Consider the following 56812-nt stretch of genomic DNA (forward strand, 5'->3'; position numbering starts at 1 on the left):
GGGGGGGCGCCCCCCCCCCCGCGCTCCCCGGAGTTTAGTTGGCAAAATGAAGTAACAATGAGGATAGCATGGCAGTCACATTAGAGCAGGCGCGGACGATGATCGCCGAGACGTTCAAGAAGGGGCACGAACTGGGGCTGAAGCCCTTGTCGGCAGTGGTGCTTGATGCGGGCGGCCACGTGCAAGCCTTCGAGCGGGAAGACGGTGCCGCACCGGGGCGTTTCGGAATCGCCCACGGCAAAGCCTATGGCGCGGTGATGCTGGGGATGGCAGGGCGCGCGCAGATGGCGCGGGCCGAACAGCAGGCCTACTTTATGGCAGCAGTGAACGGTGTGTACGGCGGGGCGGTGGTGCCTGTGCCCGGCGGGTTGCTGCTTCGCGATGAGGCCGGCGTGGTGATTGGCGCGCTGGGCGTGACGGGGGATACCTCGGACAACGACGTCAAGGCAGCGCTGGCAGGGATCGAAGCGGCAGGGCTGAAAGGCGAGGAATAACGCCCGCTTTGGGGTGTTGAGGTCGGATTGAGGACGCGGTAGGCTTTGAGCGAAATCAAACTCTGAGGCTGAATATGGCGCGTCCTGTTGTTGGTATTGTCGGAAACACCAGCCTGTTGAACGATCAATATCCGATCCATGCCGCCGGCACGATGAACACTATCGCCGTGGCGCAGGTGTCTGGCTGTTTGCCCCTGATCATCCCGAGCGACCCGTCGCTTGTATCAGTGGAAGAGCTGTTGGAGACCTGTGACGGCTTTTTGCTGACCGGCGGGCGGCCCAATGTACACCCCGAGGAATACGGCGAACCCGCGACCGAGGCGCATGGCACCTTTGACCGTGCGCGCGACGCTATCGCCCTGGGGCTGGTGCGCGCCTGCGTTGAACGCGGGCAGCCGTTCTTTGGTGTCTGCCGGGGGTTCCAAGAGGTGAATGTCGCCATGGGTGGCACGCTTTACCCCGAAATCCGTGAGCTGCCCGGCCGTATGAACCACCGTATGCCCCCCGACGGCACGATGGAGCAGAAGTTCGAGCTGCGCCACGATGTGACCTTTACCCAAGGGGGCGTCTTCCACGAGGTCTTAGGGGCCCCGAAGGTGCGGACGAATACCTTGCACGGGCAGGGGATCAAGGCGGCGGGTCCGCGTGTGGTGATCGACGGTTTTGCCGAAGACGGCACGCCAGAGGCGATATATATCAAGGACGCGCCGGGGTTCACCCTTGCCGTGCAGTGGCACCCCGAATGGGACGCGGGCAATGATCCGGTGTCGCGTCCCCTGTTCGAACGCTTTGGTGAGGCGGCGCAGGCCTGGGCGGACAGCAAGCATCAGCGAATGTTGAAATCCGCCTGACAGGTTACCCCGACAGCGTGATGCGCGGCACATGCAAGGGGCCTGACCTTGCTAGATAGCGGGCGGTCAGCGTGTCGATCTTCTGCCAGAGGAAATCCGGCGGCGCGGCAGATCTTGGCTGCGCTGCGCGTGGTTTGCCCGCGTGCTGGGGGCACCGTTCGCGGCAGCTTTGAAAAGCGACGGCGCTTGGGGGCGGGGCTATCGGGTATGAGATCTTGTGCATGGGGCGACCTTAGCCGCCCCAAAGTTAACAAATCATGACCGGTGGGGGATTACATCTCGCCGCCGGTGACCTGGATGCATTGTCCGTTGATGCTTTGCGACCCCGGACCGGTGAGCCATGCGGCCGCGGCTGTGACCTCGGACACCTCGATCAGACGCTTGTGCGGGTTGGAGTTGACCATGATCGCGCGCGCTTTTTCTTCCGAGATACCAGCACGTTCCGAGATCGACGCCGTATTGCGCGACACGATGGGCGTGTCGACATAGCCGGGGCAGATCGCGTTGAACGTATAGGGTTGCCCCAGATAATCCGCCGCCAGCGATTTGACCAAACCGATCATCCCGTGTTTCGACGCCGAATAGGCCGCCGCCCCGGGCAGCCCCTTCAGGCCCGCCATCGAAGAGATCGCGATGACGCGGCCCCAGTCGGTATCGCGCATGGTTTTCAACGACTCGCGGATGGTCAGAAAAGCACCGTCGAGATTGGTCGACATCATATTGCGCCAGAATTCCATGTCGGTCTTATGCACGGCCTTACCCTCGGCGATGCCGGCGTTGGGGATGCAGATCTGGATCGGACCGTGGGCTTTGACGGCGGCGGCGATCTTGGCGACCACGTCTTCCTCGCTGCGCACGTCCATTGCCATGCCGGTCATATTGTCGCCTGCGACCTCGTCCAGCACCTCTTGGCGGCGGCCTGTGATGGTCACATGTGCGCCCCGTGCGGCCAGATCCCGTGCGATGTCCAGCCCGATGCCGGTGCCGCCGCCCGTGATCAGCGCGTGTTTTCCCTGTAGGTCCATTCTGCTCTCCCTTATGAAATGGATCATCATGGGGGGCATGCTGTCGGCAGCAGGGGGCAGGCGCAAGGGCGCGCGGGTTTTCACGCAACGTCGTAAACCTAAAAATCGGGCTGTTAGCGCTATTGACGCTGCAAAACGCTGTTCTAATTATGTCCGTCTCTTGTACTATAGGAACCCAAGCGCTATCGCTCTGGGTAATATTATTGCGCCACACTGGGCGTAGAAGCACAAACGGGGGACTCTGGATTGAAGATCGGGACGCCAAAAGAAACATTTGAAGGGGAAAATCGCGTTGCGATGACTCCGGAATCAGCGTTGCAGCTGCAAAAGCTTGGTCATAGCTGTATGATCGAAGCTGGCGCAGGCGAGGCGGCTGGTTTTTCCAACGATAAATATGTCGAAGCCGGGGTAGAGGTGATCGACACGGCGGCCGAGCTTTGGGAGACGGCGGATGTCGTGGCCAAGGTCCGCGTCCCCAACACCGAAGAAATGGCGATGTTGCGGTCCGACCAGACGCTGATCTCTTTCTTCAGCCCTGTGGCCGATGAGGCCAAGATGAAAGAGGCGGCCGAGAAAGGCACCACTGTCGTCGCGATGGAGATGATCCCCCGGATCAGCCGCGCGCAGAAAATGGACGCGCTGTCGTCCATGGCTAACATCGCGGGCTACCGTGCGGTGATCGAGGCAGGCAACAACTTTGGCCGCTTCTTTACCGGTCAGATCACGGCGGCGGGCAAGGTGCCTCCGGCGAAGGTTCTGGTTGTCGGTGCCGGTGTTGCCGGTCTGGCCGCGATCGGCACGTCCACATCCCTTGGCGCGATCACGCTGGCCTTTGACGTGCGTCCAGAAGTGGCCGAACAGGTTGAATCGATGGGGGCCGAGTTCGTCTACCTCGATTTCGAGGAAGAGCAGCAGGACGGCTCTGCCTCCGGTGGCTATGCCTCTGTTTCCTCGCCTGAATTCCGCGAGGCGCAGCTGGCCAAATTCCGGGAGCTGGCCCCCGAGGTCGATATCGTCATCACCACTGCGTTGATCCCCAACCGCGAAGCGCCTGAGTTGTGGACCGACGATATGGTCGCAGCGATGAAGCCCGGCTCGGTGATCGTCGATCTGGCGGCCGAAAAGGGCGGCAACTGCAAGCTGACCAAGATGGACGAGAAAATCGTGACCGAGAATGGCGTGACCATCATCGGCTACACCGATTTCCCCAGCCGGATGGCAACGCAGGCCTCGACGCTTTATGCGACCAATATCCGTCACCTGATGACCGATCTGACGCCGGAAAAAGACGGTGTGGTCAACCACAACATGGAAGACGACGTGATCCGTGGGGCGACCATCACCCATGACAAGGAAGTCACCTTCCCACCACCTCCACCGAAAGTGGCAGCGATTGCGGCGGCTCCGAAGAAAGACAAGCCGAAAGAGCTGACAGCGGAAGAGAAACGCGCCAACGAAGTGGCCGCGTTCAAGGCACAAACCCGCAATCAGGTCGGCCTGCTGGCCATCGGTGGCGTGCTGCTGTTGGCGGTGGGTCTGGTCGCGCCGGCCAGCTTTATGCAGCACTTTATCGTATTCGTGCTGTCCGTGTTTATCGGCTTCCAGGTGATCTGGGGTGTGGCGCACAGCCTGCACACACCGCTGATGGCTGTGACCAATGCGATTTCGTCGATCATCATTCTGGGGGCGGTCATGCAGATCGGGTCCGGGTCGTTCCTGGTGATTATTCTGGCCGCGCTGTCGGTCTTTATGTGCGGGATCAACATTTTTGGTGGCTTCCTCGTGACACGGCGCATGCTTGCCATGTTCCAAAAATCGTAAAGGGTTCAGGTAAATGGATTTTGGTTTTACAACAGCGGCTTACGTAGTCGCCGCCATCCTCTTCATCCTCAGCCTTGGCGGGCTGTCGGGTCAGGAAAGCGCGAAGCGCGCTGTATGGTACGGGATCGTGGGCATGGCTTTGGCCGTGGCTGCGACATTGATCGGGCCGGGGGCTGGCTTCTGGCTGCTGTCGCTGATCCTGATCGCGGGTGGCGGTGCCATCGGCTATCAACTGGCGACAAAAGTGCAGATGACGCAGATGCCCGAACTGGTTGCCGCGATGCACAGCCTTGTGGGTCTGGCGGCGGTCTTCGTCGGCTATAACGCGCATATCGAACTGGGCAACGTGCTGGCGATGGATGACACCGCCCGCAAGGCGACCGAAGGGTTCGCAGCGCTGCTGGCCAAGAAAGACAGCGTCGAGATCGCGATCCTGCGGGTTGAACTGTTCCTTGGTGTGTTCATCGGTGCCATCACCTTTACCGGGTCGGTCATCGCCTATGGCAAGCTGGCGGGGCGCGTGGATACGTCGGCGACAAAACTGCCGGGCGGCCACATCCTGAACGCATCGGCTGCTGGCCTGTCGCTGCTCTGCCTGATCTGGTACTTCAACACCGGTGGTTTCCTGCCGCTGTTCATCATGACCCTGGCGGCGCTGTTCATCGGCTACCACCTGATCATGGGTATCGGCGGCGCGGATATGCCCGTGGTTGTGTCGATGCTGAACAGCTACTCTGGCTGGGCTGCGGCGGCGATTGGTTTCAGCCTTGGCAACGATCTTCTGATCGTCGTGGGGGCGCTGGTCGGCTCGTCTGGTGCGATCCTGTCCTACATCATGTGTAAAGCGATGAACCGGTCGTTCGTCAGCGTGATCCTCGGCGGCTTCGGCGGGACATCCGGTCCGCAGATGGAGGTCGAGGGCGAGCAGGTCGCGATCGACACCGACGGTGTGGCCACCATGTTGAACGAGGCCGACAGCGTCATCATCATCCCCGGTTACGGGATGGCGGTCGCTCAGGCGCAGCAAGCGGTAAGCGAGCTGGTCAAGAAGCTGCGGGCAAAAGGCAAGAACGTGCGTTTCGCCATTCACCCCGTTGCGGGGCGTCTGCCGGGTCACATGAATGTGCTGCTGGCCGAGGCCAAAGTGCCCTATGACATCGTGATGGAAATGGACGAGATCAACGATGATTTCCCGTCGACCGACGTGGCGATCGTGATCGGGTCCAATGACATCGTGAACCCTGCCGCACAGGACGACCCCAACAGCCCCATCGCCGGTATGCCGGTTCTGGAATGCTGGAAGGCTAAGAACGTCATCGTGTCCAAACGCGGGCAGGGGACAGGCTATTCCGGCATCGAGAATCCGCTGTTCTTCAAGGACAACACGCGGATGCTTTACGGCGACGCCAAGGCGAGCCTCGACAAGCTGCTGCCGCTGATCGACTGATCACACGACAGACGACAAACCAAGGGGCGGTGCAGCAATGCGCCGCCCCTTTTGCTTTTGGGGCGAAGGCAGTGGAACTCAAGCCGGTGGCACGTGTTGAATTGTCATATAGGAGGATTTGAATGTGAAGTTTTCACGCACCAGCCCCTCGACCGGCCCCGGTTCCCCTGAAGTGACCGGCTTTTACGATGACGATACCGGCAGCATCCAATATCTGGTGGCGGATCCGGCGACCTCCAAGGCGGCGGTGATCGACGTGGTTCTGGGCTTCAGCCCACAAAGTGCGGCGACTGACACGCAGCATGTCGATACCATCCTGCGCCACGCGGAAGCCGCGGGCTACGAGATCCAATGGATCCTCGACACGCACCCCCATGCGGACCATCTCATGGCCTCACACGTATTAAAACAGCGGTTGAACAAGCCCAATGCCATCGGGGCAAAGGTGAGAGAGATCGCAGAGCTCTGGCGTGACTATTACAACATGCCCGACGCCTTTGATCCCGCCGCCGATTTCGACCACCTGTTCGAGGATGGCGATACATTCACCATTGGCGAGCTGCCCGTGCGGGTGATGCTGTCGCCGGGGCACACGTTAGGGTCGATCACCTATGTCGTAGGCTCTGACGCGGCTTTTGTGCATGACAGCTTTATGCAGACTGACGTGGGCACAGCGCGCGCCGATTTTCCGGGTGGCACCGCGGCTGAACTCTACCAGTCCCTGCAAGATATCCTTGCCCTGCCGGATGCCACGCGTCTGTTCATCGGCCATGACTATGGCACCGAGTATCGCAGCCAACCCATGTGGGAATCCACCGTGGCCGAACAACGCCGGCACAACGCCCATATCGGCGGTGGCGTGTCGCAGCAAAGCTTCGTCGACCAACGCGAGGCGCGGGACAAAACCCTCGCGCTGCCCGACCGGATGCTGCATGTCTTGCAGATGAACCTTAGGGCGGGGCGCTTGCCGGAGGCGGAAGACGACGGTCACGCTTACCTCAAGATACCGGTCAATCGGTTCTGAAACCGGTCCGGTATTCCGCGGTATACGGTTAACCCTATGAAAGATATGTGAAATATATCTAGGCGAATGGCGGTGGTCACGATAGACTGCTTTGATTGACCCCTTGTAGAAAGCCCGCATCGTGCCCGCCCTCGACGATCACCCCCTGCGCTATACGCTCAATAGCGAGCTGCACGCCCGCCCGTTCCCCTCGCTCACCGCACCCCATGTTGCGGCCTATCTGGCCGTGCGCCCCTTGGGGGAGGCCGCGCGGCGGGACCGGTCTGTCGATCTGCAACAGCTTCGTGATCTCTTGGCCCATTATGGTGCGCCGCTGCCCGCCGCGGACGCGACCCATTATTTCGGCCCGATGGGGAAATACACGCTGAAGTGGGAGCAGCATACCGAATTCGTGACCTATACCGTGTTTCTGGATCAGCTCGGCCAGCGCCCCTTTGATCCGGCAGAGTTTGATGTCTTCCCGCAGGATTGGCGCGCGGGCCTGAACGCGCAGCGGATCACCTCTATTCTGCTGCGGCTGGTGCCCCGTCCGCCACAGGACGCGCAGATCGCCGAGGCGTTGCAAGACTGGTTCGTCCCCGAAAGCCTCGCCGTGGCATCGGTGCTTGAAGATGCTGCCGTCATCGCCAGCGATTTCCGTATCGACCCCGCGGGCCACATGCGCATGGCAATCTTTGCCAGCGAAGGCACGGGCAGCCGCCGCTTGGGCCGCATCGTGCAACGTCTGTGCGAGATAGAGACCTATAAATCCATGTCGATGCTCGGTTTTGCCAAGGTGCGCGAATTCGCGGGGCAGTTGGACCGTATCGATGCAGAGCTGAACGATCTGATGGCGGGTATGGCAGGCACCTCTGCCATGGCCGAAGACACGCTGCACCGGCTGCTGGATATCTCTGTCGGGCTAGAGGCGCTTTCGGCCGATGCGTCTTACCGTCTGGGCGCGACAGAGGCGTATCAAGCTATCGTCGCACAGCGGATCGGGGCTTTGCGCGAAACGCGGTTCATGGCGCGGCAAGGGTTTGATGAATTCATGATGCGCCGCTACGAGCCTGCGATGCGTACGGTCACATCCTCGGAAACACGGCTCAATAAAATGTCCGCCCGCGCCAGCCGCGCGGCCGAATTGTTGCGGACACGGGTCGATGTGGAACGATCCGCGCAAAATCAGGCGATATTGGCCAGCATGGACAAACGCTCTGACCTGCAACTGCGCCTACAACACACGGTCGAAGGGCTGTCCGTGGTCGCGATCAGCTATTACGCGGTGTCGCTGGTGGGCTATATGCTCTACCCGCTGGCCGACCGTATCGGGGTCAGTAAGGGCACGCTCTCGGCAGGGGCCGTCCCGGTGGTGGTGCTGCTGGTCTGGGGGCTGCTGCGCCGCCTGCGCCACAAGATCAAATAGGGTCAGCTGCCCGCCGGGGTGGCACGCAGGGTGGCATGCATCGCCAGCACGCCGACACCGATCATCACAATCGCAAGGATAGCGGCAAGGGACAGCGTAGGCACGCCGGACAATCCGGCCCCCAGCGTGCAGCCGCCCGCCAATACACCGCCCACACCCATCAACGCTGCTCCGCTCAGATAGCGGCCGGTCTGGGCGGGTGTCTCGAAACTTTGCCAGCCAAAGCCGCCAAAGATCAGGCTCGACGCGCAGGCCCCCAGGGCCACGCCCCCCAGAAGCCCGACGCCAAAGCCCGCGGGGATCGAACTGCTGGCCACCACCCAGAACAGCGCATCGGCCGAAGGAGAGGTGAACGACAGGCTTTCCATCGCGATAGGGTCGAATGCGTCAAACAGGATAAACCCCGTCCCGACCCAGGCCAGCGGGACCAGCAGGCCAATCATTGCCGCCATCACCAGATGGGTCCAGCGGTTGCCCGATCGCAGCGCCACGGCAAGGGCCGCCACTACGATCAGCCCGCCCCACAGCATCACCCCCCCGGGCAGGGCGGCAAGGCTGACGTAATCGCCAAGCCCAAGGGTCACACCGCCAAGCGCCACGCGCATCGGGGCCAGCACGCCTTTCAACGTGGCATGGGCCACAACGGCAAAGACAACCACGACCAAGGCCGCGCGCAAATTGCCGGAGCCCGCCAGAATGGTCAGCCGAGAGATACAGCCCCGCGTCAAAACCATCCCCGCGCCAAAAAGCAGGCCGCCGATGCCAATCGCCAGATAGGGCACATCCGCCACCATAAAGCGGTGGTCGGCAAAGCTGATCCAGCCCATGGCGACGGCGACCTGCGTCCCCAGCACGGCAAAGGCCAGCGCTGTCAGCCAGACCCCTTTTGCGGCGCGCCGGTCCTCGCCAATCAGGGAGCGGCGAAAACAGAATTTGGTGATCTGCCCGAGTATGCCAAAGATCACCCCAATCGCCAGCGCGAACCAGACAGCCGCCTGTTGCGGTGTGGTGGTCTCAAAACCGAATTGTTCAAACATCCCCGTGATCCCCTTGACGACAGCACGCCAGTTCCCTGACGCGTAAACCGCCCAAGTTCAAGCCTTTTGCGCCCCCACGACAAAGGGAGGCCGCAGCCCCCCTTCACCCTTTCTCAAATACTCAAACCCGACAGAAGCCCCCAAAGGCGCCGGTCCGATCCGGATCACCGTCCGCGCAGCCGCGGGTCCAGCGCGTCACGTAGCCCGTCGCCAAGATAGTTCACGCTCAGCACGGTCAGCGAGATCGCGACGCCGGGCAGGATCACCCGCTCGGGGAATTCCTGCATCCGTGACACGGCATCGGACAAGAGCTTGCCCCATGTCGGATAGTCCGACGGGAAGCCGACGCCCAGAAAGCTCAGCGCGCTTTCGGTGATGATCGCGGTCGCCAGTCCCAGCGTGGCCGAGACCATGATCGGAGAGATGACGTTGGGCAGCAGGTGCTTGCGGATGATCTTGCCCGACCGCGTCCCGATGGACCGCGCGGCGAGGATGAACTCGCGCTCTTTCAGCGCCAGAATGTCGCCGCGCACGATCCGCGCGGTCTGCATCCACGAGGTCAGCCCGATGATACCGACGATCAGGATGAACATCCCGCCTTCGGGGCCAAACCGTGCGTTGAGCGGTTGCCGGAACAGGGTCACCGCCAGCAGCGTCAGCGGCAGGATCGGCAGCGACAGCACCAGATCGGTAAAGCGCATCAGCCAGAAATCGAGCCGTTTGAAATAGCCCGAGATGACGCCGATGGCCGATCCGATGACCAGCGCCAGCCCCATGGCCAGCCAGCCCACCGCCATAGACACACGCCCGCCGGCGATCATCTGTGCCATGATATCACGGCCCAGCTGGTCGGTGCCAAAGGGATGTGCCCAACCGGCCTTGGCCTCGCTGTCGAACAGCAGTTGATACACGGGGCGCCAGTTCTTGTTGCGGATATCCAGCGCCTTGGGGTCGACATCCCAAAGGTAGGGGCCGAACAACACCGCGAGGGTGATGAACAGCAGGAAGCCTCCGCCAAAGACAGCGCCCTTGTGCTTGCGGAACTGCTGCCAGACGTCGATCCACTGGCTGCGCGGCGGCTTTTGCGGCTCTTTATCGACCAGCGCACCATAGAGTTCGATGTCGGCCTCGATCGGGCTTGCGGGGGTGGCTTGCTCAGTCATAGCGGATCCTTGGGTCAAGCAGGCCGTATAGAACATCGGCAATCAGGTTGAATAGAACGATGAGGATGGCGAAGATAAAGGTCAGCGTCATCACCATCGGCAGGTCGTTGGCAAAAAGCGCCGTCAGCAGCAGCTGCCCGATACCATTCACCTTGAACACATTCTCGGTAATGATCGCGCCGCCAAAGATCGCGGGCATGCCAAGGGCAATCACCGTGACCACTGGGATCATCGAGTTGCGCAGCACATGGACCAAAACGACCGATTTCTCGCGCAGCCCCTTGGCGCGGGCGGTGCGCACATAGTCTTGGTTCAGGTTGTCCAGCATTGCGCCGCGCATATAGCGGCTGATCTGCGCGGTGGTTTGCAGCGCCAACACCATCACGGGCATGATCATCTGCATAAACTGGATTTTGAAGCTCTCCCAGTCGGTCACAACATGGGTCGTGTCATAGATCGACGGCAACCACCCCAGCGAGACCGAGAAAATCACGATCAGCAGCGGCCCGGTGAAGAAGGGCGGGATCGAAAAGCCGATCATGGTGACAAAGGTGCCCGCTTGATCGAACAGCGAATAGTGACGGTAGGCCGAATAGATGCCAATCGGTATCGCGATCAGGATGCCCACGATATAGCTAAGCCCAACCACCCAAAGCGTCTGCGGCATCCGCTGGATCACGATATCCATGATCGGGCTGCGGGTCTGCCAGCTGATCGCACGCTGTACGGGGCGCACAGCACCTGTGTCGGGGTCAATAAAGGTCGACAGGCTGGTGTCGGGCAGCCAGCCCAGAAGGAAGCTGTCGCGGGTGGCCCAGTCGATGAAGACCTGCGGTTCAACCCAGAAGAACTGGATCAGCCATTTATAGTATTGCACATAGATCGGCTGCCCGAGGCCAAGCGCCTCGCGCATTTTCTGTTTTACCTCTGGCGGGACTGTCAGCGGCACCTGGGCCATCGGATCGCCGGGGGCCAGTTGCAACAGCAGGAAGATTACCAGGCTGATAAACAAAAGCGTTGGTATCGACAAAAGTAGTCGACGAATGGTGAAGGTCAGCATGCACAGCGCCTTTGCAAGTCGGTCTAGGGGAGGGGAAGCATGTCAAAATCGAAGGGAGGCGCGATTTCGCACACATTCACACAGGCATCAAGTCATGAGGAGCACGCGCGCTGCGTGCTCCTCTGAGCTTGGGCGTGATTATTCTTTCACGCGGTACCAGTCGGCGGCATTCCACAGTTCGGAATCCCATGTGTTCAGGATCACGCCGCCCAGAGTGTTGGACGCAGCGGAAACCCGACCACGGTCGACCAGCGGAACGATGGTCATCGTGTCACGTGTGATGATGTTGTTCAGCTGCTTGGCGATATCGCCGCGCTTGTCCAACTCGCCCGTGCGCGACAGTTCGTCCAGCAACGCGTCGTATTCTTCGTTGCAGAAACGGTTGATGTTCTCACCCTGCCACTGGCTGGAAGGCTTGGGCTCGTTGCCACAGCGATAGGCAGACAGGTAGGCCTGCGGATCGGTGCCGTCAAAGTTGTTCGCGTACATTTCAACGTCGGCATAGAACTTCTGGAAGGTATCGGGCGAACCGGGGTCGCCCCCAAAGAAGACCGACGCATCAAGGTTGCGCAGTTCGACTTCGACACCGATCTGGTTCCACCAGTCTTTGATCAGCGCCTGGAAATCCTGACGGACAGCGTTGGTCGAGGTCTGGTACAGCAGGGACAGTTTTTCACCGTCTTTGTCGCGGATGCCGTCGCCATTGGTGTCGGTCCAGCCGGCTTCTTCCAGCAGGGCTTTCGCGCCTTCCAGATCCTGCGTCAGACATTCGGTGTTGTCGGAGGCATAAAGCTCGGGCGCGGGCACGAGGTTACAGGTCGCGCGACCCGCCTGGCCATAGCCGACCTCGACCAGCAAAGGACGGTCGATCGCCATGGACAGCGCCTTGCGGACCTTAAAGTCGGACAGGATGGGGTGCGGATGCGCCACGGTGGAGCGTTCGCCCTCTGGCAGGTCCGGCGATGGGTCTGTCAGGTTCATCTCGATCCGTTCGACCAATGTCCCGAATGCAGAGATCGCCTGACCCTTGCCGCCTTCGGCCATTTTCGCCAGCACATCGGGGGCCAGCTGCATGTTCCAGGCATAGTCGTATTCGCCGGTTTCCATCACCGCACGACCCGCGGCATTCGCATCACCACCGCCCTTGAGGGTCAGTGTCGCAAACGCAGGTTTGCTGGGGTCACGGTAGTTGGGGTTGGCTTCCATCTGGATCACGTCATTGGGACGGAAATCTGTCACGCGGAACGGGCCGGTGCCGATGGGGTTAAAGTTGGCTTCGGTACATTCGGGGGCTTTCGCGCCCAGGCAGTCCTTGAACTGCGCGGCCTGAATGATCGGTGATTGCGCGCCCATGAACGGGCCATAAGGGTTTGGCTTGGCGTCGGTGAAGTGAACGGTAACCGTCAGATCATCCACAATATCGATGCTTTCAACACCATCGAACTTCGACGCCTGCGCGCAACCGCCTTCGGGGTGCATACAGTATTCAGCGGTGAATTTCAGGTCCGCCGAGGTCACCGGCGTGCCGTCGGACCAAACCAGGCCCTCTTTCAGCTTCCAGGTGATGGATTTCAGATCTTCGGCCACGCCGCCGTTTTCAACGGTGGGAATCTCGGTCGCCAGATAGGGAACCAACGCGCCGGTTTCGTCATAGCGGCCCATCGGCTCCAGCACGAGGCTCGCCGCCTCGAGGTCTTTTGTGCCGCCCGACAGATAGGGGGTCATGATCGAGGGCGCTTGCCAGTAGATAACTTTCACCTCGCCGTCGCGTCCACGCTCGCCCTCGTGGGCGGCGCCGAATGCGGCGGGGGCAATCGCTACCGAAGCCGCGGCTCCCAGTAACAGGGTTTTCATGTTCATAGCTTACTCCTTGTTGGACACCCTTGGTTTTTTGAGGTGCCTTTTTTTATGGTCTGTCTTTTCTGGCAATGCCAAAAACGTCAATCTTGATCACGGCCGGGGGCAGGGTGCTGCGACAGACAGGGATGCCCGCCAAAACGCCCGTTTTTCCAGCCACGCCAATAACGTCGAAGCATCGAAACAGGTTTGAAAAAAAATGCAAGTCTCCAAAGCAGCGGATGTTAGCGGTCCCTTGGACCGATTTGACACCAGATGACGAAGTGCCTTAGCGTCGTCAAATTGATTAAACGAGAAGCGCTGGAAAATACCATGCTAGACGAGGCAACGCCGACACCAATCGCGCAAATTCAAGAGCTTAGGGTCGAATTTCAAACCCAGGACGGACCCGTTCTAGGTGTGGAGAACGTCAGCTTTGACATCAATGCGGGTGAAACTGTCTGCGTTGTGGGCGAATCCGGCTCGGGTAAATCGGTGTCCTCGCTGTCGCTGATGCGTCTGGTCGAGTTCGGCGGCGGAAAAATTGCGGGTGGGCGCCTATTATTTGAGCGCCAGAACGATCCCGCTGTCGATTTGGCGCGCACAGATCAAGATGTGATGCGCGATATTCGCGGCAATGAGATCGGGATGATCTTTCAGGAACCGATGACAGCGCTGAACCCCGTCTTTACCGTCGGTCGCCAGCTGACCGAAGGGCTACGCCTGCACAAGAACATGTCCAAGGCGCAGGCAGAGGCCCGCGCGCTGGAGCTTCTGACCCAGGTCCGCATCCCCGAACCGGCCCGCCGTCTTGCACAATACCCGCACGAACTGTCGGGCGGGATGCGCCAGCGTGTGGTGATCGCAATGGCGCTGGCCTGTTCGCCGCGGCTGCTGATCGCGGATGAACCCACCACCGCGCTGGATGTGACCATTCAGGCTGAAATCCTCGCGCTGATCGACCGCTTGAAACGCGAGACCGGCACCGCCGTCATGTTCATCACCCATGACATGGCCGTTGTCGCCCAGATGGCCGATCGCGTCGTCGTCATGTTCCGCGGCAACAAGGTCGAAGAAGGCACGGTCGAGGAAATTTTCGAAAACCCTCAACACCCCTATACCAAGGCGTTGCTGGCCGCCGTCCCCAAGCTGGGCGAGATGCGCGGCAAACCCTATCCCGAACCGATGAAACTGCTCGGGACTGCGGATAAAGAGATCAAACCTATCAAGGGCACAGAGGAAACGCTGCTGACGGTCAAGAACCTGACCACGCGCTTTCCGGTGCAGGGCGGCTTCCTGCGCCGCACCGTCGCCAATGTCCATGCGGTCGAGGACCTGTCGTTTACCATCAACAAGGGCCAGACGCTAAGCCTCGTGGGGGAATCCGGCTGCGGGAAATCTACGGCGGGGCGGTCCTTGCTGCGACTGGTCGAACCCCAATCGGGCGAGGTCAACCTCGATGGCAAAGACATCATGGCACTGGATTCACGTGGCCTGCACAAGGCGCGACTGGACATGCAGATGATCTTTCAGGACCCGTTTGCCTCGCTCAATCCGCAGATGCAGCTGTCGGATCAGGTGGCCGAACCGATCCACAATTATGGCACGCTCAAGGGGGCCGAGCTGACCAAACGCATCGAGATGCTGTTTGACCGTGTGGAACTGCCGCGCAGCTTCATGCGCCGCTTCCCGCACGAGCTGTCAGGCGGTCAGCGTCAGCGCGTCGCCATCGCGCGGGCCTTGGCGCTGAACCCCAAGCTGATCGTCGCGGATGAAGCCGTGTCGGCGCTAGATGTGTCGGTACAAGCGCAGGTGGTCAATCTGATGCTGGAGCTGCAAGCGGAAATGGGGCTGTCCTTCCTGTTCATCAGCCACGATATGGCTGTGGTCGAACGGGTCAGCCACCACGTCGGCGTGATGTATCTGGGCCGGATCGTGGAAATGGGCACGCGGTCGCAGGTGTTTGAAAACCCGCAGCACCCCTATACGCAGGCCCTGATGAAAGCCGTCCCCATCGCCGATCCACGGCGTCGCAAAAAGGAAAGCGAGCTGAACTTCAAGCCGATCCCGTCCCCGATTCATCCGACAAGCTATGTCGCGGAACCCTCTGTTTACAAAACCGTATCCCCCGGCCATCAGGTCTTGATCACCGATAGCGGATACTAAAGGACCACATAAATGACTGCGCGCATGACCCCGTTCGAGCTGATGGAAAAACTCGTCAGCTTTCCCACTGTGTCGCGGGATACGAATATCCCGCTGATCGACTGGGTGGCCGATTACCTTGAAAGCCACGGCATCGCGTCCCATCGCTATATCCACCCCGATCAACCCAAACATGCGCTTTTCGCCCATGTGGGCCCGTGGGAAGAGGGCGCGGTGGTCCTGTCGGGGCATACCGATGTGGTGCCGGTGGACGGTCAGCCCTGGGACAGCGACCCTTTCACTGTGGTCGAACGGGACGGGCGCTATTACGGGCGCGGCTGCTGCGACATGAAGGGCTTTGATGCGCTGGCCATCTGGACATTGGTAGAAGCGCATTACGCCGAAGTGCAACGCCCACTCCAGATCGCGCTCAGCTTTGACGAGGAAATCGGCTGCACCGGTGCCCCTCCGATGATCGAGGCGATGCAGCCGGTGTTGCCCAAGGGGGCGCTGGTGATCGTGGGGGAACCCTCGACCATGCAGGCCGTTACAGGCCACAAGGGCGGCACGGGCTTCAACACCCATGTGGTCGGCTTCGAGGTGCATTCCTCGCTCCTGCACACAGGCGTCAACGCGATCATGGCGGGGGCCAAGCTGATCGAATGGGCCAATGAGGTGAACACCGAGAACATGGCCCGCAAACCCAGCGAGCTTGCCGCGATGTTCAACCCGCCCTTTACCACCGCCCATGTGGGCGTGATCTCGGGCGGGACAGCGCATAATATCACCGCCAAGGATTGCCACTTCGCCATGGATTTCCGCGTCGTGCCAGGCGAAGACAAAGACGCCTGGGGCACCGCCTATCTGGAAAAGGTGCGCGAGGTTGAAAAGCAGATGCAAGAGGTCGTCCCCGAAACCTATATCGAGGTCACCCCCCGTTTCGACGTCCCCGCACTACAACCCGAAAAAGACGGGCTGGCCGAAACCTTCGTGCGCCAGATCACCGGCGACAATGCCAGCCACAAGGTCTCCTACGGGACCGAGGCCGGACAGTTCCAGGAAGCGGGGTATAGCGCGGTGATCTGCGGCCCCGGCGATATCGCACAGGCGCACCAGCCCAACGAATATATCGAAGTCGCGCAATTCGAGGCCGGCCATACATTCATGCGCGACCTGCTTGACCGTTTGAAATGACACAGCGCAGCGGCCCCCTTCTTCCAAATGGCATCACATCCAGGGGGAGGGGCCGCAGCGCGGCACCGGGGGCTGGCCCCCGATCCAGGCCTGCTTTGCCCGCGACGCCCACGCAATATAAAGCCTGACCCATGCAGCCTTTCCCGATCCACACGACCACCCCCGTCACCTATCCCGGCCCCCAGCCAGCCACGTCGGATATCGTCGTTATCGGCGGCGGGATCATCGGGGTCTGCACGGCGCTGTTCCTCGCCCGGGAGGGTCACTCGGTCACCTTGCTGGAAAAGGGCCGCATCGCCGCTGAACAATCCAGCCGCAATTGGGGGTGGATTCGGCAACAGGGGCGCGACCCTGACGAGATGCCGATCATGGCCGAGGCGCAGGCGCTCTGGCGCGAACTTGCGGGGCAAACGAACGTGGATATCGGGCTGCGGCAGGGCGGCATTGCCTATCTGGCGCAAAGGCCGACACAACTTGCGGGCTACGAAGACTGGCTGCCCCATGCGCGGGCCAATGGCGCGGACAGCCGGATGATGACGGCGGCCGAGGTCTCCGCCATGTTCCCCGGCCTTGCGACACCTCAGATCGGCGCGCTGATCACGCCGTCGGACATGCGGGCGGAGCCTTGGGTCGCGGTGCCCGCACTCGCCGGTATCGCCGCGCGAGAGGGCGTTCAGATCATCGAGAATTGCGCCGTGCGCTGCCTTGACATCGCGGCGGGGCGGGTTGCCGGGGTGATCACGGAACAGGGGCGTATCGCGTCTTCGCAGGTGGTGCTGGCAGGTGGGGCGTGGTCGGCGCTGTTCCTGCGCAATCACGGTATCTCTATGCCGCAGCTGTCGGTACGCGAAAATGTGGCGGCGACCGAAAGCTTGCCTGAAATTTACGCAGGGGCGGTGTCGGACGGGCAGGTCGCGTTCCGGCGGCGCGAGGATGGCGGCTATACGCTCGCCCCTCCCGGCGCGCCCGAGCTGTTCGTGGGCCCTGACGCCTTTCGCGCCTTGCCCCACTACCTGACCCAGTTGCGCGCCGACCCCTTTGGTCAACGGCTTCACCCTTTTGCGCCCAAAAGCTTTCCCGATGCCTGGACGACCAAGCGGCGCTGGCAGGCCGATACCCCATCCCCCTTCGAGGCGATGCGCATCCTTAACCCCACGCCCAATATGGCCAAGATCCGCCGCTTGCTGCGTGATTTTTCAGCAATGTTCCCCGACTTGGGCCCGATAAAGCTAAAATCTGCCTGGGCGGGGATGATCGACACCATGCCTGACATTGTACCTGTCGTGGATACTGTGGCAGCACTGCCGGGGCTGACCATTGGCACGGGCATGTCGGGGCACGGCTTTGGTATCGGGCCGGGCATGGGCCGCGTTCTGGCGCGTCTGGCCACGGGGCAAAGCGCTGGTCATGATCTGACCCGCTTTCGCCTTGCACGTTTCACCGATGGCAGCCCGATGATCCTGGGCCCGAACGTCTAGACACATAAAGGAACGCACGCGATGCCGATCAAGAACCGCTTTGCCGAAACCCATGCCGACATCACCGCGTGGCGGCGTCACCTGCATACGATCCCCGAACTGCAATTCGATCTGCCGCAGACCGCGGCTTTCGTCGAAGAGAAGCTACGCAGCTTTGGCATTACCGATATCACCACCGGCGTGGCGCAAAGCGGCATCGTCGCGGTGATCGAGGGCAAGACCAATGCCTCGGGGCGCAGCATCGGCTTGCGCGCGGACATGGACGCTTTACCCATCACCGAGGCGACGGGGCTTGACTATGCCTCCAAAACGCCGGGCAAGATGCATGCCTGCGGCCATGACGGGCACACCGCGATCCTGCTGGGGGCCGCGCAATATCTGGCAGAGACGCGCAATTTTGACGGGCGGGCGGTGCTTATCTTCCAACCCGCCGAAGAGGGCGGCGGCGGTGGCAACGTCATGGTCGAGGAAGGCCTGATGGAGCGTTGGTCCATCGACGAGGTCTACGGGCTGCACAATATGCCCGGCCATCCCGTCGGCGCATTCGCGATCCGCAGTGGCCCTTTGCTGGCGGCGGCGGATGAGTTCGACATCATCATCACCGGGCAGGGCGGCCATGCCGCAGCCCCGCACGAGGCGATCGATACCAACCTTGCCGCGGCGCATGTCGTTGTCGCGCTGCAATCCATCGCCGCGCGCAACGTGGATCCGATCAAGAATGCTGTCGTGTCGGTCTGTACCCTGCGGTCCGATACCGACAGCCACAACGTCCTGCCGCAAACCGTGCGGCTGCGCGGCACGGTCCGGACGCTGGATGCGGGCATCCGCGATCTGGTGCAGGACCGGCTGGAGGCTGTCGTGACCCACACCTGCGCCGCCCACCAATGCACTGCCGACATCGTTTACGCGCGCGGCTATCCCATCACCGTGAACGCTGACGCGAACACCGCCTATGCCGCTGATGTGGCCGAGAATATCGCCCCCGGTGTGGACCGCGACACGCCTCCGATCATGGCCGGAGAGGATTTCTCGTATATGCTGAACCAGCGCCCCGGTGCCTATATCATGCTGGGCAATGGCGACGGGCCCACCGTCCACCACCCCATGTATAATTTCAACGATGACGCGATCCCCGCAGGTTGTAGCTGGTTCGCGGAAATGATTGAAACAAGATTGCCAGCCTAGCCGCCGGCTTTGCCCGAAAGGGGCGCTGCGCGTTCCCTTTTTTCACAGACTTCAAGGACTTCGAAAAATGCCCGTTAAGAACCGATTTGCCGAATTGCACAATGACATCACCGCATGGCGACGTGATTTGCACGAACACCCCGAGATCCTGTTCGAGACGCATCGCACCTCTGCCACCGTGGCCGAGAAACTGCGCGCCTTCGGCTGTGACGAAGTTGTCGAAGGCATCGGGCGTACCGGTGTTGTCGGCGTGATCAAGGGCAATGCCACCACCTCGGGCAAGGTCATCGGGCTGCGTGCCGATATGGACGCGCTGCCGATCCACGAACAGACGGGGCTGGACTATGCCTCCAAAACGCCCAATGCGATGCATGCCTGCGGCCACGACGGCCACACGGCGATGCTGTTGGGTGCGGCGCAGTATCTGGCCGAGACACGGAATTTTGACGGGACCGTTGTGGTGATCTTTCAGCCTGCCGAAGAAGGCGGCGGCGGCGGGCGCGAGATGTGCAAAGACGGCATGATGGAACGCTGGGGCATTCAGGAAGTCTATGGCATGCACAACTGGCCCGGCATTCCCGCCGGACAATTCGGCATCCGCCCCGGCCCGTTCTTTGCGGCCACCGACCTGCTGGAAATCGAAGTCGAGGGTCTGGGCGGCCACGCGGCCAAACCACACGAGACCATCGATACGGGTGTTGTCACCGCACATATCATCACCGCGCTGCAAACCATCGTCAGCCGGAACGCGGACCCCGTGGGCAATATCGTTGTCTCGATCACCTCGATCGAATCCTCGTCCAAGGCGTTCAACGTGATCCCGCAGCGGGTGAATTTGCTGGGCACCGTGCGCACCCTGTCCAATGACTTGCGCGATCTGGCTGAAAAGCGCGTGACAGAGATTTGTGAAGGCATCGCGGCGACCTTTGGCGCGACGGCAAAGGTCAAATACGTGCGCAACTATCCGGTGATGGTGAACCACGACGAACAGACTGAATTCGCCGCGGATGTCGCGCGCGGTATCTCGGGTCAATGCGACGAAGCACCTTTGGTCATGGGGGGCGAGGATTTCGCCTTTATGCTCGAAGAGCGCCCCGGTGCCTATATTCTGGTCGGCAATGGCGACACTGCGATGGTGCACCACCCGATGTATAACTTTAACGACGATATCATTCCCGCGGGCTGCAGCTGGTGGGCGGGTATCGCCGAACAACGCATGCCCATCGGCTGATCACACAGGCATGGGGCGGGGGGAAACCCGCGCCCTATGCTGCCAGCAGCTTGCGATAGATTTTGACCAGCGCTGCCGCTTCGCGCGCGATAGAGAAATCTGACATCACATAGCTGCGCCCGGCCTCTGCCCATGCGGCCAGTCGGGTCGGGTCGGACAGGGCATCGCGCGTCGCGGCCTCGAGCGCGGGAATGTCATCGGGGTCCACCAGCAGGCCCGTCGTACCTTGCACCACCAGCTTTTCAAAGGCCCCCACACGGGTCGCGACCACGGGCACACCGCAGGCCATCGCCTCGATCGGGGTGAGGCCGAAGCCCTCCCACCGTTGGGGGGCGACGTAAAGGTCCAGCACGCGGTAGAAATCCGCCATATCGCCCACCGGCACCTCTGGCAGGAACAGCATCCGGTCCGACAGCCCTTCGGCGCGGGCGCGGTCTTTCAGGCCCTTCTCGAAGCTCTCGTATTTCTCGGTCGCGCGCCCCATCACAAGGGCGACGACATCGGGGTTGTCCCGCAGGATCGGCAGCATCGCCTCGACAAAGGCATCGGTGCCCTTTTGGGCGCGGATACGGCCATAGCAGCCCACCAGCGTCGCGTTCACTGGCAGCTTAAGCTCGGCGCGCAGCGCGGCGCGGTCGGGCGAGGGGGCAAAGCCCTCGGTGTCGATCCCGTGCATGATCACATGGCCGGGGTTTTCCAGATAGGCGTTGGTCCGGTCCGAGGTCGCCACAACGGCATCCATCCGCCGGATCAGCCAGCGCGTCAGGCCGGTCTGTTCGCGCTGGCTGGCCGAGGTGAACATCAGCTTGAGCCGCTTGCCCAGCAGATAGCGCAGCGCCAGCCCGCCCAGCATCTCGACGTTGCGCCGCGCGTGCCAGACCCGCCAGCCCGACGGTGACGGCCCGCGGCGCGACATGGTCAAAAGCGAGGCCAGCGGCACCTGCGGGACATCATCAGGCACAACGGGGCCCGTTGCCGCGATAGAGATATCGCGCGATTGGACTGGCACCAACCGCATCACAGTGGCCGTGACGCCGCTGAGCCTGCGTTTGAAATTCGGCGCGATCACATCGGTTCGGGCAAGGGGGTGCGTCATGGGGTATCCAAGTTCAATGTGGTGATCAGACGGCTGGCGATGGCATCAAGCTGGTCATCTTGTGCCGCGATGAAGCGGGCAGCGGCTGCGGTCATCGTCGCCAGCTCGTCCGGTTTGGTCAAGAGCGCGGCAACGCGGGCGGCCAGATCATCGCCATCCGCCACGATCCGCGCAGCGCCTTCAGCCTCGAGCTGGGCATAGGTTTCCGCAAAGGCCGCAACGTGGTTGCCCGACAGCACAGCGGCACCCGATTGCGCCACCTCGAACGGGTTGTGCCCGCCAATGGGCAGCAGCGATCCGCCCAGAAACACGACATCGGACAGGCTGTACCAGAGGCCCAATTCCCCCAGCGTGTCGGCCAGATAGACCTGACCCCCGGGGGCGTCCCCACGGCTGCGGCGCTGCACGGTCAGCCCCGCGTCCTGTACCAGCGCCTCTACCGCATCGCCGCGTTCGGGGTGGCGGGGGGCAAGGATGAGACACAGATCGGGGATCTCGCGCAGCAGCTTCTTATGCGCATCGAGCACGCTGCGTTCCTCCCCTTCGTGGGTGGAAGACGCGACCCAGACCGCCCGCCCGCCAAGCGCTGTGCGCGCAGCGGCCAGCGCCTGTGCATCGACGGGCAGCGGGCCGGCCATGGATTTCAGGTTCACCCCCGGCGACACACGATCGGCGGGGGCATGCATGCGGATCATATTGCGCGCCATCGCGTCATTCTGCGTCACGATCAGCGTGAAGACATCGAACAGGTAGCGGGCAGTGCGGGGCCATTTCTCCCAGAACTCGACCGTCTTGTCAGACATGCGCGCGTTGACCAACGCCATCGGCGCGCCGGTCGCATGGGTCCGTCGCAGCATCTGCGGCCAGATCTCGCTTTCGACAAATATCGCGGCGTCGGGCTGCCAATGGGCCAGGAACCGCTTTAACGGGCCGGGGGCGTCCAGCGGGGCAAACTGGTGCAGGCTGCGCGGCGGCAGACGTTGTTCCACCAGCCTGGCCGAGGTCGCGGTGCCGGACGTAATCAGGAAATGCGCGTCGGGCAGCATGTGCCCCATGCGGGTGATCAGCGCCAGCACCGACAGGCTTTCGCCCACGGAGGCCGCATGCACCCAAACCAGCGGGCCGCCGCTTGGGCGCGGCTGTGTGGCGATGCCGCGTTTCTCTCCCGCACGGGCGGCGGGCACGTCTTGCGCGTTCAGCTTGCGCGCCTCTGCGCTGGCGGCAAAGGGGATCAGGCAGCGGCTGGCAAGAACCCAGGCGCGGTACAGGAAAGGCGCGGACACGGTCGCGTCAGCCGCCAGTGTGGCTCATGTGGCGGGGCATCTGCCCATCCAGCTTTTGCCGTGAATAATCAAAGTCGTGGCCCTTGGGCTTAAGGTTGATCGCCGCGCGAATTGCGTCTTTCAAGGGCGCGTCGTCATCGGGGTGATTGCGCAAGGGCGCGCGCAGGTCGGCCACATCTTCCTGCCCCAGACACATGTAGATTTCACCGGTGCAGGTGATCCGCACGCGGTTGCAACTTTCGCAGAAATTATGGGACAGCGGCGTGATAAAGCCGATCTTCTGGCCGGTCTCTTCCAGCCGGACATATCGGGCAGGGCCGCCCGTATTCTCAGCCAGATCGGTGACGGTGTAATGTTCCTCGTAGGTGCGGCGCACATCCTTGAGCGACCAATACTGGCCCAAGCGGTCCTCGTTGCCCAAGTCGCCCATGGGCATCACCTCGATCCAGGTCAGATCAATCCCGCGATCCGCACACCATGCGGTCATCGACGGCAGTTCTGCCTCGTTGAAGCCTTTCAGCGCGACGGCGTTGATCTTGACCCGCAGCCCGGCATTCTGCGCCGCGTCGATCCCGCGCAGCACCTGCGGCAGACGCCCCCAACGGGTGATGTCGGCGAATTTCTGATCGTCCAGCGTATCAAGCGAGACATTCACACGGCGCACGCCCGCAGCATAAAGATCGGCGGCATAGCGTTCCAACTGGCTGCCATTGGTGGTCAGCGTCAGCTCTTTCAGCGTGCCGGCGTCCAGATGGCGGGTCATGCTGTCGAAGAAGGTCATGATACCCTTGCGGACCAAAGGCTCACCGCCGGTGATGCGCAGCTTTTGCACACCCAGATCGACAAAGTTGGTGCACAGCCGATCCAGCTCTTCCAAGGTCAGAAGTTCCTTCTTGGGGAGGAAATTCATATTCTCGGACATGCAATAAACACAGCGAAAGTCACAGCGGTCTGTGACAGAGACGCGCAGATAGGTGATGGCGCGGGCGAACGGGTCAATCAAAGGTGCATTCATATCCCATAGGTAAACATCGGCCCATCCCGGGGCAAGTAGCATTTAGGAGATTGAAGCGGCAGGGGGGGAGCGTTAGATTTAGCCCATGAAACATTATATTATTCTAGGTGTCGCTGTCGTTGCTCTGGCCGGATGTGCGGGCGTAACGGATCGTTTGGGTTTGGGTAAACGCGGGGCGGACGCAGCCCCGCCCACGACCGAGGCCGAGGCGCGTGCTGAGGCGTCCCTGTCGTCCGCCACCGCGGCTGCCCGTCCGCCTGCTGGGGCACGCACAGCCGATGCGCTTGACACCACCACGGCCGAACAACGCGCCGAGGCGTCAAAACCTGCTGCGGCAGGGGCCAAATCGCTGGGCACCACCGTCGCCTCGCTTGGCAGCGCGACAGAGCCGGGGCTTTGGATGAAAACACCGCTGGTGAAATCGGAAATGCAGGGCCGCGTGACGAACCCCGCGACGGGCAAATCCTCTACGGTTGAACTGATCCCGCTGGATGGGCCTGCTTCGGGCGGGAGCCGCATGTCGTTGTCGGCGCTCCGTCTGATTGGCGCGTCGCTGACGGATCTGACCAAGGTTGAAGTGTCCACCAACGGCTAAGCCAGGCGGTGACGGTGTAAGATACAAAACGGGCGTCCAAGGGGGAACTTTGGACGCCCGTTTTCTGTAGGGATCAGCTATCTGATGCGGGGGCTTCGTCTTCCGCCGCCACCGGGGCTTCCAGCGGGAAATCCGGCATATGGCGCGCGGCTTCCTTGATCGCATAGGGTTTGAGCGTGGCGCGGTTGTCCTCGATAAAGGCGGCGGCGCGCACAGGGTCATGACGGCTGAGGTCGCGGACCCACCACGCGATGGCCTTTTGCAGGATGCCGTTCTTGACCGGCAGATACCCCGCTGCCCACCCAAGGATACGCTCGCGCGCGTCCAGCTCTTCGGGCTTGGGGTTGTTCTGCTTGGTCCAGGGCAGGGTGGCGACAAGCGCCGCCCGCTTCGACCAGAGTTCGCCCGATTGGGTCCAGGTCTCGACCACATCCAGACGTTGAGGGTCTGCCAGCAACCGTTTTTGCGCCGCCATGCAGGCATGATCCGCGATGGCCCAGCTGTCGAAATCCGGTACCCAGCTTTGGATCAACTGCCAGGCGGGTTCGTCATCCGGGCGCAGGCGGGCCTGGGTCAACAGCTTGGCCGCCGCCACCCGCGCCTCGAAGATATCCGTTTGCCACAGGGCATCGGCCAGCGCGATCCGGTCGGTCAGCGACAGCTCGGCCCGCCACGCTTTGGTCAGATCGTTGATCTGCGGATTGGCAACGCCCAGATAGGGGCGATCCACCTTGTGATAGGCCTGCATTTTCTCGACAGCGGCGGGATCAGCCAGTTCGTTCAGCTGCGCCATATAGGGGGCAAGGTTCATTCCACAGTCACCGATTTTGCCAGGTTGCGCGGTTGGTCGACATCGGTGCCTTTAGCAATCGCGGTGTGATAGGCCAGCAGTTGCGCCGGGATCGCATAGAGGATGGGAGCGAGCGCATCGGCAACGGGGGGCATTTCGATCTGCCCCCACGTGCCTTCGGCGGCTTCATCCAGCCCCGCACGATCCGAGATCAGGATCACTTTGCCCTTGCGCGCCATGACTTCTTGCATGTTGCTGACGGACTTGTCGAAGAGCGTGTCGTTGGGGGCCATGACCACCACAGGCACGTTTTCGTCGATCAGCGCGATCGGGCCGTGTTTAAGTTCTCCCGACGCATAAGCTTCGGCGTGTATATAGCTGATTTCTTTCAGTTTTAGCGCGCCCTCAAGAGCGAGGGGGAACATCGCGCCACGCCCCAGGAACAACACGTCACGGGCCGAGGAAAGCTTGTAGGCTTCGTCCCTCAGGGCGGCGTTCTGTTCGAGCGCGGTGTTGATCAGCGACGGCATCGACCGCAGACCAGAGACATAATCGGCCAGCTCTTCCTTGGTGATCGCGCCGCGGTCCACGGCAGCTTTCAGCACCATCAGGAACAAGACGGTCAACTGGCAGGTGAAGGCTTTGGTAGAGGCGACGCCCACCTCGACACCGGCGTGGATCGGCAGCGCCAGACTGCTTTCCCGCGCGATGGAGGATTCAGTCACATTGACCACCGAAGTGATGAGATCGGCCTTGCCCGCGCAATAGCGCAGCGCGGCCAGCGTGTCGGCGGTTTCGCCCGACTGGCTGACAAACAGCGCCATGGTCCGGTCCGAGATGGGCGGTTCGCGATAGCGGAATTCCGACGCGACATCGACCTCGACCGGCATGCGAGCGATCTGTTCGAACCAGTATTTCGCGGTCAGGCAGGCGTAGAAGGCCGTGCCGCAGGCGACCATGGTGATACGGTCGATCTTGGTGAAATCGAGCCCCGGATCGGGCAGCATGATCTCTCCGTCCGCGGTGAGGTAGCGCGACAGGGCCTCGCCAATGACGGCGGGCTGCTCTGCGATCTCTTTCGCCATAAAGTGCTTGTGGCCGGCCTTGTCGATGCGGGTGGTATCCAGACTGATCTTCTTGACCACACGGTCAACAGGGGCATCATCGGCGTCGTAAATCTTGACCGACGTGCGGGTCAGCACGGCGCGGTCGCCTTCCTCGAGGTAGGTCACACGGTCCGTCATGGGCGACAGCGCAATCGCGTCGCTGCCCAGATACATCTCGTTGTCGCCATAGCCGACGGCTAGCGGGGCCCCCTTGCGCGCGCCGATCATCAGATCGTCTTCACCGTCAAACAGGAACGCCAGTGCGAAAGCCCCATGCAGCCGCGCAATGGTCTTGGTCGCGGCGTCTACAGGGCCCAGCCCTTCGGCCATGTATTTCTGGGTGAGTAGCACGACCGTTTCCGTATCCGTCTCGGTCACGAATTCAACGCCGTCCTTGGACAGTTCGGCCCGCAGCTCGCGGAAGTTTTCGATGATGCCATTATGCACAACGGCCACGGGCCCCGCCTGATGCGGGTGCGCATTGGTGACCGATGGTGCGCCATGGGTCGCCCAACGGGTATGCCCGATGCCCGACTTCCCGGCGAGCGGTTCGTGCACCAGCAAATCCGACAGGTTCACCAGTTTGCCGACCGCGCGGCGGCGGTCCAGCTTGCCCGCGTCAATCGTCGCGATACCGGCGCTGTCATAGCCGCGATATTCCAGACGTTTCAGGGCTTCGACAAGGGTAGGCGCAACTTCGTGTTGGCCAAGGATACCGACAATACCACACATGATTAGCTGCCTCTCTGCTGTTTGGCCTTCTTGGCCTTTAACATTTCCAACAATTTCCGCGCCATGCCCGGTTTCTCGACTTGATGCGCGCGCGCCAGCGCCAATGCGTCCGCCTCCACATCCGAGGTGATGACCGACCCCGATCCTGTCATGGCCCCGTCGCCGATATGCACGGGGGCCACCAGCATGGTGTTCGACCCGATAAAGGCGTTGGCCCCGATATGGGTGTGGTGCTTCATCACGCCGTCATAGTTGCAGGTGATCGTGCCCGCGCCGATATTGGCTTTGGCGCCGATGGTCGCGTCGCCGATATAGCTCAGGTGGTTCACCTTGGCCCCTTCGGCGATCTGCGCGTTCTTGACCTCGACAAAGTTGCCAATGCGCACATCCTCGGACAGCTCTGCACCGGGGCGCAGGCGGGCGTAGGGGCCAATGACCCCGCCGCGGGCGACGTGGCAGCCTTCAAGGTGGCTGAAGGCGCGGATGGTGGCACCGGATTCAATCGTCACGCCGGGGCCAAAGACCACATTGGGTTCGATCACCGTGTCGCGGCCGATATAGGTGTCGCGGGCGAAATAGACCGTCTCGGGGGCCATCAGCGTGATACCGTCCTCAAGCATGGCTGCACGAGCGCGCGACTGGAACGCGGCGTCGGCAGCGGCCAGATCCGCGCGGGAGTTCACGCCCATCGTCTCGGCCTCGTCACAGGTGACGGCAGTGGCTTTCAGCCCGCGTTCCCGTGCAATGCCGATGATATCGGTGAGGTAGTATTCTTCCGATGCGTTGTCGTTGCCGACCGCATCAATCAGATCAAACAGCAGGTCGGATTTGCACGCGACAACGCCGCTATTACAAAGGGTTATAGCGCGTTCTTGATCCGTGGCATCCTTGTATTCAACGATGCGGTCAAGGCTGTCGCCCTGCATTACCAAACGGCCATAGCGGGCAGGATCAGCGGCGTCGAAGCCCAGCACGACGACATCATTCGTCTCAAGTGCCGCGCACATGTTTTCAAGCGTTTCGGTCTGCACGAAAGGCGTATCGCCATAAAGCACGATGGCCGTGCCGTCGAAGCCTGCCAGCGCCTCGCGCGCCTGACCAACGGCGTGGGCGGTGCCCAATTGTTCCTCTTGCACGACGACCTGTGCTTCGTCGTCAAACGCCTGCGCTGCGGCGCGGACCTGATCTGCCCCGTGGCCTGCAACAACGACCGTGCGGGCAGGCGACAGCGCGGCACCTGATGCCATGGCGTGCTCTAACAATGGTGCGTGGGCGACCGCATGCAGAACCTTGGGCAGATCCGATTGCATACGGGTACCTTTGCCTGCGGCCAAAAGGATCAGTGCAACTTCCATGTATAATCTCTTTAATCAATTTAATGTCTGCTCTCTTTACCTTGTTGGCGATTTTGCGCAAGGCTAGGGGTCATCAAAGAAGATTTCCGCCTGCAACACATTCAGCAAAGGAATGCCGATGAAAACAGTCGTATTCGACCTCGACGGAACGCTCGCGGACACCAGCGGAGACCTGATCGCCGCGGCCAATGCCTGTTTCCGCGACATGGGCGAGGGCGATGTGCTGGATGCCAAGACCGATGCAGGCACGGCGCTGAAAGGCGGCCGCGCGATGCTGCGGTTGGGCATGGAGCGTTTGGGGCGCGCCGACGACGCCGAGACCATCGACCGCTACTATCCCATGCTGCTCGAAGCCTATGGCCGCGAGATCGACACCCATACCGTGCTTTACCCCGGCGCGATGGAGGCGGTGGAGGCATTGAAAGCCGCGGGCTACCGCGTGGCGATATGCACCAACAAACCCGAGGGGCTGGCCCATACGCTGCTGACCAAGCTTGGCGTGCGCGATGCCTTTGGCGCGATGGTGGGGGCCGACACGCTGGCGATCCGCAAGCCCGATCCGGAGCATCTGTTCGAAACCGCGCGGCGTGCCGGGGGCGACCCCGCGCTGTGCTTGCTTGTGGGCGATACCAATACCGACCGCGAGACGGCGCGCGCGGCGGGTGTGCCTTGCGTGTTGGTCTCCTTCGGTCCCTCGGGCGATGATATGGCAGCACTTGGCCCCGAAGCCCTGCTGGACCACTATGACGACCTGCCCGACATCGTCACCCGTCTGATCGGTGCCGTCTGACATGGTATCTGACACGGCAGAGGTGTTCGCCGGCAGCTTCACCCAGCAAGAACCGATCCCCGAGGAAGCCATCGACGCCGCCGTCGCCGTGATGCGCCACGGGCGGTTGCACCGCTATAACACCGCGCCCTGCGAAATCGCCGAGGCCGCGCTGCTAGAGCAGGAGTTCGCCGCGATGGTGAGCGCGCAATACTGCCTTGCCGTGGCCTCGGGGGGCTATGCCATCGCGACCGCCTTGCGGGCTGTTGGTGTCAAGCCGGGGGATCGGGTGCTGTCCAACGCTTTCACGCTGGCCCCCGTGCCGGGCGCGATTGCCGCGGTCGGGGCCACGCCGATCTTTGTCGATGTCACCCAAGGGCTGGTGATCGATCTGGAGGATCTAGCCGCCAAGCTGGATCAGGCGCGGGTGCTGCTGCTAAGCCATATGCGCGGGCATATCTGCGATATGGACCGGTTGATGGCGCTTTGTGACGCCGCCGGTGTCACCGTGGTAGAGGATTGCGCCCATACCATGGGGGCAAGCTGGAACGGCGTGCCCTCGGGGCGGCATGGGGCGGTGGGGTGCTATTCCTGCCAGACCTACAAACACGTCAACGCGGGCGAGGGCGGGCTGCTGGTCACCGACGATGCAGCACTCGCGGCGCGGGCGATCATGCTCTCAGGGTCCTATATGCTTTATGACCGGCATTTGGCGGGGCCGCCGCCCGAAGCCTTCGAGACGGTGAAATACGACACGCCGAATATCTCTGGCCGGATGGATAACCTGCGCGCGGCGATCCTGCGGCCGCAGCTCAAGCGGCTTGAGGCACAGATCGACGGGTGGAATGCGCGGTATCACGTGTTTCAGGACGGCTTGCGCGACACGCCGGGCCTGACCCTCATCGACCGCCCGGCGGTGGAGCGCTTTGTCGGATCGTCGTTCCAGTTCCTGCTGTCTGGTTGGGCCCCCGAGGCCATTACATCAATGCTGACCCGCTGCGCCGCCCGCGGGGTGGAACTGAAGTGGTTCGGCGGGGCGGAGCCTGTGGGCTTTACCAGCCGCTACGATTCATGGCGTTATGCCGAACCCTCTGCGCTACCCGCCAGCGATGCGGTGCTTGCCAGTATCATCGACATGCGCGTTCCGCTGACATTCTCTTTGGACGACTGCGCGCTGATCGCACGGATCATTCGCGCGGAAGTCTCGGCGGTGTTCCAGCAGGGCTAGGCCGCGCCGGGGGTCGCCATCTGGATCAACTGGATAAGGTTCCCGCAGGTGTCATCCAGCACCGCCATGCGGACAGGGCCGGCATCAATAGGGTCTTGGGTGAAGACGACACCGCTGTCGGTCAGCCGTTTGACTTCGGCATCCAGATCCTCAACCTGAAAGGAATGGGCCGCGATCCCGTCCTCCACCAGCGCCTGTTTGTAGGGGCCAACGGCGCGGTGATCGCTGGGCTCTAGCAAAAGCTCTGTCCCGTCGGGCTGGTCGGGCGATACCACGGTGAGCCAGCGGTGCGTCCCGAGGGGGATATCGTTCTTCACCTCAAATCCCAGCTTGTCGCAGTAGAACTTCTGGGCCTTGTCTTGGTCGTCAACGAAGATGCTTGTCACATAGATTTTCATATCGATTCATCCGTTCATGGCTGTATCGGGCCGGGTCTGATGCAAAGCCCGCGGGTGTTCGGCAGCACCCTAGCATGGCATCACGAAAAGGGCAGGCACAACGGCCCGCCCTTGATGTGAATAGTGGCATGTCCGCCGTTCAGAACCGGATCGTCCCATGTTCGCCCGCATCCGGAACCTGTTTGGTCACATTGGCTTTGGCGATCTCGTAAAGGAAGGACAGGCTGCCGCCGGTCAGCCAGACCTCCGCCTGTTTGAGGTCCATGCGCACAAGTTGCACGTCGTCATCCTTGCGTCCGTCCTTGAACCACGCGGCGGCAAAGGCGTTCCACAACTCGTCCAGTTTGGCAGGGTCGGTCACAGCCTGAACGGTACCGTCGATCCGGGCGTATAGGTGTTCGTCCTTGCTGGTCACCAGATATTCGGCCGCAGCACCGGTCTGGGCGGATTTCGCCAGATCGGTGTCCCGCGCGGTGATGAACCAAAGGCAGTTGGCGTCGTGGTCGGCATAGTGGCTCATGGGGATGGCGCGGGCGGTATCGGTGGCCAGCATGCCGATGCGGGTGTCGTCTACGCGGTCCCAGAATTCTTTCTTCAATGACGTGCTCATATGGGGGCGTCCTTTCTATCCTGTGTCACGGGGGTAACATCGGCGGCGCGGGTGCAGTTCCGCGCAGCCTGCGACATTTGCTTGACCGAATCCGCGAGAAGTGTAGTGTAATGAACAACTGTTCAATAAACTCGGGGGAGGGGTCTATGTTCAACACCACCATGAAATTCGATCTGGGCGACGACGTGAACGAGATGCGCGATATGGTGCACCGTTGGGCGCAGGAACGGGTCAAACCGATGGCCGCCGAGATCGACACCAAGAACGAATTCCCGCCCGCGCTCTGGGAAGAGATGGGCAGCCTTGGTCTGCTGGGCATGACGGTCGAGGAAGAATTCGGCGGCTCGGGCATGGGTTATGTCGCGCACACCGTCGCGGTTGAAGAAATCGCACGCGCTTCCGCCTCGGTCTCCCTGTCCTACGGGGCGCATTCGAACCTCTGCGTCAATCAGATCCGTCTCAACGGCAGTCCCGAGCAGAAGGCGAAATTCCTGCCGGGCCTGTGCTCGGGTCAACATGTGGGCGCGCTGGCGATGTCCGAACCCTCTGCGGGCAGCGACGTGGTGTCGATGAAACTGCGCGCCGAAAAGCGCAATGATCACTACCGCCTGTCGGGCAACAAATACTGGATCACCAACGGCCCTGACGCCGACACGCTGGTGGTCTATGCCAAGACCGACCCCGATGCCGGATCGAAAGGCATCACCGCCTTCCTGATCGAGAAATCCATGAAAGGCTTCACCACCAGCCCGCATTTCGACAAGCTTGGCATGCGCGGGTCCAACACGGCAGAGCTGATCTTTGACGATGTCGAAGTCCCGTTTGAAAACGTTCTGGGAGAAGAGGGGCGCGGCGTGGCGGTGCTGATGTCGGGGCTTGATTACGAACGCGTGGTGCTGGCAGGGATTGGTCTGGGGATCATGGCCGCCTGTCTGGACGAGATCATGCCCTATATGGTCGAGCGTAAACAATTCGGGCAGCCCATCGGGAACTTCCAGCTGATGCAGGGCAAGATGGCGGATATGTACACCGCGATGAATTCGGCCCGCGCCTATGTTTACGAGGTCGCCAAGGCCTGTGATCGCGGTGATGTCACCCGTGCGGATGCCGCCGCCTGCTGCCTTTATGCCAGCGAAGAGGCGATGAAACAGGCGCATCAGGCGGTGCAGGCCATGGGCGGGGCGGGCTACCTGTCGGACAACCCCGTGGGGCGCATCTTCCGCGATGCCAAGCTGATGGAGATCGGGGCAGGCACCTCTGAAATCCGCCGGATGCTGGTGGGCCGCGAGATGATGGGAGCGATGGCGTGAAGCGCGTCGCCCTTGCCCTGATGCTCTGCGCCTCACCGCTTGCCGCGCAGGATCTGCAATATACCGATCGCGGCACGGAGATTTGCCTCGCCGACGCCGATGGTTTTGCCGCCGAGATGGCCTGCGTCGGTGTCTCTGCGAACCAGTGTATGGAGGATTCTCCGGGCGGGAGCAGCACCTATGGTATGGGCGGGTGTCTGGACCGTGAGCTGCAATTCTGGGACCAGCGGTTGAACGATAATTACGCCGCGGTGATGGTGCAGGCCAAACGGATGGATGCCGATGCGATCCCGGGGCCCGAGGGAAGCCCCGGCGTGGCGGATGCCCTGCGCGAGATGCAGCGGGCGTGGATCGTGTTCCGCGACAAGGCGTGCACCTACGAAGCCTCGCTTTGGCAGGGGGGCACGGGGCGCGGACCTGCGGCGATCAACTGTCTGATGCAACAGACCGCGCGGCAGGCTTTGTCGCTGGACGTATGGGAAGGCTGATGGCTGACGTCCTGCCAGGTCTGGACGCAACGGGCGCGTGGGAGATTCCGGCGCGGCTGAACATGGCGGCGCAATGTCTGTCCCATGACCCCGCGCGGCTTGCGATCATTGATCTGACAGGTGACGCGCGACGCGATGTCAGCTTTGGCACCCTGTCCGATATGGTCGACGGACTGGCCCGCGCCTTGGCGCAGCGGGTGCAGGCAGGCGACCGTGTGGGCGTGCTGCTGGGGCAAAGCCCGTGGTGTGCTGCGGCCCATCTGGCGATCTGGAAAATCGGCGCGATTTCAGTGCCTTTGTTCAAACTCTTCAAGTATGATGCCCTTGCGTCGCGGGTGCGTGATGCGGGCGTGACGCTGGTGCTGACCGATCCCGAAGGGCGCGATCTGCTGGGGGGGCTGGCGACGCCCATGATGGCAGATAGCGTCGGCGTGGCGGGGGATCCTGTCGGCTTTGCCGACACCGGCCCTGACGATCCGGCGGTGCTGATCTATACCTCGGGCACGACGGGGTCGCCCAAGGGTGCGCTGCATGGCCATCGGGTGCTGACGGGCCATCTGCCCGGCGTCTCGCTCAGCCATGACGTGCTGGGGCAGAACGGCGACTGCCTTTGGACGCCTGCGGATTGGGCGTGGATCGGCGGGCTGTTCGATGTGGCAATGCCCGCGTTGGCGCTTGGCGTGCCCGTTGTCGCGGCGCGCTTGGCGAAATTCTCGCCCGAGGCCTGTGCGCGCATTATCCGTGATGGCGATGTGCGCAACGTGTTCTTCCCCCCGACCGCGCTGCGGATGCTCAAGGCCGAGGGAGCCACGATCGCGGGGCTACGCTCTGTCGCATCGGGCGGCGAGCCTTTGGGGGCCGAGATGCTGGCATGGGGGCAACACGCCTTTGGCGTGACGATCAATGAATTTTACGGGCAGACCGAATGTAATATGGTCGCCACTAGCGCGGGCAGCCAATTCCCGCCGCGCCCCGGTTGCATCGGTAAACCTGTGCCGGGCCATGACGTCGCGGTGCTGGATGATGACGGTGCGCCGACGGCAGGCGAAGGCGATGTCGCCATCCGCAAGGGATCAGCCGCGATGATGCTGGGCTATTGGCAGCGCCCCGACGAGACAGCACAGAAATTCCGGGGTGACTGGATGCTGACCGGCGATCGCGGCGTGTTCGACGGTGAATACCTGCGCTTTATCGGGCGCGAGGATGATGTGATCACCTCAAGCGGCTATCGCATCGGTCCGGCAGAGATCGAGGATTGCCTGCTGACCCATCCCGATGTGGCAACCTGCGGTGTGGTGGGCAAGCCCGACCCGCTGCGGACAGAGATCGTCAAAGCCTATGTCGTGCGCAAATCCGGTGCGACTGTCGATGAACAGACCCTGCAAGACTGGGTGAAAACCCGCCTTGCCAGCTATTCCTACCCGCGCGAGGTGGCCTTTCTGGATGCCTTGCCGATGACCGTCACAGGCAAGGTGATCCGCCGCGCGCTGAAAGCCCGCGCCGCTGCCGAAGGGGCTGCGTGATGCAATACCCGACTGTGACGTCCCCCCATTCCATCCGATCAAGGAGACCGACATGAAGCTGATTTCGCAAGCCTTGCCCTCGTCCGAAAGCTTCAAGGCGAATGAGGCGGCACATTTGGCTGCCCTGCAAACCATCCGCGAGGCGGCGGATGCGGCGGAACTGGGCGGCGGCGAGAAATCTCGCGCGCGTCACGTGAGCCGCGGCAAGATGCTGCCCCGCGAACGGGTGGCCAATCTGCTCGACCCCGGATCGCCCTTCCTTGAGGTTGGTGCGCTGGCGGCGCATGGGCTTTATGGTGGGGCCGCCCCAGCGGCGGGCGTGATCGCGGGCGTCGGCAAGGTTCAGGGCATCGACTGCATGATCGTGTGCAACGACGCTACGGTGAAGGGCGGCACCTATTTCCCGATGAGCGTCAAAAAACACTTGCGCGCCCAAGAGATCGCCGAGGAAAACCATCTGCCCTGCATCTATCTGGTCGATAGCGGCGGCGCGAACCTGCCCAATCAGGACGAGGTCTTTCCCGACCGTGACCACTTTGGCCGGATTTTCTATAATCAGGCGCGGATGAGCGGCAAGGGCATCCCCCAGATCGCGGTGGTCATGGGATCGTGCACCGCGGGCGGGGCCTATGTGCCCGCGATGTCGGATGTGTCGATCATCGTGAAGGAACAGGGCACAATCTTTTTGGCCGGTCCGCCGCTGGTCAAGGCCGCCACGGGCGAGGTGGTCAGCGCCGAGGATCTGGGCGGTGGCGATGTGCATACCCGTCTGTCAGGTGTGGCCGACTATCTGGCCGAGGATGACGCCCACGCGCTGGCCTTGGCACGACGCGCTGTGGCGGGATTGAACCGCGCGGCCCCGATGAATGTGCAATGGCAACCCGCCGAAGACCCTGCCTATGATCCGGCCGAGATGCTGGGCGTTGTCCCCGCCGATCTGCGCACGCCCTATGACATCCGCGAAGTCATCATGCGGCTGGTCGATGGCAGTCGCTTCGACGAATTCAAGGCGCGCTTTGGCGAGACGCTGGTCTGCGGTTTCGCCCATGTGAAAGGCTGCCCCGTCGGTATCATCGCCAACAATGGCGTCTTGTTCTCGGAATCCGCCCAGAAAGGCGCGCATTTCGTCGAACTCTGTTCGCAGCGCAAGATCCCGCTGGTGTTCTTGCAAAACATCACCGGCTTCATGGTCGGCCGCAAATACGAGAACGAAGGCATCGCGCGGCACGGGGCCAAGATGGTGACGGCTGTCGCCTCGACCAATGTGCCCAAGATCACCATGCTGGTGGGCGGGTCGTTCGGGGCGGGCAACTATGGTATGGCGGGACGCGCCTATTCCCCGCGCTTCATGTGGACATGGCCGAACTCGCGCATTTCGGTCATGGGCGGTGCGCAGGCGGCGGGTGTTCTGGCAACGGTAAAACGCGATGCGATCGAACGCGCGGGCGACAGCTGGACCGAGGAAGAAGAGACCGCGTTCAAGCAGCCCACGATTGATATGTTCGAGGAACAGTCGCATCCGCTTTATGCGACCGCACGGCTTTGGGATGACGGTGTGATCGACCCGCGCCACAGCCGCGAGGTGCTGTCGCTGTCGCTACGCGCCAGTTTGAACGCACCGATCGAGGATACGAAGTTTGGTGTGTTCCGGATGTAGGCTGCGGTTGGCCTTTATGCGGCCGGGGGCCAGCCCAAGTTTTTAATTAAGCCGGGGGCCAGCCCAAGACTTTTTATAAGGCCGGGGGCCAGCCCCCGGGGACCCCCGGAGTTTAAGGGGCAAAATGAAGATAAGATGGATGTGAGGGAACTGCGTGATGTTTGATACGATCCTGATTGCGAACCGGGGCGAGATTGCTTGCCGCGTGATGGAGACAGCGCAGGCCATGGGGGTGCGCTGCGTGGCGGTCTATTCCGACGCGGACCGCGCGGCGAAACATGTGGCGATGGCGGATACGGCGGTGCATATCGGCGGGTCGGCCCCTGCGGATAGCTATCTGCGCGGCGAGGTGATCATTCAGGCGGCACTGGATACGGGCGCTCAGGCGATCCATCCGGGCTATGGCTTTTTGTCCGAGAACCCCGATTTCGTGGATGCGGTAGAGGCGGCGGGGCTGGTCTTTATCGGCCCGTCGGCCAAGGCCATTCGCGCGATGGGGCTTAAAGATGCCGCCAAGGCATTGATGGTCGAGGCGGGCGTGCCGGTTGTGCCGGGGTATCACGGGGCCGATCAGGATGACGCGCTGCTGGCGGCAGAGGCGGATAAGATCGGCTATCCGGTGTTGATCAAGGCCGTCGCCGGTGGGGGTGGCAAGGGCATGCGGCTGGTGGAGGCGGCGGACGGTTTTCAGGCCGCGCTGGAGAGTGCGCGCTCCGAGGCCAAGACAGCCTTTGGCAACGCCGATGTGCTGGTCGAGAAATTCGTCACCAAACCGCGCCATATCGAGGTGCAGGTCTTTGGCGACGGCAAAAAGGCCGTGCATCTGTTTGAACGCGATTGCTCGCTTCAGCGGCGCCACCAGAAGGTGATCGAGGAGGCTCCGGCCCCCGGCATGACGCCCGAAATGCGCGAAGCGATGGGGCAGGCGGCCGTCACAGCAGCCGAGGCGATCGGCTATGCCGGGGCGGGCACGATTGAATTCATCGTCGACGGCTCTGGCGGGTTGCAGACGGACGGCTTCTTTTTCATGGAGATGAACACCCGTTTGCAGGTAGAACATCCCGTGACCGAGGCGATTACCGGCGTTGATCTGGTGGCCTGGCAGTTGCGCGTGGCGGCAGGCGAGGGGCTGCCCCTGCGCCAGGACGAATTGTCGATCCACGGACATGCGTTCGAGGCGCGGCTTTATGCGGAGGATGTGCCCAAGGGCTTCCTGCCCGCCACGGGCACCTTGACACATTTGCAGTTCACGCCCGCCTGCCGTGCCGACAGCGGTGTGCGCGCCGGCGATACGATCAGCCCGTTTTATGATCCGATGATTGCCAAGGTGATCGTGCATGGCGACACGCGCGAGATTGCCCTGTCGCGCCTACGCGCGGCGCTGACCGGCTGCGAGGTGGCGGGGACGGTGACAAACCTTGCGTTTCTCGGGGCTTTGGCGGCGCATGAAGGGTTTGCGGCGGGGGATGTGGATACCGGGCTGATCGCCCGTGACATTGATGCTTTGACCCAAGCGCCAGAGGTGGAGCCGCGCCATGCGGCGCTTGCCGGGATGGCGGCACTGTCGTTGCTGGATCCGGCAGAGGGCGCGGGATTTACGCTTTGGCAGCCGCTGCGCCGCGCGGTCGGATTGACCTGGGGCGGAGAGGATCATCTGCTGCAGGTGCAGGTCGTCTCGGCGGATCACCAGATCTGGACCGTGGACGGGACAGAGGTCGTGGCACAGCGCATCGGCGGGCGTTGGTCCGTGGGCGGGCAACAGGCAGCGGCTGTATCTGTCGCCGAGGGGCGCGTGACGGTCTTTGACGGTTATGGGCTGGTGTTTGACGTTATCGACCCGCTGGCCCGTGCCGCGGGTGGTCACGGCGATGGCAATCTGATCGAGGCCCCGATGCCCGGATTGGTGCGTGTCGTGGATGCCAAGGTCGGCCAGACGGTGACCAAGGGCGACCGCCTTGCGGTGCTGGAAGCCATGAAGATGGAGCACAGCCTGCTTGCCGCGCGCGATGGCGTGGTCGCCGAGGTTCTGGCGCAGGCTGGTGATCAGGTCGAGGCGGGTGTAGCACTGGTGCGGCTAGAGCCCGAGGCATAGGAGACCGCACCATGATTACCCTGCACCACGTCGAACAGACCCGTTCCATGCGCACCCTTTGGTTGCTGCACGAGCTGGAGGTGCCCTTCGAGGTGTCAATCCACGCCTTCGACAAATCCTTGCGTGATCCGGGCTATCTGGCAATTTCACCGGCGGGGCGTGTGCCCTCGCTCGAGATTGACGGGGAGCGCATGTTCGAGACGGGTGCCATCGCGGAATATCTTTGCGAACGGTTCAGCCCTGATCGGTTGGGGCGGATGCCGGGGGCGCCGGATCGCATGGCGTGGTTGGTGTGGATCCATTTTGCCGAGACGGTATCGCAGCATTGTGCCGCGCTGACCCAGCAGCATGTGGCGCTGCGCGATGATTCCATGCGCAGCCCCATCGTGATGAAGCTGGAAGCCGCGCGTTTGATGAAGTGTTACGACGCGATCGAGGCGCGATTGGGCGGCGGGATACTTTCACAGGATTATCTGTTGATGAGCGGTTTCACGGCGGCGGATGTGAACGTGGGGCAGGCGGTCTATATGGCGCAGCATTTCGCCAAGCTCGACAATCACCCCAATGTGGCGGCCTGGTATGCGCGCATCACCGACCGCGAGGCGTTCCAGCTGTCGCTGCCCAAAGACGTGCCGTTGTTTGACCGGACGTTTTTTGACCCGTGGCCGGTCGAGTGATGCTACCGTCGCGCAGGTGAGTTTATTTGGCAAAATGAAGGGGAGGGGGCGTTATGGATAAAGGGGTCTGCGAGATATTCGAGGTCGGTCCACGGGACGGGCTGCAAAACGAGGCGCGTGAAATTCCGGTGTCGGAGAAGATCGCGCTGGTCGACCTTCTGAGCCGTGCGGGGTTTTCCCGGATCGAGGTGGCGAGCTTTGTCAGCCCCAAATGGGTGCCGCAGATGGCCGGATCGGGTGAGGTTCTGGGCGGGATTGCTCGGGTCGAGGGGGTGCGTTATGCCGCGCTGACGCCGAATATGCGGGGCTACGAGGATGCGGTCGCGGCCAAAGCGGGAGAGATCGCGGTGTTCGCCTCGGCCAGCGAGGGGTTCAGCCAGAAGAATATCAACGCCAGCATCGAGGAGGCGTTCGAGCGTTTCGCGCCGATCCTAGAGCAGGCACGCCATGTGGATATGCCGGTGCGGGGCTATGTCTCGTGTGTGGTGGAATGCCCCTATGACGGGGCGGTTGCGCCATCCAAGGTGGCGGAAGTAGCGGATCGTCTGTTCTCTATGGGCTGCTATGAGGTCTCGCTTGGCGACACCATCGGGGCAGGCACGCCGGATACGATTGCGCGCATGTTGCTGGCGGTGCGCGATGTGGTGCCCGTGGGGCGTTTGGCCGGGCATTACCATGACACCAACGGGCGGGCGATGGACAATATTGATGCATCCCTGTCCATGGGCGTGAGGGTGTTCGATGCCGCCGTAGGCGGTTTGGGGGGGTGCCCCTATGCGCCGGGGGCTGCGGGCAATGTTGCCACGGAAAAGGTCAACGCGCATCTGATGGCGCTTGGCTATGACACCGGGTTGGATCAGGCGGTGATCGAGGAAGCCGCCGAGATGGCGCGGCGGATGAGGGTAGGATGATGTACGAGACACTGAAACTGGAGACCGACGCGCGCGGGGTCGCGACGTTGACGTTGGCGCGCGAGGAAAAGCACAACGCCATGTCCGCGCAGATGATCGCGGAGCTGACCGGGGCCGCCGCCGCCTTGGCCGCTGATGACGCTGTGCGGGTCGTGGTGCTGACCGGCGCGGGCAAAAGCTTTTGCGCGGGCGGTGATCTGGGCTGGATGCAGGCACAGCGCGATATGGATGGGCCGACACGCTCGGCCGAGGCAGGCAAGCTGGCCACGATGCTGGGCGCGCTGAACACGCTGCCCAAGCCCTTGATCGGTCGGGTGCAGGGCAACGCCTTTGGTGGCGGTGTCGGCATGGCCTCGGTCTGTGACGTGGCGATCGGGGTTGATACGTTGAAGATGGGGTTCACCGAGACGCGGCTGGGGATCATTCCGGCCACCATCGGCCCCTATGTGCTGGCCCGTATGGGCGAGGGGCGCGCGCGGCGTGTGTTCATGTCGGCCCGTCTGTTTGACGCGGCGGAGGCGGTCGATCTGGGCTTGCTGGCCCGTGCCGTGCCGGCAGATGCGCTGGACGCTGCGATCGAGGCCGAGGTCGTGCCCTATCTGTCCTGTGCGCCGGGGGCCGTGGCAGCGGCGAAACAGCTCGCGCGGGATCTGGGACCGCGGATCGACGCGCAGGTCGTGGACCATACCATCGCCGCATTGGCCGACCGCTGGGAAACCGAAGAGGCGGCCGAGGGAATCGGTGCCTTCTTCGACAAGCGCAAGGCGGCCTGGGTTACGGGTTGAAGCGGGGCGGCAAGGCTCTAGGCTTTGCCACGACATCAACGGCGAGAGAGGCCCCCATGCGTATTCTATTCACCGGCGGCAGCGGCAAAGCGGGGCGGCATGTGATCCCCTATCTGATGGATCAGGGGCATCAGGTGTTGAACGTGGACCAGCAGCCGCTGGATCACCCCAGCGTTGACAACCGCATTGCCGATATCACCGACGCGGGCCAGATGCATGATGTGATGCATAGTCTGATGAATCTGGGCGAACTGGATGAGGGCACCGGCGTGCAGGGGTTTGACGCCGTTGTGCATTTCGCCGCTGTGCCGCGCATCCTGATCACGTCGGATACAGAGGTGTTTCGGGTCAATACGCTTGGCACCTATCATGTCATTGATGCTGCCGTGAAGGCGGGGGTGCCTAAGATCATCTTTGCCTCATCCGAGACGACCTATGGCGTCTGCTTTGCCCAGGGGGAGCGCAAGCCCGACTATATCCCCGTCGATGAAGATCACCCGACCGTGCCCGAAGACAGCTATGCCATGTCCAAAGTCTGTAACGAGGCGACGGCGCGCAGCTTTCAGGCGCGCACGGGGGCGGATATCTACGGGTTGAGAATCAACAACGTGATCGAACCGCATGAATACGCCAGCCTTTTCCCCGGCTTCATTCACGACCCCGATCAACGGCGGCGCAATATCTTCGCCTATATCGATGCCCGCGATTTGGGGCAGATGGTGCAGCGCTGTCTTGATGTGGACGGCTTGGGCTACGAGGTGTTCAATGTAGCCAACGCCGACACCTCTGTCGCCGCACAAACCTCTGACTTGATTGATCGCTACTATAAAGACGTGCGCCAGACCCGCGATATGGGCCAGTTCGAGACATTCTACAGCATCGAAAAGGCGCGTGACCTGCTGGGGTTCGCGCCGCAGCACAGTTGGCGCGAGAGCCGCGATCTGCTGGAAAAATAGCGCCAATCCCGCGGGCGCGGGCAGGGTGTGCCGCGCCCCACGACAGGATGACGCAAATATGGCGGGCTCGGTTGACCCTGACCGGACAGCGGAGTAAACCGACCAAAGCCAATAGTGCCGTTTGGCTGACAGGGCGCGTGGCGCGTCGCATACGCAAAAGGAGCTTCCCCTTGGACGACATGATGCGGGAATACCTGCCGATCCTACTTTTTCTAGCCGTGGCGATTGTCCTTGGCATTGTTTTGATCCTGGCTGCCGTCGTGCTGGCCGTGCGCAACCCGGACCCTGAAAAAGTGTCGGCCTATGAATGCGGGTTCAACGCCTTTGACGACGCCCGGATGAAATTTGACGTGCGGTTCTACCTCGTGTCGATCCTGTTCATCATCTTTGACCTCGAAATCGCTTTTCTCTTCCCCTGGGCCGTGGCCTTTCAGGACGTGAGCATGGCCGGTTTCTGGTCGATGATGGTCTTTCTTGCCGTGCTGACCGCCGGCTTTGCATATGAGTGGAAAAAGGGAGCACTGGAATGGCAGTAGCAGCCGCCGGGGCCAATGTGGCCGGGATGGACCGCGATGTGGCCACCCAGAACCTGAACAAGGAACTGCAGGACAAGGGCTTCCTGCTGACCTCGACCGAAGACATTATCAACTGGGCCCGTACCGGCTCTCTGCACTGGATGACTTTTGGTCTGGCCTGCTGCGCCGTCGAGATGATGCACACCTCGATGCCGCGCTACGATCTGGAACGTTTTGGCACCGCACCACGCGCGTCTCCGCGTCAGTCGGACCTGATGATTGTTGCGGGCACGCTGACCAACAAGATGGCGCCGGCCCTGCGCAAGGTCTATGACCAGATGCCGGAACCGCGCTATGTGATCTCTATGGGGTCTTGCGCCAATGGCGGCGGCTATTACCACTACAGCTATTCCGTGGTGCGCGGCTGTGACCGTGTCGTGCCTGTCGATGTCTATGTGCCCGGCTGCCCCCCCACGGCAGAGGCGTTGCTTTATGGTATCATGCAGCTGCAGCGCAAAATCCGCCGCACCGGCACAATTGTTCGCTAAGGGGCTGATATGTCAGAACAACTGAACGAACTTGGCGCGTATATCGAAGCGAAACGCCCCGACTGTATCCTCGGCTGGGACATCGCCTTTGACGAGCTGAACATGGATGTCACCCAGGCCAATCTGCCCGGTCTGGTAGAATTTATCAAAAGCGACGCGACCTGCCGTTTCTCCTCGCTGGTGGATATCACCGCGGTGGATTACCCGGGCCGCGCCAAACGCTTTGATGTCGTCTATCATTTCCTGTCGATGTACCAGAACCAGCGCATCCGCTTGCGCGTCGCCGCGCGCGAAGAGGATATGGTCCCCTCGATCGTCGATATCCACCCCTCGGCCAATTGGTTCGAACGCGAGGTCTTTGACATGTTCGGCATCATCTTTGCCGGCCACCCCGACCTGCGTCGCCTGCTGACCGACTACGGGTTCCGCGGCTACCCGCTGCGTAAGGATTTCCCAACCACCGGCTATACCGAAGTCCGCTATGACGAGAGCGAAAAGCGCGTGGTCTATGAACCCGTGAGCCTCGTTCAGGAATATCGCCAGTTCGACTTTATGTCGCCTTGGGAAGGGGCCGAATATATTCTGCCGGGCGATGAAAAGCCGGAGGCCAAATAATGGGGGGCATGTGGTGGTTCATACTGTCTGCCCTCACAATCATCCCGATGGTCAAGCTGTTGCCGTTTTTCGGGATCAATAAATACTGGTCTGTTGCCTGTATCGTGCCTTTGGGCACCGTCGCCCTTCTGTGGTGGATGGGCGTCAAACTGACCGAGCTGGAGCGTAAATGATGGACGGCACCAAAGGTTTCGAAGACGCCCTGACCGGCGAGCAGAAGATCCGCAACTTCAACATCAACTTCGGCCCGCAACACCCTGCGGCGCACGGGGTTCTGCGTCTGGTTCTCGAACTCGACGGCGAGATCGTCGAACGTTGCGATCCGCACATCGGCCTGCTGCACCGTGGCACCGAAAAGCTGATGGAAAGCCGCACCTACCTGCAGAACCTGCCGTATTTCGACCGGCTGGATTACGTGGCCCCGATGAACCAGGAACACGCCTGGTGTCTGGCCATCGAAAAGCTGACCGGTGTCGAAGTGCCCCGTCGTGCCTCGCTGATCCGCGTGCTCTATTCCGAGATCGGCCGCATCCTGTCACACCTGCTGAACGTCACCACACAGGCGATGGACGTGGGCGCGCTGACACCGCCGCTCTGGGGCTTTGAAGAACGCGAAGATCTGATGATCTTCTACGAACGCGCCTGCGGTGCCCGTCTGCACGCGGCCTATTTCCGCCCCGGCGGGGTCCACCAGGATCTGCCGCCCGCGCTGCTTGATGATATCGAGGCATGGACCCACAAGTTCCTGTCGGGCTTCATGGTCGACGTGGATCAGCTGCTGACAGAAAACCGGATCTTCAAACAACGTAACGCTGACATCGGCATCGTGTCTGAACAGGACATTCAGGATTGGGGCTTCTCGGGCGTGATGGTCCGCGGCTCTGGCCTGGCATGGGATTTGCGCCGTGCGCAGCCCTATGAATGCTACGATGAATTCGACTTCCAGATCCCGACCGGTGTGAACGGCGATTGCTATGACCGCTACCTCGTCCGGATGGAAGAAATGCGCCAGTCCACCTACATCATCCAGCAAGCCATCGAAAAGCTGCGCGCGCCCGAAGGGCAGGGCGATGTATTGGCGCGGGGCAAGATCACGCCACCCAGCCGGACCGCGATGAAAACCGACATGGAAAGCCTGATCCACCACTTCAAGCTCTACACCGAAGGGTTCCACGTCCCGGCCGGCGAAGTCTATTGCGCGGTCGAGGCCCCCAAGGGCGAATTCGGCGTCTACCTTGTGGCCGATGGATCGAACAAACCCTACCGTGCCAAACTGCGCGCGCCCGGCTACCTGCACCTGCAAGCGATGGACTATGTCGCCAAGGGGCACCAGCTGGCGGATGTCGCGGCGATCATCGGCACCATGGACATCGTTTTCGGAGAGGTCGACCGTTGAGCCGGGTCCTCTTCATTTTGCCAAATAAACTCCCGCCGGAGGCGCCCGCCGTTTCCGCAAGAACGAAAGCCTGATCTGATGCTGCGCCGTTTGCACCCTGACCAACCGACAAGCTTTGCCTTCACCCCCGCCAACCAGGCTTGGGCCGAAGCGCAGATCACGAAATACCCCGAAGGCCGTCAGGCCAGCGCGATCATCCCTTTGCTATGGCGTGCGCAGGAACAGGAAGGCTGGCTGAGCCGCCCTGCAATCGAACATGTCTCTGAAATGCTGGGCATGGCCTATATCCGCGGGCTCGAGGTTGCGACATTCTACTTTATGTTCCAGCTTCAGCCTGTGGGCGAGGTCGCGCATTTCCAGATTTGCGGTACGACATCCTGCATGATCTGCGGTGCCGAAGACCTGATCGAGGTCTGCAAGGAGCGCATCGCGCCCAAGGCACATCAGATCAGCGAAGACGGCAAATTCTCGTGGGAAGAAGTCGAATGTCTGGGGGCCTGTTCCAACGCGCCCATGGCGCAGATCGGCAAGGACTATTACGAAGATCTGACCGTCGACGGCTTCCGCGCCATGATCGACGAGATGGCGGCGGGGCAGGTGCCTGTACCCGGCCCGCAGAACGGGCGCTATGCCTCTGAACCGCTGTCCGGGCTGACCAGCCTGACCGATCACGACAGCGGCAAGACACAATACAACGCCAGCGCGCAGCTGGCCGTGGACATCGGCGACACGCTCAAGCGCATCGATGGTACCGAAGTGCCGCTGACGGCACCCTGGCAGGGTAAAGATGGTGCAGACAGCGCCGGTTCCGACAAGGAACAGCCTGTGGCGCGCAATGACAATATGCCACCCGAAGGTCCTGACGGTGCCCAAGGCGGTCGTACCGCCGCAGAGGAAGACGCACCACGTGACGTGGGCGATGCCTCGGATCAACACTCCGAAGCACCGGGAGAGGCTGACGGCACCGAAGCTGTGGGCAAACCCGAAGCAGGCAGCGTCGCACCCGGCGATCCGGCCCCTGCGCCCAAAGCCTCGACCGCGGGCACCAAAAAAGCATCGGTTGCGAAATCTGCCGAGGCCAATGCGGATGCTGCGGCCACCAAGCCCAAGACGCTGGATGCCCCCGAAGGCGGCGCGGCGGATGACCTCAAGATGATCAAGGGCATTGGTCCCAAGCTCGAAGCGCTGGTGAACAAGATGGGCTTTTACCACTTTAGCCAGATTGCTGACTGGGGCCCGAACGAGGTATCCTGGGTGGATCAGAACCTCGAAGGTTTCAAGGGTCGCGTGACCCGCGACAACTGGGTCGAGCAGGCGAAAAAGCTTGCTGCTGGTGAAGAAACAGAATTCTCGTCGCGCGCCACAAAAGATGGTATCTATAACACATAATAGATCATCTTGAATGGCGAACGAAGGGACGGACATGACTGATTTGACGCAAAAAGAGCAATGCAAACGCGGTTGCATGCGGTGGGGGGCCGGGGTCGGCCTTGTCCTCGCGTTGCTATTTTGGCTGGTTTTCGGCTGGGGCTTTATCGCCTCGCTGTTCCTTGGAATCATACTGGGGCTTGTGACCTTTGTGGTCCTGTCCAAATTCATGTGCGGGTCGCTTGGGGATGAGCCTATGCAGACGGCCAGCACCCCTGCGGCGGCGGCGGCACCTGCAACGGCGGCCACAACCCAAGCGGCCAGCGCCGCACCAACCAGCGACGCGGCGGTAGAGCCTGAGCCGACGCTGGAGGCGGAACCCGCTGCCACCGAAACGGTAGAGACCCGCCCCGAAGACACGACCGGCGGTCAGGCCGAGGCCGATGTCGGCGGTGCCGCGTCAGAGGCGACAGCGGGCACCTCGCCGGCAGCCAAAGACGAACCCGCCGCTTTCTCGGGGATCAAGCCCACGGCCAAGCTGAAGGGCCAAGAGGAACTCGCTGCGCGCAAGGGCAGCTACAAATACGAAGCCCCCGCAGCCGAGCCTGCACAGGCCAAGGCGGCTCCGGCTTCTGCGCCAGCAACAGAAGCGGCGGCGGAACCTGTCGCCTCTATCCCGGAACCAACGCCGGCTGAAAAACCGCAGGCACCGGCCACCGTCAAGGGGGCGACCTCGACCCGTTCGGGGATCGCGGATATTCCGGCGGGTACTGTGGAAAGCAGCCCCGAAACGCTGGACCAACCGCGCGCTGGCGGTGCCGATAACCTCAAGCTTATCAGTGGGGTAGGGCCGAAACTTGAACAAACGCTGAATGAGCTGGGGATCTATCACTTTGATCAGATCGCCAAATGGACCGCGGCTGAAATCGCTTGGGTTGATGCCCGCGTGCGGTTCAAAGGCCGTATTCAACGTGATGACTGGATGGCGCAGGCCAAAACCCTCGCCTCCGGTGGAGAGACCGAATTCTCCACCCGTAGTAAAAAGACCTGAGCCTGACATGGATGCCGTGTGATGACAGATAAGGAAGAAATCGCGCTGGCCCGTAAGGGCCGGATGGTCGGCCTTGTCATTGCCGGCACCATGTTGCTTTGGATCGCGGCGCAATGGCTTGCGCCGCAGTTCGGCTTGCCCGGACGCTATGCGCTGCTGTTCGATTTTGCCGCGCTGGCAGCCCTGATCTGGGCGATGGTCAATATATATCAGATGAGGCGGGCCCGCGCGGCCAGCCGTGACACATAAAGGTTAGCTTCATGCTTCAGGATCAAGACCGCATCTTTACCAATATCTACGGTATGCACGACCGCACGCTGAAAGGCGCGCAGGCGCGTGGCCATTGGGATGGCACGGCGGGCATCCTCAAGAACGGGCGCGACTGGATCATCGACCAGATGAAAGCCTCGGGGCTGCGGGGCCGTGGCGGTGCGGGCTTCCCTACCGGTCTGAAGTGGTCCTTCATGCCCAAGGAAAGCGACGGTCGCCCCAGCTATCTGGTGGTGAACGCCGATGAATCCGAGCCCGGCACCTGCAAGGACCGCGAGATCATGCGCCACGATCCGCACACGCTGATCGAGGGCTGCCTGATCGCGAGCTTCGCGATGAATGCCAACGCTTGCTACATCTACATCCGCGGCGAATACATCCGCGAGCGCGAAGCGCTGCAAGCCGCGATTGACGAGGCGTATGACGCGGGTCTTGTGGGCAAGAACGCCTGCAAATCCGGCTATGATTTCGACATCTATCTGCACCACGGGGCAGGTGCCTATATCTGTGGCGAGGAAACCGCGCTGCTGGAAAGCCTTGAAGGCAAGAAAGGCATGCCGCGGATGAAGCCGCCGTTCCCTGCGGGGGCCGGTCTTTATGGGTGCCCGACCACGGTGAACAACGTGGAATCCATCGCGGTGGTCCCGACAATCCTGCGTCGCGGTCCAGAATGGTTTTCAAGCTTTGGCCGTCCGAACAACGCGGGCACCAAGCTGTTTGCGATCTCGGGCCATGTGAATAATCCTTGCGTCGTCGAAGAAGCGATGAGCATCACCTTTGAAGAGCTGATCGAAAAGCATTGCGGCGGTATCCGTGGCGGCTGGGACAACCTCAAGGCTGTGATCCCCGGCGGGTCGTCTGTGCCGATGATCCCCGGTGCGCAGATGCGCGACGCGATCATGGATTTCGACTATTTGCGCGAACAACGCTCGGGCCTGGGGACGGCTGCGGTCATCGTGATGGATAACTCCACCGATGTGATCAAGGCGATCTGGCGTCTGGCGAAGTTCTACAAGCACGAATCCTGTGGTCAGTGTACGCCATGCCGCGAAGGGACCGGCTGGATGATGCGCGTAATGGACCGTTTGGTGCGCGGCGATGCGGAGCCCGAAGAAATCGACATGCTGCTCGACGTGACCAAGCAGGTCGAAGGCCACACGATCTGCGCCCTTGGGGATGCGGCGGCTTGGCCCATTCAGGGTCTGATCCGTCACTTCCGCGACGAGATCGAGGATCGCATCAAGCACAAACGCACCGGCCGCGTCAGCGCCGTCGCGGCGGAGTAACCTTTGATGGAAAGCTTTGCCGCCTATAGCCACGCGCTGACTGCTTTGGCTTTTTGGGCCATTCTGATCAGTGTCCTTGGCGCGCTCTCTACCATGGGGCGCACGCCTGAGGGACGCTGCGATTGCGGCAAGCCCAAGCGGAACTACGACGATGTGGTCTATCGCCGCGAACGCGCGTTCATGAACGCGATAGAGGCGTCGGGCCCGTTTCTGGCATCGACGCTTGCGGCGGTGCTGCTTGGCGCGCCTGTGTTCTGGGTGAACCTCTTTGCGGCGCTGTTCGTGGTGGTGCGGGTCGCGATGGCCGTGGTGCATATCGGGACAACCAACCAGCCGATGCGGTCGCTGTTCTTTATGCTGGGGCTGGTCTGTATTCTGGCCTTGGCGGTCCTGGCGATTTTCGCAGCCTTCTGAGGCACGACTGAAGAACGATAGCTTTCACCCGTTGATCGGGCAGGGGGCTGCACAAAAAGACGGGTCCGGCCACACCGGCAGAGTGAGGGAAGATGAAGCAGATTGTTCTATTTTGTATAACGGCCGCGGTCTTGGCCGGCTGTACCGCCCGCGAAGACCGTCTGGCCTTTGATGGTAAATATTTCCGCACCAAGCTGAGCAAAGTCGACGGGCAACGCGATGTCTTTACCCTGCGGGTGCGCAATGCGTCACAGTCGATCAACGGTGCCCGCGAAGCGGCGCGCTATGAAGCGACGGTTTATTGTGTGACCAACTATGGCAGTTCGGATATCAAATGGGTCGTGGGGCCGGACACCCCGCCCGAGAATTTGCGCCTTGTGGACGACGCTTTGACGTTTCAGGGGGCTTGCCCTTCCTGACCGTTTGCGCGACATACCGCTGGCAAATGGCTGATCCGGAGATGTTATTGAATAACATCGGGGTCAGTTCCCATGTGTAGCAAGGGGCAGTCCGCCCCGCTACATGAGGAGAGTAAGATGCGTAACGTATTGATCGCCGTAACAACCGTGGCCCTAATGGCCAGCCCTGTCGCCGCAAAGCCGCCGCTGCGTGATGTACCGGCTGTTGATGATGCGCTGCTTGATCTTGGACTGGCCGACCGGATTCGCAAAGAATGCCCCGATATCTCGGCCCGTATGATCCGCGCACTCAGCTATTTGAACACTGTGCACAATACGGCGAAATCTTTGGGCTATACGTCGGACGAAATTGACGCCTACCGTAAAAGCGATGCTGAAAAGGCGCGCATGAAGGCCCGTGGGGCCGCATATTTAAAGGCGAAGGGGGTCGATACTTCGGACCCGCAAAGCTATTGTGCGTTAGGGCGTGCAGAAATCCAAAAATCGAGCCGGATCGGTTCGTTACTGAGAGCGAAATAAGCATATGAGCGATACCCGCAAGATCATCATTGACGGCAAGGAAGTCGAAGTCGAAGGGGCGATGACGCTCATTCAGGCGTGCGAGGAAGCAGGGGTGGAAATTCCGCGTTTCTGTTACCATGAACGTCTGTCGATTGCCGGTAACTGCCGGATGTGTCTTGTGGAGGTCGTGGGCGGCCCACCCAAGCCTGCGGCGTCCTGCGCCATGCAGGTGCGCGACTTGCGTCCTGGCCCAGAGGGCCAGCCGCCTGTCGTCAAAACCAATTCGCCCATGGTTAAAAAGGCCCGCGAGGGGGTCATGGAATTCCTGCTGATCAACCACCCACTGGATTGCCCGATCTGCGATCAGGGCGGCGAGTGTGACCTTCAGGATCAGGCGATGGCCTACGGCGTTGACTTCAGCCGCTACCGCGAGCCGAAACGCGCGACCGAAGATCTGGATCTGGGTCCATTGGTTGAAACCCATATGACGCGCTGCATTTCCTGCACCCGTTGTGTGCGCTTCACCACCGAGGTCGCGGGCATTCACCAGATGGGCCAGACCGGCCGTGGTGAAGACGCCGAGATTACAGCCTATCTGGGGCAGACGCTCGATTCGAACCTGCAGGGCAACATCATTGATCTGTGCCCCGTGGGGGCGCTGGTCTCGAAACCCTATGCTTTCACCGCACGGCCGTGGGAGCTGTCAAAGACCGAATCGATCGACGTGATGGATGCGCTTGGGTCGAACATCCGTGTGGATACGAAAGGCCGCGAAGTCATGCGCTTCTTGCCGCGCAACCATGATGGCGTGAACGAGGAATGGATTTCCGATAAAACCCGTTTCGTCTGGGACGGACTGCGCCGCCAGCGTCTGGACACGCCCTATATTCGTGAAAACGGTAAACTGCGCAAAGCGGACTGGCCCGAAGCATTGGCCGCTGCCGCTGCTGCGATGAAGGGTAAGAATGTCGCCGGTCTGATCGGTGACCTTTCCTCGGTCGAGGCGACATATGCGTTGAAACAACTGATCGAAGGGCAGGGCGGCGTTGTCGAATGCCGGACCGATGGCGCGAAGCTGCCTGCGGGCAACCGGTCGGGCTATGTCGGGACCGCCACGGTCGAAGATCTGGATCACGCGCAAGCCGTGATGCTGATCGGCGCGAACCCCGCAGTGGAAGCACCGGTGCTGAACGCCCGTATCCGCAAGGCGTGGACCCGCGGCGCGGATGTGGCGCTGATGGGCCCAGCGGTCGATCTGACCTACGATTACGATCATCTGGGCGACAGCCCGTCGCTGCTGAATGACCTGCTGAAAAAGGATCACGCCGACATTGCCGAGAAATCCTCGGTCATCGTTGTGGGCATGGGGGCCTTGGCGCGCGACGACGGGGCTGAGGTTCTGGCCGCTGCCATGGCGCTGGCCGAGGCGACGCAATCCGGCTTTATGGTCTTGCACACTGCCGCATCCCGTGTGGGTGCGATGGATGTCGGTGCCGTTGCTGAAAATGGCATCAACGATGTGCTGGCCGCCGATGTGATCTATAACCTCGGGGCCGATGAGGGCGACATTCCTGCTGGCCCCTTCGTGATCTATCAAGGCTCGCACGGGGATCGCGGCGCGCACCGTGCCGATATCATTCTGCCCGGTGCCGCCTATACGGAAGAGGGCGGTTTGTTCGTCAATACCGAAGGCCGTCCGCAGCTTGCCGCGCGCGCCAGCTTTGCCCCCGGTCAGGCCAAGGAAAACTGGGCCATCCTGCGCGCGCTGAGTGCCGAGCTGGACGCCAAGCTGCCGTTCGATTCGCTTGCAGCATTGCGCAAGGCGCTGGTCGCTGATGTCCCGCATCTGGGGAATATTGATCAGGTTGCTGAAAACGCATGGCAGCCTGTGGCCACAGGCGATCTGGGCGACAGCCCGTTGCGCTTTGCGATTGCCGATTTCTACCTGTCCAACCCCATCGCCCGCGCCAGCCAGTTGATGGCAGAGCTTTCGGCCAACGCCAAAGCCCGCCGCGAAAAACCACTGGCGGCGGAGTGAGGATTTTGGGGATGATCTTGCCTTTGGTTCTGGGTGCCTGCGAGACGCAAGCGCCCATGGCCGAAGATTTCATTCCCGAGTATCGCGGTGTTGAAACCAAACTGCTGGACGGGGATCTTGTCCAGTTCGACGTGGCGATGACCAAAGCGCAGTCATCCGAGAATGTAGCGGAATACGCGGAATGTGCCGCGGCGCGCTATACTTTGATCCGGGGCTTTGGTTTTGCCCGCCACGTGCGTACAAATGTTGCGATCGAGGGTGGTGTCTGGCACGCAGATGCTGTTTACACCATCTCGCCAAGCCTGCCTGCGGGCTTGAAGACAATAGATGCTGAAGTGACCGTGCAGAACTGCATGGAAAAAGGCATACCGACGGTGTGAGGACCTATGGCTGACTTCTTTTTCAACACCACGCTGGGGACGATCCTGCTGATTATTGGCCAGATTTTCCTTGTTGTGATTCCCCTGCTTCTTGCCCTTGCGTTCCTGATGTACGCCGACCGGAAAATCTGGGCGTCGGTACAGCTGCGCCGCGGCCCGAACGTTGTAGGCATCTACGGTCTGCTGCAATCCTTTGCGGATTTCGCGAAATACATCGTCAAAGAGGTGGTCGTGCCCGCCGGTGCGGACCGCGCCGTGTTCTTCATGGCCCCGATGGTCACATTGGTTATGGCGCTGGTCGCCTGGGCGGTGATCCCGTTCAACGACGGTTGGGTTCTGTCGAACATCAACGTCGCGATCCTTTATGTCTTCGCGATCTCGTCGCTTGAAGTCTATGGCGTGATCATGGGCGGGTGGGCGTCAAACTCCAAATACCCGTTTCTGGGCTCGCTGCGCTCTGCCGCGCAGATGATCTCTTACGAGGTGTCGATCGGCCTGATCATCATCGGCGTCGTCATCAGCTCTGGCTCGTTGAACTTCGGGGACATCGTGCTGTCGCAAAGCGGCGACTACGGTCTGCTGAACTGGTACTGGCTGCCGCACTTCCCGATGCTGATCCTGTTCTTTATCTCGGCGCTGGCCGAAACCAACCGCCCGCCGTTCGACCTTCCCGAAGCGGAGTCGGAACTGGTTGCCGGGTATCAGGTCGAATATTCCTCCACGCCCTTCTTGCTGTTCATGATCGGCGAACTGGTCGCCGTGGTGCTGATGTGCGCGCTGATCTCGCTGATGTTCTTTGGCGGTTGGCTGTCGCCGATCCCCGGCCTGCCGGACGGCATCTTCTGGATGGTCGCGAAAATGGGGCTGGTGTTCTTCTTCTTCTCGTTGGTCAAGGCGATCACCCCGCGGTACCGCTATGACCAGCTGATGCGTCTGGGATGGAAAGTGTTCCTGCCGTTCAGCCTGTTCTGGGTTGTCTTCGTATCCTTCGCCGCGAAATTCGATTGGTTCTGGGGTATCTATGCCCGTTGGACAGTAGGGGGCTGATATGGCTAACACCGACTATACCCGTCACGCGAAATACTTCCTGCTGCAGGATTTCTATCAAGGCTTGAAGCTGGGCATTAAGTATATGTTCAAGCCCAAGGCGACGATCAACTACCCGCATGAAAAGGGCCCGCTGAGCCCTCGTTTCCGTGGTGAACATGCCCTGCGCCGCTATCCCAACGGGGAAGAGCGTTGCATCGCGTGCAAACTGTGCGAAGCGGTGTGCCCGGCGCAGGCGATCACCATCGACGCGGAACCGCGCGATGATGGCAGCCGCCGCACTACGCGCTACGACATCGACATGACCAAATGCATTTATTGCGGTTTCTGTCAGGAAGCCTGCCCGGTTGACGCGATTGTCGAGGGGCCGAACTTTGAATTCTCGACCGAGACCCGCGAAGAGCTGTTCTATGACAAGGCCAAGCTGCTGGACAACGGCGAACGCTGGGAAGCTGAAATCGCGCGCAACCTCGAACTGGACGCGCCGTACCGATGACCGACAGCCAGAACCCTTTTGAAGAGATGATGCGTCAGATGCAGGATATGGCCAAAGCCTTTCCTGCAATGGATGCGTTTTCCCCCAAAGGGTTCGAGGCGATGATGGGCAAGATGCCCAAAGACATGATGGAAACGTTTTTTGGCAATACGATGAACCCCAACGGGTTGGATGCCAAAACACGGATGTTGCTGACGATTTCGGGGCTGACCATGCAGGGTGCCCAGAATGACGTGGCGCTGCGTCAGGCCGTGATCCACGCGGTAGAGGCAGGCGCCCACAAGCAGCAAGTGATAGAGACGATCGGGCAGATGGCGGTTTTCGCCGGCATCCCCGCCATGACCCGCGCAATGGAAATCGCGCAGGGTGTTTTGGATGACAAGGAAGGTGACGCATGAGCGTTTTCGCATTTTACCTCTTCGCGATCAGCGTGATCGCTGGCGGGCTGTTCACTGTGATCAGCCGCAACCCCGTGCATTCGGTGCTGTGGTTGATCCTGTCCTTCCTCAGCGCGGCGGGGCTTTTCGTGCTGCTCAACGCCGAATTCGTCGCGATGCTGCTGATCATTGTCTATGTCGGCGCGGTCGCGGTTCTGTTCCTGTTCGTTGTCATGATGCTTGATGTCGATTTCGCCGAGTTCAAGGCCGAAATGGCGCGCTATATGCCGCTGGCCCTGCTGATCGGTCTGGTGATCCTGATGCAATTCGTGATGGCGTTCGGCGCGTGGGATGCGAACTCTGCCGCCGAAGGTCTGCGCACGCAGGTGATCACTGACGAGGTGCACAACACCGCCGCATTGGGGCTGATCCTTTATGATCAATACTTCCTGCTGTTCCAGCTGTCGGGTCTGATCCTGCTGGTCGCGATGATCGGGGCGATTGTGCTGACGCTGCGCCACCGTGCGGATGTGAAACGCCAGAACGTGGTCGATCAGATGATGCGCGATCCGAAGCTGGCGATGAAACTGAATGATGTGAAACCCGGGCAGGGCCTTTAAGCGGCCTGCCCAATCAAGGATGTGATGCATGTCACGTAATACAATTGTGGTGCTTGTCGTGGTTTTGATCGTGGTCGTGGGCGGCTACAGCATTTTCTAGATGCGACGGGATCGGGATGGAAACATCTCGCGACAAGAACTAAAGAACGCCTGAAACGGGCAAAAGAACCGAGGGACGACATGATCGGAATTGAACATTACCTGACAGTAGCGGCGACGCTGTTTGTCATTGGCATTTTCGGGCTATTCCTGAACCGCAAGAACATCATCATCATGTTGATGTCGATCGAGCTTATGCTCTTGGCGGTGAACATCAACTTTGTCGCCTTCTCCTATTATCTGGGTGATTTGGTGGGGCAGGTGTTCACGCTGTTCGTCCTGACCGTCGCTGCGGCAGAGGCCGCAATCGGGCTGGCCATTCTGGTCTGCTTCTTCCGCAATCGGGGTACGATCGCGGTTGAAGATGTCAACGTGATGAAGGGCTAAGATCATGGAAACGATCATTCTTTTCGCACCACTTGTCGGTGCATTGATCTGTGGTTTCGGCTGGAAGCTGATCGGGGAGAAGACCGGCCAATATGTGGCAACGGGTCTACTGTTCCTCGCGGCGCTGCTCAGCTGGATCGTCTTCCTTTCGTTTGACGGTGAAACACAGCACATCCAGATCCTGCGCTGGATCGAAAGCGGCAGCCTGTCGACCGATTGGGCGATCCGTCTCGACCGTCTGACCGCGATCATGCTGATCGTGATCACCACGGTCTCCAGCCTCGTGCATCTCTATTCCTTCGGCTACATGGCCCACGACGAGAATTTCTCGGACGCGGAGCCCTATCGCGCCCGTTTCTTCGCCTATCTGTCGTTCTTCACCTTCGCGATGCTGATGCTGGTGACATCTGACAACCTTGTTCAGATGTTCTTTGGCTGGGAAGGCGTGGGCGTCGCATCCTATCTGCTGATCGGCTTCTACTATAAGAAGCCCACGGCGAATGCGGCGGCGATCAAGGCGTTTGTGGTCAACCGTGTCGGTGACTTCGGCTTTGCGCTTGGTATCTTCGGCCTGTTCTATCTGACCGACTCGATCAAGTTCGACGATGTCTTCGCCGCAACACCCGAACTGGCGGAAACAACCGTTGGTTTCCTTTGGGCCGACTGGAATGCCGCGAACCTGATCGCGATCCTGCTGTTCATCGGTGCGATGGGTAAATCGGCGCAGCTCTTCCTGCACACATGGTTGCCCGACGCGATGGAAGGCCCGACGCCTGTGTCGGCGCTGATCCACGCCGCGACGATGGTGACGGCCGGTGTTTTCCTTGTCTGCCGCATGTCTCCGTTGATGGAGGTCGCCCCCGAGGCAATGACATTCGTCACCTTCCTTGGAGCCACCACCGCCTTTGTCGCCGCGACCATCGGTCTGGTGCAGAACGACATCAAACGCGTCATCGCCTATTCGACCATGTCGCAGCTTGGCTACATGTTCGTGGCCGCTGGCGTTGGCATGTATTCTGCCGCGATGTTCCACCTGTTCACCCACGCGTTCTTTAAGGCGATGTTGTTCTTGGGGGCGGGGTCGGTGATCCACGCCATGCACCACGAGCAGGACATGCGTAACTATGGCGCGCTGCGTAAGAAAATCCCCTATACGTTCTGGGCGATGATGATCGGTACGCTGGCCATTACCGGTGTCGGTATTCCGTTGACG

Annotated in this window: 56 protein-coding genes (1 of these 56 cut by a window edge); 43 read left to right on the forward strand and 13 right to left on the reverse strand. The window is 61.4% G+C overall.

The window, feature by feature from the left end; genetic code table 11:
• Positions 1 to 68: 68 nt before the first annotated feature.
• Together B4F27_RS15340 and B4F27_RS15345 are read left to right on the forward strand one after the other, a co-directional pair.
• Entirely contained in the window at positions 69 to 494 is a 426-nt protein-coding gene (locus B4F27_RS15340) for a GlcG/HbpS family heme-binding protein (RefSeq protein ID WP_074634462.1), read from the forward strand.
• A 74-nt stretch (positions 495 to 568) separates the two neighbouring features.
• Entirely contained in the window at positions 569 to 1345 is a 777-nt protein-coding gene (locus B4F27_RS15345; protein ID WP_064215574.1) for a gamma-glutamyl-gamma-aminobutyrate hydrolase family protein, read from the forward strand.
• 272 nt (positions 1346 to 1617) lie between these two features.
• Here the strand turns inward: B4F27_RS15345 and B4F27_RS15350 are convergent, their stop codons facing one another.
• The gene (locus B4F27_RS15350) at positions 1618 to 2370 is read right to left on the reverse strand and encodes an SDR family NAD(P)-dependent oxidoreductase (protein WP_005854063.1); all 753 of its coding nucleotides are present in this window, start codon (positions 2368 to 2370) and stop codon (positions 1618 to 1620) included.
• A gap of 246 nt (positions 2371 to 2616) precedes the next feature.
• Here B4F27_RS15350 and B4F27_RS15355 point away from each other — a divergent pair, with 246 nt between their 5' ends.
• From B4F27_RS15355 to B4F27_RS15370, 4 genes are all read left to right on the forward strand, one after another.
• Positions 2617 to 4191, forward strand: coding sequence for a Re/Si-specific NAD(P)(+) transhydrogenase subunit alpha (locus B4F27_RS15355; RefSeq protein WP_286760062.1), 1575 nt, complete (start codon positions 2617 to 2619; stop codon positions 4189 to 4191).
• A gap of 13 nt (positions 4192 to 4204) precedes the next feature.
• Complete coding sequence (locus B4F27_RS15360; protein WP_286760063.1) at positions 4205 to 5638, forward strand: NAD(P)(+) transhydrogenase (Re/Si-specific) subunit beta; 1434 nt, start codon at positions 4205 to 4207, stop codon at positions 5636 to 5638.
• A 124-nt stretch (positions 5639 to 5762) separates the two neighbouring features.
• Positions 5763 to 6662 carry an MBL fold metallo-hydrolase gene (locus B4F27_RS15365; protein WP_286760064.1) on the forward strand — a complete coding sequence of 300 codons (900 nt, stop codon included), beginning with the start codon at positions 5763 to 5765 and terminating at the stop codon, positions 6660 to 6662.
• A gap of 121 nt (positions 6663 to 6783) precedes the next feature.
• Positions 6784 to 8067: a DUF3422 family protein gene (locus B4F27_RS15370; protein WP_286760065.1), complete on the forward strand. Its 1284-nt coding sequence runs from the start codon at positions 6784 to 6786 to the stop codon at positions 8065 to 8067.
• A gap of 2 nt (positions 8068 to 8069) precedes the next feature.
• On the opposite strand, the gene B4F27_RS15375 is transcribed toward B4F27_RS15370, so the two are convergent.
• The 4 genes from B4F27_RS15375 to B4F27_RS15390 all read right to left on the reverse strand — a co-directional run bounded on the left by B4F27_RS15375 (position 8070) and on the right by B4F27_RS15390 (position 13187).
• On the reverse strand, positions 8070 to 9104 hold the full coding sequence (locus tag B4F27_RS15375) for a YeeE/YedE family protein (protein WP_286760066.1): 1035 nt from the start codon (positions 9102 to 9104) through the stop codon (positions 8070 to 8072).
• 164 nt (positions 9105 to 9268) lie between these two features.
• A complete protein-coding gene (locus B4F27_RS15380; RefSeq protein ID WP_005854057.1) occupies positions 9269 to 10267 on the reverse strand; it encodes an ABC transporter permease in 999 nt (332 codons plus the stop codon).
• Entirely contained in the window at positions 10260 to 11327 is a 1068-nt protein-coding gene (locus B4F27_RS15385) for an ABC transporter permease (protein WP_005854056.1), read from the reverse strand. The genes B4F27_RS15380 and B4F27_RS15385 overlap by 8 nt, the downstream gene beginning before the upstream one ends.
• Before the next feature lie 138 nt (positions 11328 to 11465).
• Positions 11466 to 13187, reverse strand: a complete 1722-nt coding sequence (locus B4F27_RS15390; RefSeq protein ID WP_009824888.1) for a peptide ABC transporter substrate-binding protein — start codon at positions 13185 to 13187, stop codon at positions 11466 to 11468.
• A gap of 309 nt (positions 13188 to 13496) precedes the next feature.
• On the opposite strand from B4F27_RS15390, the gene B4F27_RS15395 reads away from it, so the two are divergent.
• The 5 genes from B4F27_RS15395 (at position 13497) to B4F27_RS15415 (ending at position 20396) form a co-directional block, all read left to right on the forward strand.
• On the forward strand, positions 13497 to 15329 hold the full coding sequence (locus B4F27_RS15395; protein ID WP_037954453.1) for an ABC transporter ATP-binding protein: 1833 nt from the start codon (positions 13497 to 13499) through the stop codon (positions 15327 to 15329).
• 12 nt (positions 15330 to 15341) lie between these two features.
• Positions 15342 to 16502 carry an acetylornithine deacetylase gene (argE, locus tag B4F27_RS15400; RefSeq protein ID WP_286760067.1) on the forward strand — a complete coding sequence of 387 codons (1161 nt, stop codon included), beginning with the start codon at positions 15342 to 15344 and terminating at the stop codon, positions 16500 to 16502.
• Between the two features lie 131 nt (positions 16503 to 16633).
• Positions 16634 to 17980, forward strand: a complete 1347-nt coding sequence (locus B4F27_RS15405) for an NAD(P)/FAD-dependent oxidoreductase (protein ID WP_286760068.1) — start codon at positions 16634 to 16636, stop codon at positions 17978 to 17980.
• A 21-nt stretch (positions 17981 to 18001) separates the two neighbouring features.
• Complete coding sequence (locus B4F27_RS15410) at positions 18002 to 19165, forward strand: M20 aminoacylase family protein (protein WP_286760069.1); 1164 nt, start codon at positions 18002 to 18004, stop codon at positions 19163 to 19165.
• A 67-nt stretch (positions 19166 to 19232) separates the two neighbouring features.
• Positions 19233 to 20396, forward strand: a complete 1164-nt coding sequence (locus B4F27_RS15415; RefSeq protein ID WP_005854046.1) for a M20 aminoacylase family protein — start codon at positions 19233 to 19235, stop codon at positions 20394 to 20396.
• 34 nt (positions 20397 to 20430) lie between these two features.
• Here the strand turns inward: B4F27_RS15415 and B4F27_RS15420 are convergent, their stop codons facing one another.
• The 3 genes from B4F27_RS15420 to moaA are packed head-to-tail and all read right to left on the reverse strand — an operon-like array spanning position 20431 to position 23790.
• Positions 20431 to 21492, reverse strand: a complete 1062-nt coding sequence (locus B4F27_RS15420) for a glycosyltransferase family 4 protein (RefSeq protein ID WP_286760070.1) — start codon at positions 21490 to 21492, stop codon at positions 20431 to 20433.
• On the reverse strand, positions 21489 to 22775 hold the full coding sequence (locus B4F27_RS15425; protein ID WP_286760071.1) for a 3-deoxy-D-manno-octulosonic acid transferase: 1287 nt from the start codon (positions 22773 to 22775) through the stop codon (positions 21489 to 21491). The genes B4F27_RS15420 and B4F27_RS15425 overlap by 4 nt, the downstream gene beginning before the upstream one ends.
• 7 nt (positions 22776 to 22782) lie before the next feature.
• Positions 22783 to 23790: a GTP 3',8-cyclase MoaA gene (gene moaA / locus B4F27_RS15430; protein ID WP_005854034.1), complete on the reverse strand. Its 1008-nt coding sequence runs from the start codon at positions 23788 to 23790 to the stop codon at positions 22783 to 22785.
• An 85-nt stretch (positions 23791 to 23875) separates the two neighbouring features.
• Between moaA and B4F27_RS15435 the strand changes: the two genes are divergently transcribed.
• Entirely contained in the window at positions 23876 to 24385 is a 510-nt protein-coding gene (locus B4F27_RS15435) for a hypothetical protein (protein ID WP_286760072.1), read from the forward strand.
• Between the two features lie 73 nt (positions 24386 to 24458).
• Here B4F27_RS15435 and B4F27_RS15440 read toward each other — a convergent pair whose 3' ends face one another.
• From B4F27_RS15440 to glmU, 3 genes are read right to left on the reverse strand one after another with little or no spacing between them, the layout of a single operon-like run.
• Positions 24459 to 25196 carry a DNA alkylation repair protein gene (locus B4F27_RS15440; RefSeq protein ID WP_286760073.1) on the reverse strand — a complete coding sequence of 246 codons (738 nt, stop codon included), beginning with the start codon at positions 25194 to 25196 and terminating at the stop codon, positions 24459 to 24461.
• Positions 25193 to 27013, reverse strand: a complete 1821-nt coding sequence (gene glmS / locus B4F27_RS15445) for a glutamine--fructose-6-phosphate transaminase (isomerizing) (RefSeq protein ID WP_286760074.1) — start codon at positions 27011 to 27013, stop codon at positions 25193 to 25195. Before glmS ends, B4F27_RS15440 begins: the two co-directional genes overlap by 4 nt.
• 2 nt (positions 27014 to 27015) lie before the next feature.
• Complete coding sequence (gene glmU / locus B4F27_RS15450; protein WP_286760075.1) at positions 27016 to 28368, reverse strand: bifunctional UDP-N-acetylglucosamine diphosphorylase/glucosamine-1-phosphate N-acetyltransferase GlmU; 1353 nt, start codon at positions 28366 to 28368, stop codon at positions 27016 to 27018.
• A 118-nt stretch (positions 28369 to 28486) separates the two neighbouring features.
• Here glmU and B4F27_RS15455 point away from each other — a divergent pair, with 118 nt between their 5' ends.
• On the forward strand, positions 28487 to 29158 hold the full coding sequence (locus B4F27_RS15455; protein ID WP_005854024.1) for an HAD-IA family hydrolase: 672 nt from the start codon (positions 28487 to 28489) through the stop codon (positions 29156 to 29158).
• Position 29159: 1 nt separating this feature from the next.
• Entirely contained in the window at positions 29160 to 30365 is a 1206-nt protein-coding gene (locus B4F27_RS15460) for a DegT/DnrJ/EryC1/StrS family aminotransferase (RefSeq protein ID WP_286760076.1), read from the forward strand.
• On the opposite strand, the gene B4F27_RS15465 is transcribed toward B4F27_RS15460, so the two are convergent.
• Both B4F27_RS15465 and B4F27_RS15470 read right to left on the reverse strand, forming a co-directional pair.
• A complete protein-coding gene (locus tag B4F27_RS15465) occupies positions 30362 to 30763 on the reverse strand; it encodes a VOC family protein (protein WP_286760077.1) in 402 nt (133 codons plus the stop codon). The two genes, B4F27_RS15460 and B4F27_RS15465, sit on opposite strands and share 4 nt — an antisense overlap.
• Before the next feature lie 139 nt (positions 30764 to 30902).
• Positions 30903 to 31373: a pyridoxamine 5'-phosphate oxidase family protein gene (locus B4F27_RS15470; RefSeq protein WP_005854017.1), complete on the reverse strand. Its 471-nt coding sequence runs from the start codon at positions 31371 to 31373 to the stop codon at positions 30903 to 30905.
• A gap of 146 nt (positions 31374 to 31519) precedes the next feature.
• Between B4F27_RS15470 and B4F27_RS15475 the strand changes: the two genes are divergently transcribed.
• The 29 genes from B4F27_RS15475 to nuoL form a co-directional block, all read left to right on the forward strand.
• The gene (locus B4F27_RS15475; RefSeq protein WP_005854015.1) at positions 31520 to 32683 is read left to right on the forward strand and encodes an isovaleryl-CoA dehydrogenase; all 1164 of its coding nucleotides are present in this window, start codon (positions 31520 to 31522) and stop codon (positions 32681 to 32683) included.
• On the forward strand, positions 32680 to 33171 hold the full coding sequence (locus tag B4F27_RS15480; protein WP_286760078.1) for a lysozyme inhibitor LprI family protein: 492 nt from the start codon (positions 32680 to 32682) through the stop codon (positions 33169 to 33171). Before B4F27_RS15475 ends, B4F27_RS15480 begins: the two co-directional genes overlap by 4 nt.
• Complete coding sequence (locus tag B4F27_RS15485) at positions 33171 to 34694, forward strand: AMP-binding protein (protein WP_286760079.1); 1524 nt, start codon at positions 33171 to 33173, stop codon at positions 34692 to 34694. Before B4F27_RS15480 ends, B4F27_RS15485 begins: the two co-directional genes overlap by 1 nt.
• A 52-nt stretch (positions 34695 to 34746) precedes the next feature.
• Positions 34747 to 36351 carry a carboxyl transferase domain-containing protein gene (locus B4F27_RS15490; RefSeq protein WP_005854009.1) on the forward strand — a complete coding sequence of 535 codons (1605 nt, stop codon included), beginning with the start codon at positions 34747 to 34749 and terminating at the stop codon, positions 36349 to 36351.
• A gap of 157 nt (positions 36352 to 36508) precedes the next feature.
• A complete protein-coding gene (locus B4F27_RS15495; RefSeq protein WP_286760080.1) occupies positions 36509 to 38443 on the forward strand; it encodes an acetyl/propionyl/methylcrotonyl-CoA carboxylase subunit alpha in 1935 nt (644 codons plus the stop codon).
• An 11-nt stretch (positions 38444 to 38454) separates the two neighbouring features.
• Positions 38455 to 39120, forward strand: a complete 666-nt coding sequence (locus B4F27_RS15500; RefSeq protein WP_074634426.1) for a glutathione S-transferase family protein — start codon at positions 38455 to 38457, stop codon at positions 39118 to 39120.
• A 53-nt stretch (positions 39121 to 39173) separates the two neighbouring features.
• A complete protein-coding gene (locus B4F27_RS15505; RefSeq protein ID WP_286760081.1) occupies positions 39174 to 40031 on the forward strand; it encodes a hydroxymethylglutaryl-CoA lyase in 858 nt (285 codons plus the stop codon).
• Complete coding sequence (locus B4F27_RS15510; RefSeq protein WP_009824867.1) at positions 40031 to 40816, forward strand: crotonase/enoyl-CoA hydratase family protein; 786 nt, start codon at positions 40031 to 40033, stop codon at positions 40814 to 40816. The genes B4F27_RS15505 and B4F27_RS15510 overlap by 1 nt, the downstream gene beginning before the upstream one ends.
• 56 nt (positions 40817 to 40872) lie before the next feature.
• A complete protein-coding gene (locus B4F27_RS15515) occupies positions 40873 to 41772 on the forward strand; it encodes an NAD-dependent epimerase/dehydratase family protein (protein ID WP_286760082.1) in 900 nt (299 codons plus the stop codon).
• 170 nt (positions 41773 to 41942) lie between these two features.
• Entirely contained in the window at positions 41943 to 42308 is a 366-nt protein-coding gene (locus tag B4F27_RS15520) for an NADH-quinone oxidoreductase subunit A (RefSeq protein WP_005854000.1), read from the forward strand.
• On the forward strand, positions 42299 to 42835 hold the full coding sequence (locus B4F27_RS15525) for a NuoB/complex I 20 kDa subunit family protein (protein WP_005853998.1): 537 nt from the start codon (positions 42299 to 42301) through the stop codon (positions 42833 to 42835). Before B4F27_RS15520 ends, B4F27_RS15525 begins: the two co-directional genes overlap by 10 nt.
• A gap of 9 nt (positions 42836 to 42844) precedes the next feature.
• On the forward strand, positions 42845 to 43450 hold the full coding sequence (locus tag B4F27_RS15530) for an NADH-quinone oxidoreductase subunit C (protein WP_237279467.1): 606 nt from the start codon (positions 42845 to 42847) through the stop codon (positions 43448 to 43450).
• A gap of 8 nt (positions 43451 to 43458) precedes the next feature.
• A complete protein-coding gene (locus tag B4F27_RS15535; RefSeq protein WP_005853995.1) occupies positions 43459 to 43623 on the forward strand; it encodes a hypothetical protein in 165 nt (54 codons plus the stop codon).
• Positions 43623 to 44846 carry an NADH-quinone oxidoreductase subunit D gene (locus B4F27_RS15540; protein WP_005853993.1) on the forward strand — a complete coding sequence of 408 codons (1224 nt, stop codon included), beginning with the start codon at positions 43623 to 43625 and terminating at the stop codon, positions 44844 to 44846. The genes B4F27_RS15535 and B4F27_RS15540 overlap by 1 nt, the downstream gene beginning before the upstream one ends.
• Before the next feature lie 78 nt (positions 44847 to 44924).
• The gene (locus B4F27_RS15545; protein WP_286760083.1) at positions 44925 to 46235 is read left to right on the forward strand and encodes an NADH-quinone oxidoreductase subunit E; all 1311 of its coding nucleotides are present in this window, start codon (positions 44925 to 44927) and stop codon (positions 46233 to 46235) included.
• Between the two features lie 34 nt (positions 46236 to 46269).
• Entirely contained in the window at positions 46270 to 47265 is a 996-nt protein-coding gene (locus tag B4F27_RS15550) for an endonuclease (protein WP_286760084.1), read from the forward strand.
• Positions 47266 to 47286: 21 nt separating this feature from the next.
• Complete coding sequence (locus B4F27_RS15555; RefSeq protein WP_005853987.1) at positions 47287 to 47514, forward strand: DUF5337 domain-containing protein; 228 nt, start codon at positions 47287 to 47289, stop codon at positions 47512 to 47514.
• An 11-nt stretch (positions 47515 to 47525) separates the two neighbouring features.
• The gene (gene nuoF / locus B4F27_RS15560) at positions 47526 to 48821 is read left to right on the forward strand and encodes an NADH-quinone oxidoreductase subunit NuoF (protein WP_009824861.1); all 1296 of its coding nucleotides are present in this window, start codon (positions 47526 to 47528) and stop codon (positions 48819 to 48821) included.
• 6 nt (positions 48822 to 48827) lie between these two features.
• Positions 48828 to 49235, forward strand: coding sequence for an MAPEG family protein (locus B4F27_RS15565; RefSeq protein WP_037944459.1), 408 nt, complete (start codon positions 48828 to 48830; stop codon positions 49233 to 49235).
• Positions 49236 to 49366: 131 nt separating this feature from the next.
• Positions 49367 to 49654 (forward strand): hypothetical protein, encoded by a 288-nt coding sequence (locus B4F27_RS15570; protein WP_009824859.1) that lies wholly within the window; start codon positions 49367 to 49369, stop codon positions 49652 to 49654.
• Positions 49655 to 49771: 117 nt separating this feature from the next.
• Entirely contained in the window at positions 49772 to 50173 is a 402-nt protein-coding gene (locus tag B4F27_RS15575; RefSeq protein WP_037964163.1) for a DUF5333 domain-containing protein, read from the forward strand.
• 4 nt (positions 50174 to 50177) lie between these two features.
• Positions 50178 to 52193, forward strand: coding sequence for an NADH-quinone oxidoreductase subunit NuoG (gene nuoG, locus B4F27_RS15580; RefSeq protein WP_286760085.1), 2016 nt, complete (start codon positions 50178 to 50180; stop codon positions 52191 to 52193).
• An 11-nt stretch (positions 52194 to 52204) separates the two neighbouring features.
• Complete coding sequence (locus B4F27_RS15585) at positions 52205 to 52573, forward strand: hypothetical protein (RefSeq protein WP_286760086.1); 369 nt, start codon at positions 52205 to 52207, stop codon at positions 52571 to 52573.
• Positions 52574 to 52579: 6 nt separating this feature from the next.
• A complete protein-coding gene (gene nuoH / locus B4F27_RS15590; RefSeq protein ID WP_005853973.1) occupies positions 52580 to 53620 on the forward strand; it encodes an NADH-quinone oxidoreductase subunit NuoH in 1041 nt (346 codons plus the stop codon).
• 1 nt (position 53621) lies between these two features.
• The gene (gene nuoI, locus B4F27_RS15595; protein ID WP_005853971.1) at positions 53622 to 54116 is read left to right on the forward strand and encodes an NADH-quinone oxidoreductase subunit NuoI; all 495 of its coding nucleotides are present in this window, start codon (positions 53622 to 53624) and stop codon (positions 54114 to 54116) included.
• Positions 54113 to 54514: a carboxymuconolactone decarboxylase family protein gene (locus tag B4F27_RS15600; RefSeq protein WP_005853969.1), complete on the forward strand. Its 402-nt coding sequence runs from the start codon at positions 54113 to 54115 to the stop codon at positions 54512 to 54514. Before nuoI ends, B4F27_RS15600 begins: the two co-directional genes overlap by 4 nt.
• Positions 54511 to 55113, forward strand: a complete 603-nt coding sequence (locus B4F27_RS15605; protein WP_286760087.1) for an NADH-quinone oxidoreductase subunit J — start codon at positions 54511 to 54513, stop codon at positions 55111 to 55113. The genes B4F27_RS15600 and B4F27_RS15605 overlap by 4 nt, the downstream gene beginning before the upstream one ends.
• A gap of 180 nt (positions 55114 to 55293) precedes the next feature.
• A complete protein-coding gene (gene nuoK / locus B4F27_RS15610; protein ID WP_005853964.1) occupies positions 55294 to 55599 on the forward strand; it encodes an NADH-quinone oxidoreductase subunit NuoK in 306 nt (101 codons plus the stop codon).
• A 4-nt stretch (positions 55600 to 55603) separates the two neighbouring features.
• On the forward strand, positions 55604 to 56812 hold the 5' portion of the coding sequence (gene nuoL / locus B4F27_RS15615) for an NADH-quinone oxidoreductase subunit L (protein ID WP_286760088.1). Its footprint extends 903 nt past the window's final position; 1209 of the gene's 2112 nt are visible here — the first part of the coding sequence; it begins with the start codon at positions 55604 to 55606; its stop codon lies off the right edge, out of view.

This window comes from Sulfitobacter sp. UBA1132 (assembly GCF_002311545.1).
In the GTDB taxonomy this organism is placed as follows: Bacteria; Pseudomonadota; Alphaproteobacteria; order Rhodobacterales; family Rhodobacteraceae; genus Sulfitobacter; species Sulfitobacter pontiacus.

Coding starts and splice junctions, on each gene's coding strand:
- B4F27_RS15600 (WP_005853969.1), top strand. CDS start 54,113: ATGACCGACAGCCAGAACCCTTTTGAAGAGATGATGCGTCAGATGCAG.
- B4F27_RS15550 (WP_286760084.1), top strand. CDS start 46,270: ATGACTGATTTGACGCAAAAAGAGCAATGCAAACGCGGTTGCATGCGG.
- nuoF (WP_009824861.1), top strand. CDS start 47,526: ATGCTTCAGGATCAAGACCGCATCTTTACCAATATCTACGGTATGCAC.
- B4F27_RS15405 (WP_286760068.1), top strand. CDS start 16,634: ATGCAGCCTTTCCCGATCCACACGACCACCCCCGTCACCTATCCCGGC.
- B4F27_RS15555 (WP_005853987.1), top strand. CDS start 47,287: ATGACAGATAAGGAAGAAATCGCGCTGGCCCGTAAGGGCCGGATGGTC.
- B4F27_RS15525 (WP_005853998.1), top strand. CDS start 42,299: ATGGCAGTAGCAGCCGCCGGGGCCAATGTGGCCGGGATGGACCGCGAT.
- B4F27_RS15485 (WP_286760079.1), top strand. CDS start 33,171: ATGGCTGACGTCCTGCCAGGTCTGGACGCAACGGGCGCGTGGGAGATT.
- B4F27_RS15385 (WP_005854056.1), bottom strand. CDS start 11,327: ATGCTGACCTTCACCATTCGTCGACTACTTTTGTCGATACCAACGCTT.
- B4F27_RS15410 (WP_286760069.1), top strand. CDS start 18,002: ATGCCGATCAAGAACCGCTTTGCCGAAACCCATGCCGACATCACCGCG.
- B4F27_RS15380 (WP_005854057.1), bottom strand. CDS start 10,267: ATGACTGAGCAAGCCACCCCCGCAAGCCCGATCGAGGCCGACATCGAA.
- B4F27_RS15435 (WP_286760072.1), top strand. CDS start 23,876: ATGAAACATTATATTATTCTAGGTGTCGCTGTCGTTGCTCTGGCCGGA.
- B4F27_RS15390 (WP_009824888.1), bottom strand. CDS start 13,187: ATGAACATGAAAACCCTGTTACTGGGAGCCGCGGCTTCGGTAGCGATT.
- B4F27_RS15565 (WP_037944459.1), top strand. CDS start 48,828: ATGGAAAGCTTTGCCGCCTATAGCCACGCGCTGACTGCTTTGGCTTTT.
- B4F27_RS15530 (WP_237279467.1), top strand. CDS start 42,845: ATGTCAGAACAACTGAACGAACTTGGCGCGTATATCGAAGCGAAACGC.
- moaA (WP_005854034.1), bottom strand. CDS start 23,790: ATGAATGCACCTTTGATTGACCCGTTCGCCCGCGCCATCACCTATCTG.
- B4F27_RS15420 (WP_286760070.1), bottom strand. CDS start 21,492: ATGACGCACCCCCTTGCCCGAACCGATGTGATCGCGCCGAATTTCAAA.
- B4F27_RS15510 (WP_009824867.1), top strand. CDS start 40,031: ATGTACGAGACACTGAAACTGGAGACCGACGCGCGCGGGGTCGCGACG.
- argE (WP_286760067.1), top strand. CDS start 15,342: ATGACTGCGCGCATGACCCCGTTCGAGCTGATGGAAAAACTCGTCAGC.
- B4F27_RS15545 (WP_286760083.1), top strand. CDS start 44,925: ATGCTGCGCCGTTTGCACCCTGACCAACCGACAAGCTTTGCCTTCACC.
- B4F27_RS15350 (WP_005854063.1), bottom strand. CDS start 2,370: ATGGACCTACAGGGAAAACACGCGCTGATCACGGGCGGCGGCACCGGC.
- B4F27_RS15535 (WP_005853995.1), top strand. CDS start 43,459: ATGTGGTGGTTCATACTGTCTGCCCTCACAATCATCCCGATGGTCAAG.
- B4F27_RS15495 (WP_286760080.1), top strand. CDS start 36,509: ATGTTTGATACGATCCTGATTGCGAACCGGGGCGAGATTGCTTGCCGC.
- B4F27_RS15375 (WP_286760066.1), bottom strand. CDS start 9,104: ATGTTTGAACAATTCGGTTTTGAGACCACCACACCGCAACAGGCGGCT.
- B4F27_RS15440 (WP_286760073.1), bottom strand. CDS start 25,196: ATGAACCTTGCCCCCTATATGGCGCAGCTGAACGAACTGGCTGATCCC.
- glmS (WP_286760074.1), bottom strand. CDS start 27,013: ATGTGTGGTATTGTCGGTATCCTTGGCCAACACGAAGTTGCGCCTACC.
- B4F27_RS15465 (WP_286760077.1), bottom strand. CDS start 30,763: ATGAAAATCTATGTGACAAGCATCTTCGTTGACGACCAAGACAAGGCC.
- B4F27_RS15470 (WP_005854017.1), bottom strand. CDS start 31,373: ATGAGCACGTCATTGAAGAAAGAATTCTGGGACCGCGTAGACGACACC.
- B4F27_RS15460 (WP_286760076.1), top strand. CDS start 29,160: ATGGTATCTGACACGGCAGAGGTGTTCGCCGGCAGCTTCACCCAGCAA.
- B4F27_RS15605 (WP_286760087.1), top strand. CDS start 54,511: ATGAGCGTTTTCGCATTTTACCTCTTCGCGATCAGCGTGATCGCTGGC.
- B4F27_RS15505 (WP_286760081.1), top strand. CDS start 39,174: ATGGATAAAGGGGTCTGCGAGATATTCGAGGTCGGTCCACGGGACGGG.
- B4F27_RS15340 (WP_074634462.1), top strand. CDS start 69: ATGGCAGTCACATTAGAGCAGGCGCGGACGATGATCGCCGAGACGTTC.
- B4F27_RS15475 (WP_005854015.1), top strand. CDS start 31,520: ATGTTCAACACCACCATGAAATTCGATCTGGGCGACGACGTGAACGAG.
- nuoH (WP_005853973.1), top strand. CDS start 52,580: ATGGCTGACTTCTTTTTCAACACCACGCTGGGGACGATCCTGCTGATT.
- B4F27_RS15515 (WP_286760082.1), top strand. CDS start 40,873: ATGCGTATTCTATTCACCGGCGGCAGCGGCAAAGCGGGGCGGCATGTG.
- B4F27_RS15455 (WP_005854024.1), top strand. CDS start 28,487: ATGAAAACAGTCGTATTCGACCTCGACGGAACGCTCGCGGACACCAGC.
- B4F27_RS15575 (WP_037964163.1), top strand. CDS start 49,772: ATGCGTAACGTATTGATCGCCGTAACAACCGTGGCCCTAATGGCCAGC.
- B4F27_RS15540 (WP_005853993.1), top strand. CDS start 43,623: ATGGACGGCACCAAAGGTTTCGAAGACGCCCTGACCGGCGAGCAGAAG.
- B4F27_RS15500 (WP_074634426.1), top strand. CDS start 38,455: ATGATTACCCTGCACCACGTCGAACAGACCCGTTCCATGCGCACCCTT.
- B4F27_RS15490 (WP_005854009.1), top strand. CDS start 34,747: ATGAAGCTGATTTCGCAAGCCTTGCCCTCGTCCGAAAGCTTCAAGGCG.
- B4F27_RS15585 (WP_286760086.1), top strand. CDS start 52,205: ATGATCTTGCCTTTGGTTCTGGGTGCCTGCGAGACGCAAGCGCCCATG.
- glmU (WP_286760075.1), bottom strand. CDS start 28,368: ATGGAAGTTGCACTGATCCTTTTGGCCGCAGGCAAAGGTACCCGTATG.
- nuoK (WP_005853964.1), top strand. CDS start 55,294: ATGATCGGAATTGAACATTACCTGACAGTAGCGGCGACGCTGTTTGTC.
- B4F27_RS15415 (WP_005854046.1), top strand. CDS start 19,233: ATGCCCGTTAAGAACCGATTTGCCGAATTGCACAATGACATCACCGCA.
- nuoG (WP_286760085.1), top strand. CDS start 50,178: ATGAGCGATACCCGCAAGATCATCATTGACGGCAAGGAAGTCGAAGTC.
- B4F27_RS15345 (WP_064215574.1), top strand. CDS start 569: ATGGCGCGTCCTGTTGTTGGTATTGTCGGAAACACCAGCCTGTTGAAC.
- B4F27_RS15395 (WP_037954453.1), top strand. CDS start 13,497: ATGCTAGACGAGGCAACGCCGACACCAATCGCGCAAATTCAAGAGCTT.
- nuoI (WP_005853971.1), top strand. CDS start 53,622: ATGGCTAACACCGACTATACCCGTCACGCGAAATACTTCCTGCTGCAG.
- B4F27_RS15360 (WP_286760063.1), top strand. CDS start 4,205: ATGGATTTTGGTTTTACAACAGCGGCTTACGTAGTCGCCGCCATCCTC.